Annotated in this window: 49 protein-coding genes, 1 tRNA gene and 3 pseudogenes (1 of these 53 running past the window's edge); 37 read left to right on the forward strand and 16 right to left on the reverse strand. The window is 40.7% G+C overall.

The window, feature by feature from the left end; genetic code table 11:
* Positions 1-278 precede the first annotated feature (278 nt).
* Together FTT77_RS06810 and FTT77_RS06815 are read right to left on the reverse strand one after the other, a co-directional pair.
* Entirely contained in the window at positions 279-1,166 is an 888-nt protein-coding gene (locus tag FTT77_RS06810) for an SDR family NAD(P)-dependent oxidoreductase (RefSeq protein ID WP_078189400.1), read from the reverse strand.
* A gap of 400 nt (positions 1,167-1,566) precedes the next feature.
* On the reverse strand, positions 1,567-2,844 hold the full coding sequence (locus FTT77_RS06815) for an O-acetylhomoserine aminocarboxypropyltransferase/cysteine synthase family protein (protein ID WP_180026119.1): 1,278 nt from the start codon (positions 2,842-2,844) through the stop codon (positions 1,567-1,569).
* Between the two features lie 318 nt (positions 2,845-3,162).
* Between FTT77_RS06815 and ettA the strand changes: the two genes are divergently transcribed.
* Positions 3,163-4,824 carry an energy-dependent translational throttle protein EttA gene (gene ettA / locus FTT77_RS06820; protein ID WP_078189398.1) on the forward strand — a complete coding sequence of 554 codons (1,662 nt, stop codon included), beginning with the start codon at positions 3,163-3,165 and terminating at the stop codon, positions 4,822-4,824.
* Positions 4,825-4,888: 64 nt separating this feature from the next.
* Here the strand turns inward: ettA and FTT77_RS06825 are convergent, their stop codons facing one another.
* Positions 4,889-5,299 (reverse strand): SEL1-like repeat protein, encoded by a 411-nt coding sequence (locus FTT77_RS06825; protein ID WP_180026118.1) that lies wholly within the window; start codon positions 5,297-5,299, stop codon positions 4,889-4,891.
* Positions 5,300-5,654: 355 nt separating this feature from the next.
* Here FTT77_RS06825 and FTT77_RS06830 point away from each other — a divergent pair, with 355 nt between their 5' ends.
* Positions 5,655-6,626, forward strand: coding sequence for a zinc transporter (locus tag FTT77_RS06830; RefSeq protein WP_180026117.1), 972 nt, complete (start codon positions 5,655-5,657; stop codon positions 6,624-6,626).
* A gap of 25 nt (positions 6,627-6,651) precedes the next feature.
* On the opposite strand, the gene FTT77_RS06835 is transcribed toward FTT77_RS06830, so the two are convergent.
* The 4 genes from FTT77_RS06835 to FTT77_RS06850 all read right to left on the reverse strand — a co-directional run bounded on the left by FTT77_RS06835 (position 6,652) and on the right by FTT77_RS06850 (position 9,285).
* Complete coding sequence (locus FTT77_RS06835) at positions 6,652-6,993, reverse strand: hypothetical protein (RefSeq protein WP_078189395.1); 342 nt, start codon at positions 6,991-6,993, stop codon at positions 6,652-6,654.
* Between the two features lie 154 nt (positions 6,994-7,147).
* Positions 7,148-7,223, reverse strand: a tRNA-Glu gene (locus FTT77_RS06840).
* Between the two features lie 91 nt (positions 7,224-7,314).
* A complete protein-coding gene (gene gltX, locus FTT77_RS06845) occupies positions 7,315-8,823 on the reverse strand; it encodes a glutamate--tRNA ligase (RefSeq protein WP_180109107.1) in 1,509 nt (502 codons plus the stop codon).
* 168 nt (positions 8,824-8,991) lie between these two features.
* On the reverse strand, positions 8,992-9,285 hold the full coding sequence (locus tag FTT77_RS06850; RefSeq protein WP_180026116.1) for a hypothetical protein: 294 nt from the start codon (positions 9,283-9,285) through the stop codon (positions 8,992-8,994).
* Positions 9,286-9,666: 381 nt separating this feature from the next.
* Between FTT77_RS06850 and FTT77_RS06855 the strand changes: the two genes are divergently transcribed.
* The 9 genes from FTT77_RS06855 to FTT77_RS06895 all read left to right on the forward strand — a co-directional run bounded on the left by FTT77_RS06855 (position 9,667) and on the right by FTT77_RS06895 (position 20,144).
* On the forward strand, positions 9,667-10,674 hold the full coding sequence (locus FTT77_RS06855) for a sulfate ABC transporter substrate-binding protein (RefSeq protein ID WP_180026115.1): 1,008 nt from the start codon (positions 9,667-9,669) through the stop codon (positions 10,672-10,674).
* A 249-nt stretch (positions 10,675-10,923) separates the two neighbouring features.
* Positions 10,924-11,940, forward strand: a complete 1,017-nt coding sequence (locus FTT77_RS06860; RefSeq protein WP_180026114.1) for a sulfate ABC transporter substrate-binding protein — start codon at positions 10,924-10,926, stop codon at positions 11,938-11,940.
* A 185-nt stretch (positions 11,941-12,125) separates the two neighbouring features.
* Positions 12,126-13,037 carry a 16S rRNA (cytosine(1402)-N(4))-methyltransferase RsmH gene (gene rsmH, locus FTT77_RS06865; RefSeq protein WP_180011304.1) on the forward strand — a complete coding sequence of 304 codons (912 nt, stop codon included), beginning with the start codon at positions 12,126-12,128 and terminating at the stop codon, positions 13,035-13,037.
* A gap of 10 nt (positions 13,038-13,047) precedes the next feature.
* On the forward strand, positions 13,048-13,380 hold the full coding sequence (gene ftsL, locus FTT77_RS06870) for a cell division protein FtsL (RefSeq protein ID WP_078189390.1): 333 nt from the start codon (positions 13,048-13,050) through the stop codon (positions 13,378-13,380).
* Between the two features lie 12 nt (positions 13,381-13,392).
* Positions 13,393-15,219 (forward strand): penicillin-binding protein PBP3, encoded by a 1,827-nt coding sequence (ftsI, locus tag FTT77_RS06875; protein ID WP_180026113.1) that lies wholly within the window; start codon positions 13,393-13,395, stop codon positions 15,217-15,219.
* A gap of 10 nt (positions 15,220-15,229) precedes the next feature.
* Entirely contained in the window at positions 15,230-16,726 is a 1,497-nt protein-coding gene (locus tag FTT77_RS06880) for a UDP-N-acetylmuramoyl-L-alanyl-D-glutamate--2,6-diaminopimelate ligase (protein WP_180026112.1), read from the forward strand.
* 9 nt (positions 16,727-16,735) lie between these two features.
* Positions 16,736-18,145 (forward strand): UDP-N-acetylmuramoyl-tripeptide--D-alanyl-D-alanine ligase, encoded by a 1,410-nt coding sequence (gene murF / locus FTT77_RS06885; protein ID WP_078192536.1) that lies wholly within the window; start codon positions 16,736-16,738, stop codon positions 18,143-18,145.
* Positions 18,145-19,263: a phospho-N-acetylmuramoyl-pentapeptide-transferase gene (gene mraY / locus FTT77_RS06890; protein ID WP_078189386.1), complete on the forward strand. Its 1,119-nt coding sequence runs from the start codon at positions 18,145-18,147 to the stop codon at positions 19,261-19,263. The genes murF and mraY overlap by 1 nt, the downstream gene beginning before the upstream one ends.
* A gap of 77 nt (positions 19,264-19,340) precedes the next feature.
* Positions 19,341-20,144 carry a putative RNA methyltransferase gene (locus FTT77_RS06895; RefSeq protein WP_180021660.1) on the forward strand — a complete coding sequence of 268 codons (804 nt, stop codon included), beginning with the start codon at positions 19,341-19,343 and terminating at the stop codon, positions 20,142-20,144.
* Between the two features lie 56 nt (positions 20,145-20,200).
* On the opposite strand, the gene ponA is transcribed toward FTT77_RS06895, so the two are convergent.
* Complete coding sequence (ponA, locus tag FTT77_RS06900; RefSeq protein WP_180026111.1) at positions 20,201-22,741, reverse strand: penicillin-binding protein PBP1a; 2,541 nt, start codon at positions 22,739-22,741, stop codon at positions 20,201-20,203.
* A gap of 165 nt (positions 22,742-22,906) precedes the next feature.
* Between ponA and FTT77_RS06905 the strand changes: the two genes are divergently transcribed.
* The 16 genes from FTT77_RS06905 (at position 22,907) to FTT77_RS06980 (ending at position 42,449) form a co-directional block, all read left to right on the forward strand.
* Entirely contained in the window at positions 22,907-23,965 is a 1,059-nt protein-coding gene (locus tag FTT77_RS06905; protein ID WP_078192532.1) for a pilus assembly protein PilM, read from the forward strand.
* Entirely contained in the window at positions 23,965-24,651 is a 687-nt protein-coding gene (locus tag FTT77_RS06910) for a PilN domain-containing protein (RefSeq protein WP_180026110.1), read from the forward strand. Before FTT77_RS06905 ends, FTT77_RS06910 begins: the two co-directional genes overlap by 1 nt.
* A complete protein-coding gene (locus FTT77_RS06915) occupies positions 24,648-25,370 on the forward strand; it encodes a type 4a pilus biogenesis protein PilO (protein ID WP_078189381.1) in 723 nt (240 codons plus the stop codon). The genes FTT77_RS06910 and FTT77_RS06915 overlap by 4 nt, the downstream gene beginning before the upstream one ends.
* Positions 25,367-25,894, forward strand: a complete 528-nt coding sequence (locus FTT77_RS06920) for a pilus assembly protein PilP (protein ID WP_078192530.1) — start codon at positions 25,367-25,369, stop codon at positions 25,892-25,894. The genes FTT77_RS06915 and FTT77_RS06920 overlap by 4 nt, the downstream gene beginning before the upstream one ends.
* A 61-nt stretch (positions 25,895-25,955) precedes the next feature.
* Positions 25,956-28,091, forward strand: coding sequence for a type IV pilus secretin PilQ (gene pilQ, locus FTT77_RS06925; RefSeq protein ID WP_180026128.1), 2,136 nt, complete (start codon positions 25,956-25,958; stop codon positions 28,089-28,091).
* Positions 28,092-28,127: 36 nt separating this feature from the next.
* Positions 28,128-28,673, forward strand: a complete 546-nt coding sequence (gene aroK / locus FTT77_RS06930) for a shikimate kinase AroK (protein WP_078189378.1) — start codon at positions 28,128-28,130, stop codon at positions 28,671-28,673.
* A 14-nt stretch (positions 28,674-28,687) separates the two neighbouring features.
* Entirely contained in the window at positions 28,688-29,770 is a 1,083-nt protein-coding gene (gene aroB / locus FTT77_RS06935; protein ID WP_180026109.1) for a 3-dehydroquinate synthase, read from the forward strand.
* Between the two features lie 7 nt (positions 29,771-29,777).
* Positions 29,778-30,617 carry a hypothetical protein gene (locus FTT77_RS06940; RefSeq protein ID WP_180026108.1) on the forward strand — a complete coding sequence of 280 codons (840 nt, stop codon included), beginning with the start codon at positions 29,778-29,780 and terminating at the stop codon, positions 30,615-30,617.
* Positions 30,618-31,063: 446 nt separating this feature from the next.
* Positions 31,064-35,539, forward strand: coding sequence for a glutamate synthase large subunit (gene gltB / locus FTT77_RS06945; RefSeq protein WP_180109108.1), 4,476 nt, complete (start codon positions 31,064-31,066; stop codon positions 35,537-35,539).
* A gap of 69 nt (positions 35,540-35,608) precedes the next feature.
* On the forward strand, positions 35,609-37,030 hold the full coding sequence (locus FTT77_RS06950) for an FAD-dependent oxidoreductase (protein ID WP_078189374.1): 1,422 nt from the start codon (positions 35,609-35,611) through the stop codon (positions 37,028-37,030).
* Positions 37,031-37,270: 240 nt separating this feature from the next.
* Positions 37,271-38,155, forward strand: coding sequence for a metal-dependent hydrolase (locus FTT77_RS06955; RefSeq protein ID WP_180026106.1), 885 nt, complete (start codon positions 37,271-37,273; stop codon positions 38,153-38,155).
* Positions 38,156-38,316: 161 nt separating this feature from the next.
* Complete coding sequence (locus FTT77_RS06960; protein ID WP_078189372.1) at positions 38,317-38,907, forward strand: LemA family protein; 591 nt, start codon at positions 38,317-38,319, stop codon at positions 38,905-38,907.
* A gap of 29 nt (positions 38,908-38,936) precedes the next feature.
* The gene (locus FTT77_RS06965; protein ID WP_180026105.1) at positions 38,937-40,004 is read left to right on the forward strand and encodes a TPM domain-containing protein; all 1,068 of its coding nucleotides are present in this window, start codon (positions 38,937-38,939) and stop codon (positions 40,002-40,004) included.
* Positions 39,998-40,558, forward strand: a complete 561-nt coding sequence (locus FTT77_RS06970; protein WP_180026104.1) for a TPM domain-containing protein — start codon at positions 39,998-40,000, stop codon at positions 40,556-40,558. The genes FTT77_RS06965 and FTT77_RS06970 overlap by 7 nt, the downstream gene beginning before the upstream one ends.
* A gap of 324 nt (positions 40,559-40,882) precedes the next feature.
* Positions 40,883-41,428: a hypothetical protein gene (locus FTT77_RS06975; RefSeq protein WP_180026103.1), complete on the forward strand. Its 546-nt coding sequence runs from the start codon at positions 40,883-40,885 to the stop codon at positions 41,426-41,428.
* A 241-nt stretch (positions 41,429-41,669) separates the two neighbouring features.
* The gene (locus tag FTT77_RS06980) at positions 41,670-42,449 is read left to right on the forward strand and encodes a hypothetical protein (protein WP_179990414.1); all 780 of its coding nucleotides are present in this window, start codon (positions 41,670-41,672) and stop codon (positions 42,447-42,449) included.
* 32 nt (positions 42,450-42,481) lie between these two features.
* Here the strand turns inward: FTT77_RS06980 and FTT77_RS17405 are convergent.
* Positions 42,482-42,583 (reverse strand): annotated as a pseudogene (locus FTT77_RS17405) (HAD family hydrolase); the annotation flags it as partial.
* Positions 42,584-42,667: 84 nt separating this feature from the next.
* On the opposite strand from FTT77_RS17405, the pseudogene FTT77_RS06985 reads away from it, so the two are divergent.
* A pseudogene (locus FTT77_RS06985) lies at positions 42,668-43,078 on the forward strand (hypothetical protein); the annotation flags it as partial.
* 3 nt (positions 43,079-43,081) lie between these two features.
* Positions 43,082-43,438 (forward strand): hypothetical protein, encoded by a 357-nt coding sequence (locus FTT77_RS06990; protein WP_180026102.1) that lies wholly within the window; start codon positions 43,082-43,084, stop codon positions 43,436-43,438.
* A 328-nt stretch (positions 43,439-43,766) separates the two neighbouring features.
* Here FTT77_RS06990 and FTT77_RS06995 read toward each other — a convergent pair.
* Positions 43,767-43,872 (reverse strand): annotated as a pseudogene (locus tag FTT77_RS06995) (prepilin-type N-terminal cleavage/methylation domain-containing protein); the annotation flags it as partial.
* A gap of 362 nt (positions 43,873-44,234) precedes the next feature.
* On the opposite strand from FTT77_RS06995, the gene FTT77_RS07000 reads away from it, so the two are divergent.
* Together FTT77_RS07000 and FTT77_RS17590 are read left to right on the forward strand one after the other, a co-directional pair.
* Positions 44,235-44,405 carry a hypothetical protein gene (locus tag FTT77_RS07000; protein WP_180026100.1) on the forward strand — a complete coding sequence of 57 codons (171 nt, stop codon included), beginning with the start codon at positions 44,235-44,237 and terminating at the stop codon, positions 44,403-44,405.
* Positions 44,406-44,650: 245 nt separating this feature from the next.
* Entirely contained in the window at positions 44,651-44,962 is a 312-nt protein-coding gene (locus tag FTT77_RS17590) for a prepilin-type cleavage/methylation domain-containing protein (protein WP_373685434.1), read from the forward strand.
* A 359-nt stretch (positions 44,963-45,321) separates the two neighbouring features.
* Here FTT77_RS17590 and bfr read toward each other — a convergent pair whose 3' ends face one another.
* From bfr to gmk, 6 genes are all read right to left on the reverse strand, one after another.
* The gene (gene bfr / locus FTT77_RS07010) at positions 45,322-45,786 is read right to left on the reverse strand and encodes a bacterioferritin (RefSeq protein ID WP_180026099.1); all 465 of its coding nucleotides are present in this window, start codon (positions 45,784-45,786) and stop codon (positions 45,322-45,324) included.
* 257 nt (positions 45,787-46,043) lie between these two features.
* Positions 46,044-46,238: a bacterioferritin-associated ferredoxin gene (locus FTT77_RS07015; RefSeq protein WP_078192519.1), complete on the reverse strand. Its 195-nt coding sequence runs from the start codon at positions 46,236-46,238 to the stop codon at positions 46,044-46,046.
* Positions 46,239-46,456: 218 nt separating this feature from the next.
* On the reverse strand, positions 46,457-46,840 hold the full coding sequence (locus tag FTT77_RS07020; protein ID WP_078189365.1) for a RidA family protein: 384 nt from the start codon (positions 46,838-46,840) through the stop codon (positions 46,457-46,459).
* A gap of 53 nt (positions 46,841-46,893) precedes the next feature.
* On the reverse strand, positions 46,894-48,999 hold the full coding sequence (locus tag FTT77_RS07025; RefSeq protein WP_180109106.1) for a bifunctional (p)ppGpp synthetase/guanosine-3',5'-bis(diphosphate) 3'-pyrophosphohydrolase: 2,106 nt from the start codon (positions 48,997-48,999) through the stop codon (positions 46,894-46,896).
* A 218-nt stretch (positions 49,000-49,217) separates the two neighbouring features.
* Positions 49,218-49,499: a DNA-directed RNA polymerase subunit omega gene (gene rpoZ, locus FTT77_RS07030; protein ID WP_067762989.1), complete on the reverse strand. Its 282-nt coding sequence runs from the start codon at positions 49,497-49,499 to the stop codon at positions 49,218-49,220.
* A 76-nt stretch (positions 49,500-49,575) separates the two neighbouring features.
* Positions 49,576-50,199 carry a guanylate kinase gene (gene gmk, locus FTT77_RS07035; protein WP_180026097.1) on the reverse strand — a complete coding sequence of 208 codons (624 nt, stop codon included), beginning with the start codon at positions 50,197-50,199 and terminating at the stop codon, positions 49,576-49,578.
* 133 nt (positions 50,200-50,332) lie between these two features.
* Between gmk and ispH the strand changes: the two genes are divergently transcribed.
* From ispH to FTT77_RS07065, 6 genes are all read left to right on the forward strand, one after another.
* A complete protein-coding gene (gene ispH, locus FTT77_RS07040; RefSeq protein ID WP_168378169.1) occupies positions 50,333-51,283 on the forward strand; it encodes a 4-hydroxy-3-methylbut-2-enyl diphosphate reductase in 951 nt (316 codons plus the stop codon).
* A 164-nt stretch (positions 51,284-51,447) separates the two neighbouring features.
* Positions 51,448-51,957, forward strand: a complete 510-nt coding sequence (locus tag FTT77_RS07045) for a Tfp pilus assembly protein FimT/FimU (protein ID WP_180026096.1) — start codon at positions 51,448-51,450, stop codon at positions 51,955-51,957.
* Positions 51,954-52,472, forward strand: a complete 519-nt coding sequence (gene pilV, locus FTT77_RS07050; RefSeq protein ID WP_180026095.1) for a type IV pilus modification protein PilV — start codon at positions 51,954-51,956, stop codon at positions 52,470-52,472. The genes FTT77_RS07045 and pilV overlap by 4 nt, the downstream gene beginning before the upstream one ends.
* Position 52,473: 1 nt before the next feature.
* On the forward strand, positions 52,474-53,385 hold the full coding sequence (locus FTT77_RS07055; protein ID WP_257223987.1) for a PilW family protein: 912 nt from the start codon (positions 52,474-52,476) through the stop codon (positions 53,383-53,385).
* Positions 53,369-54,151: a pilus assembly PilX N-terminal domain-containing protein gene (locus FTT77_RS07060; RefSeq protein ID WP_180026094.1), complete on the forward strand. Its 783-nt coding sequence runs from the start codon at positions 53,369-53,371 to the stop codon at positions 54,149-54,151. Before FTT77_RS07055 ends, FTT77_RS07060 begins: the two co-directional genes overlap by 17 nt.
* A gap of 17 nt (positions 54,152-54,168) precedes the next feature.
* Positions 54,169-57,671, forward strand: the 5' portion of a protein-coding gene (locus FTT77_RS07065) for a PilC/PilY family type IV pilus protein (RefSeq protein ID WP_180026093.1). 439 nt of this gene lie beyond the right edge of the window; the window shows 3,503 of its 3,942 coding nt (coding positions 1-3,503); it begins with the start codon at positions 54,169-54,171; the stop codon falls past the right edge of the window.

A 57,671-nucleotide genomic window follows, 5' to 3' on the forward strand; every position in this document is an offset into this window, starting at 1 on the left:
CTGATGCTAGTTGGTCTAACACCTTGCAATGTTTGTCTTTTATACGTAATTTAAGGGTTTTCATGTACTTATATTAACAATCAAAACTCAAGGAAAATAGTCCTTAGTTAAATCAAACGACACTTCATGTCGTGTTGCTTATATCTCTGACCTGAAGGACAGAGTTTTACGCTCCATTTGATAAAAGTTGATTTTATCTCAGCCCAATGTAGCAAAGTTGCTGCATAAAACCCAATAAAAAAGCCCTCAAAAGGGCTTTTTTAGGGGTGAGTCAAGTCTTACCAGTGTTCACCTGGGAATAGGCGAGCATATGCCTTTTGTACCCAATTGAGTTTTTCTTGCTTACCAATAGACGCTGAAGAGCTTGGGAACAAGTTATAACCAATCGACATGAGTTTGTTATTAATGTCAGGTGCAATGGAGTAGGTGATTGAAGCCAGACGGCCCAAATTGGTCGCCACTTTCTTCGGACGTTTCACGATGGCATAGGCAATCAAGTCAGTTGCTTGTTCTGGAGAAAGGGTTGGAACGTATTTATATATTTTGGTTGGGGCGATCATTGGCGTGCGCACCAATGGCATGTAGACCGACGTGATGGCAATATTATGCGAGTGAACTTCAGCGCTCAGGCAACGGCTAAAAGCATCTAATGCGGCTTTAGACGCAACATATGCAGAGAAGCGCGTTGCATTGGCCAATACACCAATCGAACTGATGTTGATGATATGACCTTCACGACGAATCATCATTTTAGGCAACAGGTTCATCACCAAACGTACCGCGCCAAAATAGTTCAACTGCATAGTACGTTCAAAATCATGGAAACGATCGGTTGATTCATGTACGGCACGACGAATAGAACGGCCAGCGTTATTAATTAAGATATCGATATGATCGACGGAAGCGAGGATTTGTTGTGCCACAGCATCAATGGAGTCCATATCATTGAGGTCACATGGGAAAACATCGGCTTTACCGCCAGTGGCTTCAATTTCAGCTTTTACGGCATCAAGAGTTTCTTTGGTACGTGCAACCAGTAGAACATGTGCGCCTGCGTTGGCAAGGCGATGCGCTGTGGTTAAACCGATACCACTTGATGCACCGGTGATTAAAATGGTCTTACCGTTGACACGGTCAACGAAACGTTTCTCAAGTCTTGAATTCACGATGAGGTTCCCTGTTAAATCAGTTTTATTGTATTCATTTATCGGCCCGACAATGCTATGTGCAGGGCTGTTTTAAGTCAGCGGTATGATAGCGTTTTATTAAAAAAAAGCCATATATAAGTAATTGATAATAAAATAATATTTAGAGTTTTTACTCTAAATTAAAATCCCTATTTACTCATTTTTTAACACATAAATATGTGAAAGAGAAGTGCTTTTATCCACATCGTTGCAACCTAAAAAAGTCGATTTTCAAGATAAATAAAATTGTAAATAAATATAGAAGCAGGGCCATAGATGCGCAAAATTGAAAGGCGGATAATGTGGGGGTGGTTATTTAAATGAAATGGAAATAAAAACAGGCCTTAAAAATAAGACCTGTGGATTGTGCACTTGTGGTTTAAACAGCAGCTAAGGCTTGCTCTAAGTCGGCAATCAAGTCATCTGCATGCTCGATCCCAATCGATAAACGAACCATATCAATGCTGACACCGGCTGCTTTGAGTTCATCTTCATTGAGCTGACGATGTGTCGTGGTCGCAGGATGGCAAGCTAAACTTTTGGCATCACCAATATTCACAAGGCGAGTAAATAACTGCAACGAATCGATGAAACGCGTGCCGCCTGCAAGGCCATCTTGAACCCCAAAGGAAAGAATCGCAGATGGTTTGCCTTTGACATATTTTTGCGCCAAAGCATGCTGAGGATGGTCTTTTAGGCCAGCGTAGTTGACCCATTTTACTTTTGGATGCGCTTGTAAATATTCCGCCACTTTTTGCGCATTTTCAGTATGACGCTCCATGCGTAGGCTTAAGGTTTCCAAACCTTGTAAGATCAAAAACACATTGTGCGGGCTGATCGCAGCGCCTGTATTACGCAGCGGGACCACGCGCGCACGGGCAATGTAGGCTGCGTCACCTAAGGCTTCGACATAATTGACCCCGTGGTAGCTTGGATCAGGGATGTTGAGTGATTTAAAGCGTTCAGGGTATTTGCCCCAAGGAAATTTGCCGCTATCGACGATGATGCCACCGATCGAATTACCATGACCGCCAATATATTTTGTGAGTGAGTGCACCACGATGTCGGCACCAAATTCAAATGATTTTTGCAGAACAGGTGTGGCAACAGTATTGTCTACGACTACAGGTATGCCAAATTCATGCGCAATTTTCGAAATTGCTTCGAGGTCAATAATATTGCCCAATGGGTTACCAATAGATTCGACAAAGACCAACTTGGTTTTGTCATCGATGAGGCTACGCAGCGCTTCAGGGTTTTGATAATCAAAGAAGCGAACTTCAATGCCTTGTTTCGGCAGGGTGTGGGCAAACAGGTTATATGTGCCGCCGTACAGGGTCGAAACTGAAGCGATATTGTCGCCTGCTTCAGCAATGGTTTGAATCGCATATGTAATGGCCGCCATACCAGAGGCTAAGGCCAAAGCGCCAATACCGCCTTCGAGCGCTGCAACACGCTGTTCAAGTACCGCCGTGGTTGGATTCATAATGCGGGTATAAATATTACCCTGAACTTTTAAGTCAAATAAATCAGCACCATGCTGCGTGTTATCAAAGGAATATGAGGTGGTTTGATAAATCGGCACCGCAACCGCTTTGGTGGTTGGCTCCGGTGTATACCCCGCGTGAATTGCTAAAGTTTCGTCTTTATAGGTCATGATTACTTCATCTAAGAGAGCTAGTTTTTAAACAGTCTATCACTTATATATATGAATAAAAGTGCTTTATTTATAAAATGAATATCATAATTATTCATATTATTGAAAAATTTTCAGCTAAAGATGAGCGAAATCATGCCTAAAACCGCATGTTTAAATTTTGTTCGCCATTAAACTTGTAACAATGCATTGAAGCCGTGTGCGAAACCTTATTTTTTCACGACTTTATGCGTATAATAGCCGATTATTTTTTCGCTCAATTGAGCAGGGGCAACTTTGTGTTGTTCCGTATATGTTTTGACTATTGAGGAGTCCTAAGTGGCCCAATATATTTACACGATGAACCGTGTGTCGAAGATGGTTCCGCCTAAGCGCGAAATCCTGAAAGACATCTCTTTATCATTTTTCCCAGGCGCAAAAATTGGTGTGCTTGGTCTAAACGGTGCAGGTAAATCTACCTTGCTTCGTATTATGGCGGGCGTAGATAAAGATTTCTCAGGTGAAGCACGTGCTCAACCGGGTATCAAAATTGGTTACCTTGAACAAGAGCCGCCATTGGATGAAAGCAAAGACGTTCGTGGTAACGTTGAAGACGGTTTACGTGAACCGTTGGATGCTTTGGCGCGTCTTGATGAAGTATTTGCAGAATATGCAGCAGAAGATGCTGACTTTGATGCACTTGCAAAAGAACAAGAGAAGTTAGAAGCAATTATCCATTCATGGGATGCACATAACATTGTCAACCAAATGGATCAGGCTGCTGCTGCGTTGAACCTTCCAGCTTGGGATGCAGATGTATCTAAGTTGTCTGGTGGTGAGCGCCGTCGTGTTGCACTTTGCCGTTTGTTATTGTCTAAACCAGACATGCTGCTTCTAGACGAACCGACGAACCATTTGGATGCTTCATCAGTCTCTTGGTTAGAACGTTTCTTGAAAGACTTCCCAGGCACCATCGTTGCGATTACCCATGACCGTTACTTCTTGGATAACGTGGCAGAGTGGATTCTTGAGCTTGACCGCGGCATGGGTATTCCATACCAAGGCAACTATTCTTCTTGGTTAGAGCAGAAAAATGCTCGTTTAGAGCAAGAACAGAAGCAAGAAGAATCTTTTGCTAAAGCATTGAAAAAAGAGCTTGAATGGGTTCGTTCAAATGCTAAAGGTCAGCAAAAGAAAAACAAAGCGCGTATGGAGCGTTTTGAAGAGCTTAACTCACGCGAATTCCAACAGCGTAATGAAACGTCTGAAATCTATATTCCACCTGGTCCACGTCTAGGTAATAAAGTTGTAGAAGTTGAAGGTATTAGTAAATCCTTTGGTGATCGTACGCTTTATAAAGACTTATCATTCGTTGTACCACCTTGTGCCATTGTGGGTATCGTGGGTGAGAACGGTGCGGGTAAAACCACATTGTTCCGTATGATGACAGGCGAGCAACAACCAGATACAGGTACTGTGGTACTGGGTGAATCGGTTAAAGTGGCTTATGTCGGCCAGATTCGTGACACCTTAGATGACAACAAAACTGTTTGGGAAGAAGTTTCTGGCGGTTTAGACATCTTGAAGATTGGTGAATACGAAATCGCATCTCGTGCGTATATCGGTCGCTTTAACTTCAAAGGTCAAGATCAGCAAAAACGTGTAGGTCAATTGTCAGGTGGTGAGCGTAACCGTTTACAACTTGCGAAAATCCTGCAAATGGGTGCCAACGTTATCCTGCTAGATGAACCATCAAACGACTTGGATATCGAAACTTTACGTGCGCTTGAAGATGCCATTCTGGTATTCCCAGGTACTGTAATGGTGATCTCGCATGACCGTTGGTTCCTCGACCGTATTGCTACGCACATCTTGTCATTTGAAGGTGAAACCCCTGAATTTTTCACGGGTAACTACCATGAATTTGAAGAATACCGTCGTAAACGTGATGGTGATGACCTTGTTGCAAAGCGTCAAAAATACCGCAAAATTGGCAACTAAGTTCCAGTTTTAAAATAAAAAAACCAGCCTGCGGGCTGGTTTTTTATTACTTAGGATGCAATGACTATACGATAATGTCTTCATAGGCATGATGTAAGACGTAGTCTGCTTGTTCATGGCCTTGTGCAGCCGCTTTACTGAGCCAAAGCTCTGCAAGTTCATAATTGCGGTCTAAGCCGAGTTCTCCACGTAAATAACCGAGACCTAAGCGATATTGGGCATCTTTATGACCTTTTAATGCGGCACTTAAAAAATTCCACATGGCATTGCGATAGTCGGTAGGGGATTGGTCTGCTGAATCCATAGTATGGTGACTGAGAAAGTCTTGATGGTGTTGAGCTGCAAGAATTTCAAAATAAGTCCCTTGGGCGTAATCACCTTCGGCTTCTGGAATCGAAAGGTGCATTCCTTGCAACTTTGGATTCATCTGTTGTGACAACAGTGCATAGATTTTTTTCAGAGCTTGTATCATCATTGTTAAACTCCTTGTTTCTAAATATAACTACTTGATTAATAAAAATATTAATTGCAGTCATTCGTGCGCTGCGATGAATGATTTAATTGTTTTAAACAGATCACACTTAAGATGAAAATTAGCATGCTTGTCATGATATGTGAATAGGTATTGAAAAATATTTATAAGTAATTTCAGTCATCTAGATCGCGAAAAATTATTTTTAATAAATTGAAAGTAGATGCTGAAAAAAGTAGTTTTAAAGTTTGAAGGTAAAACGTAGTACTGAAGGTTGAATCATGTAATTTTATTACGTTTACTGCACCTGTTAAGCTTCAAGACTGAAGAACATATAATTTATAAAGGTCAGAAAATAATGAGTGAGCATCATGGGCATGACCACAGCCATGCCGTTGTGACGGAAGGGAATGTCAAAAAATTAAGTTTTGCCTTAGCACTGACCACGATGTTTTTGATTATTGAAGTCATTGCTGGATTTGTGACACAAAGTTTGGCGCTATTGTCAGATGCGGCACATATGTTCACTGATGCCGCAGCCCTTGCTATAGCATTAGTCGCGATTAAAATTGGCAAGCTTCCTGCTGACAACAAACGCACCTTTGGCTATCAGCGTTTTGAGATTTTGGCTGCCTTGTTTAATGCCTTGATGTTATTTGTAGTTGCAATATATATTTTGTATGAGGCCTATCAGCGCTTTTCAACGCCGCCGGAAATTCAAAGTATGGGCATGATGATTGTCGCCGTTATTGGTTTGATCATTAACTTAATCTCGATGCGTATTTTATTTTCCAGTTCACAAGAAAGCTTGAATGTGAAGGGGGCGTATCTAGAAGTGTTGAGTGATGCCCTAGGTTCGGTTGGTGTAATTATTGGTGCAGCGATTATTTATTTTACGGGCTGGATGTGGGTCGATACACTAATTGCGGTGCTCATTGGCTTTTGGGTTTTACCAAGGACTTGGATTTTACTCAAACAAAGTATCAATATTTTATTAGAAGGCGTGCCTGAAGAAATTGACATAGAAAAGTTACGCAATGATTTATTGGCACTCAATGGGGTAGAGAGTATTCACCAGTTAAAGGTCTGGGCAATAACATCAAAGAATGTGCATTTGACAGTTCATCTCTTTGCACCTGAAGCCGATCGTAATGCCTTGTATTTTGAGGCGATTGAAATGTTGCAACATGAACATGGAATCACGGAGATGACATTACAAATCGAAGAAGATGAATGTGTGGTACACCAACATACCCAAAAGTCTGATCATGCACATGGGCATCATCAAGATGATCACGCGCATTCTCATGATGAATCACATCAGCACTAATGCTGATGTGATTTAAATGGCTTGCTTAGATTTCCCACTCATGATTACATTCGCGGCATTTCCATTTTTTCTGTGATTGCATAAAACCTTGCATTGAAATTTTGAAATCTGGCAGGTCGCGATAGAACATGAAGCCAGCAATCAAGCAGGCAATAAATACAACAACAGTCGCAGTTTGTAATGTAGTACCTGCACCGTCACCAAAAATCCACATTGCGATGCTGATAATCACCAACAGTAAAAGAATAAATACCGCAGGGATGAGGATAATCAGGCTTTTAGGCACGACAGGACGAGCAACAGGCTGGCCTGCTTGCGCAAGAGGCATAATTTTAGGGCTTTGACATTTAGGGCAACGGTATTGCATTGCAACTCCATAATTTTAATCTATGGTTTATTTTAATCAGAATGACGCAGAAAGCAAAAATACCTTAAATTTAAATCAGATAAAATTTAGGCAATAAAAAACCCAAGTCATAATGCTTGGGTTTTTTATAAGATGATTTGCATCACCTTGAATATGGCGTCCCTACGGGGATTCGAACCCCGGTTACCGCCGTGAAAGGGCGATGTCCTAGGCCTCTAGACGATAGGGACAATTTGAGGCAACTTAGAGTTGGTTGACACCATCTCTCGGTATGGGCGCTATATTAGGGGGATAACGCCCATCCGTCAACTAAAAAATCAATTAAGCTTCATCAACTGCATCATTTTTCGGCAGTTTTAGGCTTTCATTGAGTTTTTCCCATGCTTTTGTTTCTTTTTTACTCGGACCGCCCACAATTTCAAGCGCATGACGTAAGCGAGCAAAGGTTAAATCAGGACCAATGGTTACCATCGATTGCATAACCGGTGTCGAAGATGTCGAACCAGCAATAGCAATAAAGAAGGTTGGCATGAAGTCACGAAGTTTAATGTCCATTTGGTTCGCCAAATCCATAAGCGTTTGGCTGACAGTGTCATTGTTCCAAGTGAACATGCTTTCTAGACGCCAAATGGCAAATTGAAGGCTTTGACGAACTTGTTCTTCAGTCAATTTTTTGCTTTCAAACTGTTCTTTGCTGAGTGTTGGGAATTGGTTGAAATAAAAACCTGCCCAATTCACTACTTCAGACAATAAATTAATACGTGGTTGAATCGCAGCAGCAATTTCTTCCAAGGTATTACGATCTGATTTCCAAGCCAGTAGGGTATCGAGCAATTGACCCGGTGTTAAACCTTTAATCCATTGACCATTTAACCAGTTTAGCTTTTCAACATCAAAGATTGGACCGCCTAGTGATACACGTTGAATGTCAAAGTGTTCAATCATTTCAGCCAAAGTGAATTTTTCACTTTCATCCGGCATTGACCAGCCCATGCGGCCTAAGTAGTTCAACAAGGCTTCTGGTAAAACGCCGATGTCTTTGTAGTAGTTAATTGATGTTGGGTTTTTACGTTTAGACAGTTTTGATTTATCTGGGTTACGTAACAGCGGCATGTGGCAAAGCACCGGCATGTCCCAACCAAAATATTTGTACAATAATTGGTGTTTAGGCGCAGAGGGAATCCATTCTTCACCACGAATCACGTGAGTGATTTCCATTAAATGGTCATCAACTACGTTTGCTAAGTGATACGTCGGTAAACCATCGGTTTTCAGTAGAATTTGCATGTCGACTTGCGCCCAAGGAATTTCGACTTCGCCACGCAGTAAATCGTTAAATTTACAAATCCCTTCTTCAGGCACTTTCATACGAATGACATGCGGTTCACCAGCAGCCAAACGCTGCGCCACTTCTTCCGCAGTGTGTTTTAAGCCACGTCCGTCGTAACGCGGTGATTCACCACGCGCTTGTTGTTCCGCACGCATTTGATCGAGTTCTTCTGCTGTTGCGAAGCAGTAGAATGCATGACCTTTTTCAACCAGTTCCAACGCATATTGTTTATAAATGTCCATACGTTCAGATTGGCGATATGGCGCATGAGGGCCACCCACATCTGGACCTTCTGACCAGTTCAAACCTAACCAACGCAATGAATCTAAAATCATTTTTTCAGATTCTGGGGTAGAGCGCAGTTGGTCTGTATCTTCAATACGAAGAATAAATTCACCGCCATGTTGCTTCGCAAAACATAAGTTAAACAATGCAATATAAGCAGTCCCAACATGCGGGAAACCAGTAGGAGAAGGTGCGATACGAGTACGAACAGTCATAATCAGCTTTTAATCAGAATGTAAATTGGGATCTATTATAACGAAAAAGCCTGATCACTTAATGCTTAATTCAACATTGAATGATCAGGCGTTTTTAGTGTTTTTTAGACGACAGTGGGGGAACTGGTCTAAAACAATAGCTTGGGCAGCATCAATATGCTGATGTCGTTATGAGTTGCTACCAGAGAAAATGGCTTGAACAAAACGAGAAAAACTTTGGTTTTGTGATGCAAAGAAACTTTGAGTCGGTGCAGCTTTAATAGACGTAAGTACTTTTAAATTATCGTCTGTACGGCCTTTGCCTTCAGATTTTTGCTGATTAATCGCTTTTTCGATCAATGATGTACGTTCAGCAGGCATCGTAAGTTTGTTATTCGATGCGGTGCTGGTTGCAGCACAAAAACCAGTCTGTGCAGTCACGATTAAACTTAAGCCTAGGCATAGTGCGTATGAAAATTTCATGTCCAAATCTCCCCCTAGTTTTGGTGATGGAACTTTTTATTTGCAAAATAGTTTTAATATTTAGACTACGATTTAACCATCTTTCGTAATTAAAAAGTAGAACTACGTCACAATTTTTACAAAAAAACTAAAAAAGTCTGTACTAGGATTACCTAAATAGACTGTTTTCTCCAGATTTTCGGATGTTTTAGCAAACAACTATGAAGATAGCATGGAGATCGCTTCTGATTGTTGCTGTATTAGCAGAATTAAAGCTTTAAATACGTTATTTTTAGATATCTTTAAAACAGAAATAGATTTGAATTTATATTATAGATAGCTGATTGTTAAAGTTATTTTTGATTTATATAGTGCTCTCAAGATCAATTTGAGTTTGAGCAGATGAAAAAAATAATAGCATCGGGTATTTTCGCTTTATTGGGTGGGGTAGCAGTACAGGTATATGCCGCAAAAGATTTCTTAAATGTCTCATATGATCCAACACGTGAGTTTTATCAGGAATATAACCAAGAATTTGGACAATATTGGAAAAAACGTACAGGACAAGAGATTAATTTTAAACAATCTCACGGTGGCTCTGGCAAACAAGCTCGTGCAGTAGCAACGGGTTTACAAGCGGATGTAGTCACTTTGGCATTGGCAAATGATATTGATGAAATTGTGGCGACCGGACAAATCAATAAGAACTGGCAAAAGCAATTTCCACATAATTCTGCACCGTATACATCAACCATCGTATTTTTGGTGCGCAAAGGTAACCCGAAAAAAATTAAAGATTGGAATGACCTGACCAAACCGGGTGTTGAAATTATTACACCAAATCCAAAAACAGGTGGGGCACCGCGTTGGATCTATTTATCAGCTTGGGGATATGCTTTAAAACAACCGGGTGGCAATGATGCCAAAGCCAAAGAATTGGTGAAAAAACTCTATAGCAATGTCAAAGTTTTGGATTCAGGCGCACGTGGTTCACTCACGACCTTTGCTGAGCGCGGCATTGGAGATGTGTTGCTGTCTTGGGAAAATGAGGCATTGTTGGCGACTCAGGGCTTAGGCAAAGATAAATATGACATTGTTTATCCGTCTATTTCGATTTTAGCTGAACCTTCGGTGGCTGTAGTAGATAAAACCGTCGACAAAAATGGTAATCGAAATTTGGCGAAGGGTTATTTAAACTATCTATATTCACCTAAGGGCCAAGAGCTGGCAGGTAAATATTTCTTCCGCCCTCGCGATGCAAAAGCCACAGCAAAATACGCTGTTCAATTCCCGAAAGTTCAAACCTTTACCATTGATAAAGTGTTTGGAGGTTGGGCAAAAGCGCAAAAGACACATTTTGTGAATGGTGCGATTTTCGATCAAATCTATAGTGAAAAGAATAAAGAGTAAGTCTGCAAATAAAGTTGATTGGTGTAAAAACGGATAATTGGGGTTATCCGTTTTTTTGCATATGTAATGCATAAAAATCTATATATAGGGAATAAGTAGATTGTTTTTGTGTATTTTAATATGAAAAACAAACAATTAAATTCGTAGCGTTAGCTGTATTCAGCAAAGGGTCTAAACACGCTGCAATTGCGATTTATGACTTTATTTCATATATTTAGCAGTATTGAATATAACTTTATGCTGGCTGTTATGAAAACTCAATTTAAGGCGTGGCTCAGTGCTGCGTTGCTTGCCACTGGTGTTGCTTTCTCAGCGTCTGCTCAGGCCGCTGATCGTGAATTTTTAAACGTTTCTTATGATGCAACGCGTGAATTTTATGACGAATTTAATAAGTCATTTGGTGCATATTGGAAAGAGCGTACCGGTAAAATGGTCGCATTTAAACAATCACATGGTGGTTCCGGCAAACAAGCCCGTTCTGTAGTAGACGGTTTAAAAGGTGATGTCGTGACTTTGGCCTTGGCCAATGACATCGAAGAAATTGTAAAGTCTGGTCAGATTCAGCCGGGTTGGCAAAAAGAGTTTCCACATAACTCAGCGCCATATACTTCAACGATTGTCTTCATGGTGCGTAAGGGCAACCCGAAACATATTAAAGATTGGTCTGATTTAACCAAACCGGGCGTACAAATTATTACCCCGAACCCGAAAACTGGCGGTCTACCACGTTGGGTTTACTTGTCAGCTTGGGGTTATGCTTTGAAACAGCCAGGTGGTAATGAAGCGAAAGCCAAAGATTTCGTGGGTAAAATGTACCATAACGTAAAAGTGATGGACTCTGCGGCACGTGCATCGATGACTACATTTGCAGAACGTGGTATTGGTGATGTGTTATTGACTTGGGAAAACGAAGCTTTAGTTACTCAAAAAACTTTGGGTAAAAATAAATTTGATATCGTATATCCATCGATGTCGATTTTGACTGAGCCTTCAGTGGCGATCGTGGACAAAACTGTCGAAAAAAATGGTAATAAATGGTTAGCTCAAGGCTATATCAATTATCTTTATTCTCCATTAGGTCAAGAGATGGCTGCTCGTCATTTCTATCGTCCACGTAATGCAGCAGTTTTAGCAAAATATAAAACTCAGTTCCCACCTTTAAAAACTTTTACTATTGATGAAGTCTTTGGTGGCTGGGCAAAAGCACAACAAACACATTTTGTGAATGGTGCGATCTTCGATCAGATCTACAATAACAAGCGCTAATACATCGAAATCTATGATTTGAGATGTACAAAGACCTCCTTCGGGAGGTTTTTTAATGGATGGCAAAAAATAAAAACGGTTTTCTCTATGGAAAGTAATATTTCTGTACAAAAAGACGTTTGGAGCTTTGCTAAAACAAGGTAATAATGTGCAGTTACATTTTTAGCTGTGTTGAACGAACCCTTATGTCGCATATTTCTGTATTACTTCATGAAACTGTTGATGCTTTACTGGCAGATCGCAATACAGGAATTTTCGTAGATGGCACATTTGGGCGTGGTGGTCATACGCGTTTATTACTGTCTAAATTAGATGAAAACGCACGTGTTTATGCCTTTGATAAAGACCCGCAAGCGTTGGCTGTTGCAGCAGAATTAGAACAAGAAGATGCGCGTTTTAAAATCATTCACGCTAGTTTTGCCGATTTAAAAGAGGAACTGCGTAGTCGTGGTATCGATTTGGTCGACGGTATTATGGCGGATTTAGGGGTGTCATCTCCGCAGCTAGACCAAGCAGAGCGTGGCTTTAGCTTTATGAAAGATGGCCCACTCGATATGCGTATGGACAATTCACAAGGTCCAACAGCCGCAGAGTGGTTGGTTGATATTGAAGAAGAAGATTTGGCCAATATTATTTTTAAATATGGTGAAGAGCGTTATAGCCGCCGTATTGCTAAAGCGATTAAAGCGGCAGGGTATATTGAAACCACAGCTCAATTGGCTGAAATCGTGAAAGTTGCCCACCCGAAATGGGAAAAAAATAAACATGCAGCGACACGAACTTTCCAAGCAATTCGTATTGCTATTAACAAAGAACTCGACGATATTGATATCTTCTTACCTCAAGCGGTGGAGATGCTGAAACCTGAAGGCACTCTGGCAGTGATCAGTTTCCACTCTTTAGAGGATCGTTTAATTAAACAATTTATTCAAAAAGAATCTACACTTGCAGAAGACACAGGCTGGGGTTTACCACAAAAACGCGAAGATACCCGCCGCTTAAAAAAAGTGTCACGAATTAAAGCAAGTGAAGAAGAAGTTAAAGCCAATCCACGATCTCGTAGTGCTTGGCTTCGTGTGGCAGAGCGTTTAGCTTAAAAGGCAAAGAATGAAAACCGAAGCAATCGAAAAAAACTCTGATCAATCGCAGTCAAAGAAAATCATTACATACGGCATTTTATTGCTCTTGGTTTTTGTGAGTGCGATTATGGTGGTGTTTCAAGTCTTTGAATATCGCCAAGATTATCGTCAATTGAGTACCTATATGCGTGAAAGGGATGACCTCAACGCAGAATGGGGACGTTTGCTGATCGAACAACAAACTTTTGGTGCAACAGCCCAAATTGGGACACGTGCAGTTACCCAATTACGGATGTATTCGCCTCCTATTGCACAAACCGTTGTTATTTCATTGCCACAAACTCCAGAACAGAAAAAATAGGCTGCCGGTCACATGGTTGAAAAGAGAAACAAACAAACTCCGCGTAAAAAACAGCAGTCTGTTACTGGTCGTACAGCCATTTCGGTGGAGATGTGGCGCTATCACTTGATGTGGGCGGTGGTTTTACTGTGCTTTATTGCATTGGTCGGGCGGGCTTTTTATGTACAAATCATCAATAAAGACTTTTTACAAAATAAAGCCAATGCCAAAATTTTAAGAACTGAAACCTTAAAAGCCATGCGCGGTGTAATCTATGACCGTCACGGCGTTCCTTTAGCCATTAGTACTCCGATCATGAAAATCGTGATCGATCCACGTGATTATTTTGACAATAAAAAACTCTTTGAAGAAATTACGGTGGAATTGGCTAAAGATCCAAACAACCGTAAGTTAAAACGTCAATTACCAGATAAAAATCTGAATTTAGATGAACTCGCTGATGCTGTAGGGATGGATCGTGCTGAACTGAGACGCAAAATGAATGAGCGTCCACGTTCACGTTATTTAGTTTTAAAGAAAGAAGTGCCACCACAACAAGCTGAATTGATCATGAAACGTGACTTTCAGGGGGTATATACCGAGAAAAACTATAAGCGCTACTATCCACAGCCTCAGCCAAACTCACAAATTATTGGTTTAACCAATAGTGAGGGTATGGGCATCGAAGGTTTAGAGATGCAATTGAATGAACGTCTTGCAGGCGTAGATGGTGCGCAGCAAATTGTCCGAGATAAAAAAGGCAACCGCGTTAAAGACCCTGAGATCGTGAAAGAGGTTGAGTCGGGTGAAAATATCACGCTGAGTATTGATTCACGTTTGCAATACATTATGTATCGTGAGTTGACTGCAGCCGGCGTAGCCAATAACGCACGTTCTGCCACAGCGATTGCCGTGGATGTCAAAACAGGTGAAATTTTAGCGATGACCTCTTGGCCGTCGTACAACCCGAATGATAAAAAAGGTGTCTTAAATAAAGATGCCATGCGTAACCGTGGTGCGATTGACTCTTTTGAGCCAGGTTCAACCATGAAGCCAATGACCGTGGCAATGGCATTGGAAAGCGGTAAATACACGGCAAATACGGTGGTAAATACTACACCGGGTTCTATGCGTGTAGGGAATCATACTATCCGAGATACGCATAACTATGGCCCTCTGACTTTGGGCGGCATTATTCAAAAATCGTCTAACGTCGGTGTGGCAAAAATCGCTTTATCTCTCCCTTATGAAACATTACCAACGTTCTATCAACGTCTTGGCTTTGGTCAACGTTCAGCGGTGAAATTCCCCGGTGAAAGTGCTGGTCTGATTTTGCCGAAGAGTAAATGGAATGTGTCTGAAGTAGCGACCATGGCTTATGGTTATGGTTTGAACGCTACAGTACTCCAACTGGCTGATGCTTATGCCATGATTGCCAATAAGGGCGTCAAAATGCCACTGAGCTTGTACAAGCTTGAGGAAAAGCCGAAAGGTGAGCAGATGGTTGACCCTAAAATTGCTGATCAAGTACTTTTAATGATGGAAGCAGTGACCTTGCCGGGTGGTACGGCACGTCAAGCCAATATTCCGGGTTATCGCGTGGCGGGTAAAACTGGTACAGCACATAAATTACGTGCAGACCGTAAAGGCTATTCGACTTCAGAATATCGAGCACTCTTTGCCGGTGTTGCACCAGTGAGTGATCCACGTTTGGCCATGATTGTTGTAGTGGAAAACCCGACAGGTCAGTATTACGGTGGTCTGGTGGCTGCACCAGTTTTCGCTCGTGTAATGCAAGAGTCTTTACGTTTAATGAACGTACCATTAGATAAACCTTTAGACACTCCTAAGATCCAGTAATAGGTGATGAATGAAAATTACGTTTCAAGATCTATACACCGTTGAACAGCCCGCTGAATGGATGTCGCAATCCTTTCAGGGCTTCAATCTGGATAGTCGCAAAGTTACAGCAGGGCAAATATTTATTGCCCTGACTTCGTTTTCGCAACCTGAAAAAACAGCACAATTTGCACGTACAGCGTTAGAGAATGGCGCGTTGGCTGTCATTTCAGAAACTGATTTGGGCTTGGATCAAAGTGTTGTGATTGCGGATGTGCGTCAATTGATGGGGCAGTGGCAAAAGCAATATTTACAGACGACTCAACCGGTTCAAGCTGCACGAATTTTGGCAGTGACGGGTACCAATGGTAAAACCACGATCTCTCGTTTAATCGCTGAATTACTCATGTTGCAAGGCAAAAAATGTGCAGTGATGGGAACCACTGGTAACGGAATTTTACCGAATTTAGAAGCCTCTTCTCACACCACTTTAGATGCGTTACATATGCAAAATGCATTGCATGCCTATGCGCTTGAGGGTGCAGAGTTTGCTGCCATTGAGGCAAGTTCGCATGGCTTAGAACAAGGTCGATTAAATGGCTGTGCAATTGAAATTGCCGCTTATAGCAATTTAAGTCGTGACCATTTGGATTATCATAAAACCCTTGAAGCCTATGCTGAAGCGAAATCACGTTTGTTTCAGTTTCCATCGCTCAAAGTTGCAGTCATCAATCTCGATGATGAACATGCAGAAGTGATGCTGAATGCCGCACGCCAAAACCCGGCTCAGCCTAAAATTTTGACTTATTCAACGCGTCAGGCTGCGGATTATCAAGTGACGGATATTCAATACAGCTTAACGGGCGCACAATTTAAATTGCGTACTGCTCAAGCTGAATTTGTGGTGCAAAGTCCATTATTGGGACACTTCAATATTGAAAATATTGTGGCGAGCTTAATTTCAGCGGAGCAAGCGGGTTTTGACTTATCTGCCTTGATCGCAACTGCGCCCAAGTTAAAAGGTGCACCGGGTCGTATGCAAGTGATCCGTGATGATGAGCGCCTGTTTGTGGTGGATTATGCACATACACCAGATGCTTTAGTTCAAGTGTTACAGACTTTAAAACGTCATGTATCGCAACAGCTATGGGCGGTGTTTGGCTGTGGTGGTGATCGTGACCGTGGTAAGCGTCCATTGATGACACAAGCGGCATTAAACCATGCAGATATTGCGTTGATTACCTCGGATAATCCACGTACTGAAAACCCAGAACAAATTTTTGCAGATATGAAGGCTGGTATTGATTTTACTGGAAAAACTGTCCATGAAATCCATGACCGCCGTGAAGCGATTAAATTCGCAGTCAACCATGCGCAAGCGGGTGATATTGTGGTGATTGCTGGTAAAGGCCATGAAAACTATCAAGAAATTGATGGTGTTCGACATTGGTTTGATGATGTGGTGGAAGTGAAATCAGCGATTGACTCCCAGCATCACAACACTGACTCGGCTTATCCAGCGCAATAGGAAACAGATATGCATACTTCAACGACCAGTACGGTTCCGTTAGAACCATGGACTGCCGAACAGTTGGTTCAAGCGACACAAGGTCACTGGCATAACAATCAAGCGCCGACAGGTTCTGTAAAACGAATTTTGACCGACTCACGTCATGCAGAGCAAGGTGACGCTTTTCTTGCCCTGAAAGGTGAACGCTTTGATGCGCATGACTTCCTTGCTCAAGTGGCTGAAAAGGGTTGTGAAATTGCCATTGTGAGTCATCCGGTCGATGTGGATATTTGTCAGTTGGTGGTTGCAGATACACGTTTGGCGCTTGGACATTTGGGTGCATTTCGTCGTGCCCAAAACCCAGCTTTAAAAGTGATTGCCTTGACAGGAAGCAGTGGTAAAACTACGACCAAAGAGATGCTCGGGAGTATCCTTTCTCGTCTTGCACCAACATTAATTACGCGCGGTAATTTAAATAATGACCTTGGCGTACCGATGATGTTACTTGAGTTGCGTCCAGAACATCAGTATGCCGTGATGGAGCTTGGTGCCAGTCATAAGGGTGAAATTGATTACACCTCAAATTTGGTACAGCCTCAGGTTGCCGGTATTTTAAATATTGGTACTGCTCATATGGGTGAATTTGGTGGGCGTGATGGCATTTGTCGTGCCAAGTCTGAAATTTATGCACATATAGCGAAAACAGGAACTTCGATTGTGCCTGCGGCAGATGATTTTACAGATGCCATTCGTCAAGCTGTGCAAACTGAGCAAGTAATGAGTTTTGGTCAGGGTGGGGATGTCTTTGCGACTGAGACGGAGCTTCAGGCTCAATCTTCACGTTTTATCTTAAATACGCCACAAGGTGCACGTCCTGTTCAACTGCCATTTGCTGGTGAACATAATGTGCAAAATGCCACTGCAGCCGCAGCTTTCGCGTTGTCGATTGGTGTGAGTTTAGATGATATCGTTGTGGGGCTTGAACATGCGACAGGTGCCAAAGGCCGTCTAAACTTTATTCAACATAAAGATTATTTGTTTATTGATGATACTTACAATGCAAATCCAACCTCAATGCGTGCTGCTGCTGATGTACTTGCGCAGCAAGATGGCATAAAAGTCATGGTCATTGGGGATATTGGTGAGTTAGGTTCATCTGCTGCACAGCAGCACTACATGTTGGGACGTGATCTTGTATCACACTCTGGTCTTCAATTTGTCGTTGCTGTCGGTGAGTTTTCACCTGCTGTGCAAGAAGGCGCGCGCAGTACACAATATGGTAAAAAATTACAGGCCTTTCTTACTCAAGAACAGGCTTTACCGTTATTAATTAGTCTAGTCAAAACACATCAGCCTCAGTCCATGAGTTTCCTGTTTAAAGGTTCTCGTTATACCCACATGGAAACTTTGATGGCTGAATTGATGGAGAAACTTTAATGCTGTTATGGTTATTTGAGCAGCTTGCGGGTTATCACAGCTCGTTTCAGGTTGTTCGTTATTTAACGCTTCGTTCGCTACTCAGTGTCTTAACGGCATTGGCCATTGGTCTGTTGCTTGGACCTGTGATGATCCGCAAATTGCAAGCTCTCAAATATGGTCAGGCAGTCAGTTCATTTGCACCTGAAAATCATGCAAAAAAAATGGGCACACCGACTATGGGCGGTGTGTTGATTTTACTGTCTATTGGGATTTCAACCTTACTTTGGGCCGATCTTTCAAACCCTTATGTATGGATTGTACTTGGCGTGATGGTGATCTTTGGTGCTGTTGGCTGGGCCGATGACTGGATTAAAATCCGTTATAAAGACAATGCCGGTCTACCTGCGAAGAAGAAATTCTTTTGGACTTCTGTGGCATCGTTAGGCGCCGGTATTGCACTTTATGTGATTGCGACACAGCAAGCAAACCCAGTACATACCTCAAATATGTTGGATCTGCTGATTCCATTCTTTAAAGAAATTAGCATTCCATTGTCTATTATTCCACTCGGTATTGGCTTTATTGTCTTTACTTATTTGGTGATTAACGGCGCATCTAATGCTGTGAACTTAACCGATGGTTTGGATGGTTTGGCGATTATGCCAATCGTTCTGGTTGCCGCAGGTTTAGGCGTATTTGCTTATCTGGCTGGTGATGTTCGTTTTGCCGATTATTTACATATTCCTTATGTGAAATACGCATCTGAACTTGTCGTGATCTGTGCAGCAATGATCGGTGCTGGCTTAGCATTCTTATGGTTTAATGCGCATCCTGCTCAAGTCTTTATGGGTGATGTTGGTGCTTTATCTCTAGGTGCGATGCTCGGTACGATCGCAGTCATGGTTCGTCAAGAAATCGTTTTTGCCATTATGGGCGGTGTCTTTGTGGTTGAAGCTATTTCTGTTTTCTTGCAAATTGGCTCACTGCGTATGCGGAACAAGCGTGTATTCTTAATGGCACCGCTGCACCATCACTATGAGAAAAAGGGATGGCGTGAAACTCAGGTGGTGATTCGTTTTTGGATTATCACAATTATGCTGGTAGTTTTGGGTCTAATGACTTTAAAATTACGTTAAGCAAATAAATAAACGAAACCGGCATTTGCTCCCACAGATGCCGGTTTTTTTATTTCAAAAATATAGTGGAGTAAATGATGAACCTGTTGATGTGTCCTGTATGCCGTGAAGCATTGAAACTCACAGAGCGGACATGGCGCTGTGAAAATAATCATAGCTATGATGTTGCAAAACAAGGCTATGTCAATTTACATGTGGTTCAACATAAACACAGTAAAAACCCGGGTGATACGCCTGAATCTGTACAGGCGCGTCGAGCATTTTTAAGTGCAGGTCACTATGCACCTTTGCAACAGGCAGTAGTGGCTTTGATTCAAAAGTTACGTGTTGAAAACTTGTTGGATATTGGCTGTGGTGAAGGCTATTACACCAATGCGATGCAAGCTGAAGTATTACAGTGTGTGGGTGTCGATATCGCTAAAAATGCAGTACAAGTGGCCGCTAAACTGAATAAAGAGGTGACTTGGGTGGTTGGGACAGGGGCAACCTTACCTGTATTAGATCATTCGATTGACTTGTGTACGAGTTTATTTAGTCCTATTCCTCAAGAAGAAATCCTTCGTGTGTTAAAGCCTGAGGGGCACTTGATGGTGGTTACACCTGCGCCAGAGCATCTTTATGCAATGCGTGAAGCCCTGTTTGAAGAAGTAAAACTACATGAACCGCATAAATTTGTGGAACAACTGGCGAATGATTTTGAATTGGAAAGTGAGCAAGTGGTACAAGCGAAAATGTCACTTTCTCAGCAGGATCTCAAAAACTTAATTGCAATGACGCCTTATGCCTATAAAGTGAAAGCTGAGCGTCGAGAAGCTCTAGAAAAAAATGAACAATTTGAGTTGCAAGCGCAGTATCAAATTTATCTCTTTAAAAAGAAATAATGCATTGGAAGTGATAAAAAAAGCCCTCGTTTGAGGGCTTTTTTTATGCAGCTTATTTACTGAACTTGATCGATGAGATGATCAAGTGCGTCAGTTTTATGCTCTGTACCTTGTGGTTTAGGCTGCATTGGTGGTGGCGCAGTTCGAGTCGGTGCAAGATTGGTTTCAGCAGCCCCTGGAAGATCTTCAAAATCATTTTGCGTAGCCTGTGGTTTTGGTACAACAGGAGCAGGACGATACAGCGGCTGAGCCATCGGCGGCGTTGCTGCACGATCTTGTTCAGGTTGACCTTGAGTCGCTTTAGCTGAATTGCGATTGATTGGATTTTTGGCATGAGTGTCTAAACGCACCCAAGCTTCAGGTGTGCCTTTGAGTGATTTCGCCATAAAATCTGACCAAATCGGCAGAGCTGCAACACCACCATATTCACGACGACCTAAGGTAGAGGGTTGGTCAAAACCGACCCAAGCCACAGTGACTAATTTTCCATTAAATCCAGCAAACCACGCGTCTTTTGCATCATTGGTTGTACCGGTTTTACCACCTAAATCACCGCGACCAATTTTTAATGCCGCACGACCTGTACCGTGTTGGATCACGTCACGCAAGATGTTCGCCATATCAAAGGCCGAACTTGACTTCAAAATTCGCTGAGCTTGTTTATAGTTTGCTGCTTCAGTATCTGAAATTTTCGATTCAACAGGTTTATTATCCTGATTAGTGACTTCAATCACTTCATCATCCGGCGTGGTCGGATCTGCTGATTCAACTTCGTCTTTTTGATTGATACATTGAATACATGCATATTCAGGATTGGCTTGATAAATCACTTTGCCATAAGCATCTTCAATACGGCTAATAAAGTGCGGTTGAATACGATATCCACCGTTGGCAAATGTCGCATAACCTGTCGCCATTTGAATCGGCAACACCTGTGGGGTACCTAAAGCAATGGTGTAGTTACGTGGAATTTGGTTTTCTTGTAAGCCAAAATCCATAAATAATTGGCGAGTACGTTCAATTCCGACGACTTGTAATAAGCGAACTGAAACTGTGTTACGTGATAAATAGAGGGCACGGCGTAGAGGTATCATCCCTAAATAGCGACCGTCAGAGTTTTTAGGCGTCCACTTGCCAATCGTAATTGGATTGTCATTGACCATGGAATACGGAGTCATGCCACGTTCAAGTGCTAAAGCATAAACAAAGGGTTTAATGGTTGAACCCGGCTGACGCCAGCCTTGTAAGGCACGGTTAAATTTAGATTGATAAAAATTATAACCACCGACAATGGCTTCAATACCACCATTGTTGGGATTAAGGGCAATCAATTGACCTTGTGCTTTTGGAATTTGTACCAAAGCCCATGAGCTTTTATCAGCATTTGGACGTAGGCGAATTATATCTTTTACTTTTACAATTTGTGAGGCTTTGCTTGGCGCATTGCCTACACTATTGGCATTGCGATAGGGGCGTGCCCAAGACAGACCTGACCATGGAACTGTCACACTACTGCCGTCTTGCATCAACACTTCGATACTGGTGTTGTTAACTTTAGTGACTTCGGCAGGGTATGTGTTGGCATATGGAATAAAGTTTTTTAATGGCTCATCATGTGCTTCTGCACCACGCCAACCATGTCGTCTATCGTAAGCTTCAAGACCATCTTGCACAGCTTGCTCAGCATAGGCTTGGCGTTGGCTGTTGATGGTGGTATAGACTTTATAGCCAGAATCTGTCGCTTGTTCGCCAAACTTTTCTACGAGCTCAGAGCGAACCATTTCCCCGACATAGGGGAATTTGTTGCTAACTCCGCGGTCAGGCATATCGAGATTAATTGGCTCAGCAATTGCTTTTTGATATTCCGATTGATTGATATAACCCAATTGCAACATACGTCCTAAAATCCAATTACGACGCTCTAAAGCACGTTTTGGATTGGCTACAGGATTATATTTTGATGGTGCTTTGGGTAGGCCTGAAATCATTGCCATTTGAGCCAAGCTCAAATCTTGCAAGCTCTTGTTATAATAAATTTTTGCAGCTGCTGCGATCCCGTATGCATTTTTGCCCAAAAAGATTTTGTTAACATACAGCGTTAAAATTTCTTCTTTACTTAGATTTTGTTCAATTTTTCGAGCAAGAAAAACTTCGGTTAGTTTACGTTTTAAAGTACGCTCTGGAGTGAGATAATAGTTTTTTGCAACCTGCATTGTAATGGTTGAACCACCCGTTTGCACATCTGAGCCCGTAATACTTTCACTGACGGCACGCCCCAATCCTTTGAAACTAATTCCGCTGTGTTCAAAGAACGAAGAATCTTCCGCAGCTAAAAAGCCATGAATGAAATGAGACGGGATTTGGTCGTACTCTACAGGAACCGAAAGTTTGCCACCATATTCTGCAATCAGCTCATTATCAGCACTATAAACTTGCAATGGTTTTAATAATGGAGCCTTTTTTAAGATGGACATTTCAGGCAAAGACGGGGCAATATAGAGATACATGCCATAGAAACCCATTGGAATTGCGACCAAAACAATAATAATGGCCAAAAAAAATGGATGAACAAGGCCTGAACAAGATAGCTTTTTCATAACAAGTAAGTTTTAATAAGAGCTAATGGCAAACTAATTGGTGGTCAGTATATCCTTTCGATATACGGATTGTTAGATGAGTTATTGTATCTGTATAAAATTATAGACCAATGCTAATTAGTGGGTTAATTTTTTTGGGGATAAAAAAATAATAGGAATTATATTGTGCTCAGGTTATATCGTAAGCCAAATAAGGGGTTAATAGGAGTAGATATTAGTTCGACTTCTGTTAAGGTTTTGGAACTTTCTGTAAAGAGTGGGCGGTATTGGGTAGAAAGCTATGCTTTGGTGCCATTACCAGAAGGAAGTGTTGTTGAAAAGAACATATTGAATCCGGAAGCTGTCGGTGACTGTTTAGAGCGCGCAATTAATTTGGCCAATACGCAGACCACTAATGCAGCTTTGGCGGTTCCAACGTCGATGGTGATTACAAAAATCATCGAAATGGACGCAGATATGAACGATGATGAACGTGAAATTCAGATTCGTGATGATGCTGAGCAATATATTCCGTTCCCACTTGATGAAGCGAGCCTTGATTTTGAGGTCTTGCCAGATCGTCTGTCCAACCCAAATCGTGTCAATGTTTTGCTTGTCGCTACGCGTATTGAAAATGTTGAAGCGCGTGCGGAAGTCATTCAGCTTGCTGGTCTTACACCAAAAATTGGTGATGTAGAAAGCTTTGCAATTGAAAATGCATTTAAAGTTTTCTCAGATACTTTGCCAATGGGTGTGAATACCGTGGGTATTTTAGATATTGGTCATAGTATGACGACCTTATCTGTCATGCAGAATAACAAAGTGATTTATACCCGTGAGCAAGTGTTTGGTGGCAAACAATTGACACAGGAAATTCAAAATCGCTATGCATTGTCTTTCGAAGAAGCAGGTCGAGCGAAAAAAACACGTGCCTTGCCAGATGATTATGATATCGAAGTCTTAGAACCCTTCTTAGAAGCTGTCGTTCAACAAGCAGCACGTTCTTTACAGTTCTTTTTCTCATCTTCACAGTTCAACGAAATTGACCATATTTTATTGGCAGGGGGGAATGCCAATATTCCGGGGCTTGCAAAATTACTTCAACAAAAATTGGGTTACCGCGTCACGATTGCCAATCCATTCTTACAAATGGGTTTTTCACCTCAAATTGATATTAAAAAAATTGAAAATGATGCCTCATCACTCATGGTGGCATGCGGTCTAGCATTGAGGAGTTTTGATTAATGGCAAAAATTAACTTGCTCCCTTGGCGTGATGAGCTAAGAGAGAAACGAAAAAAAGAATTTATTGCACTTTGTATTGGGGCTTTCTTAATTGGGGTAATTGGGGTGGGTTTAACATGGTTGTACTTTGATCACAAATTAAAAGATCAAGAACAAGCGAACCAATTGATTATCAGTCATAACCAAAACTTAGATGTTCAATTAAAGTCTTTGGATGGTTTACAGGAACAGCGTAATGCCATTATTGAACGAATGAAGTTGATTCAAGGCTTACAAGGTCAACGTCCAATCGCTGTACATCTTGTAGATGAATTGGTTCGTGTGACACCTGCCAATATGTACATCACAAAATTTGAACGTAATGGCGACAAATTTATGATCGAAGGGCGTGCGGAAAGTCCAAACACTGTTGCAGATCTACTGCGTAATTTGGAAGCATCACCTTGGTATCGTAATGCCTTCATGAGCTCATTCCTTGTGGCGGAAGAGAAAAAAGACAAAGCGCCGACGTCAGTGGTTCCTCGCGTAGAAGAATCTTATGGTGCATTTACTGTGACTGCTGATTTGGAGCAAATTGCGCAGCCGACCATTAATGATCCAGCAGCAAATGCAGGACAGTCAGCTTCATCGGCGCAAACATCTGACGCACAAACTGCAGCAGAACCAACTCCGGAGGCTGCAAAATGAGTCGTGATGAATTTGAACAATTGAATCAAGATGCTGTGGTTATTCCGAAAAAGAAAATGACTTTTGATAAGTTTGTACAGCAGTTCAATACGCTAGATCCGAATAACTATGGTAGTTGGCCAATTTCAGTCAAAATTACATGTTGGATTTTTATCATTATCCTTGTGGCAATTTTGGGCTATTTCTTGGCGATTAAAGGCAAGATTGAAGCTATTTCAAGTGCCAATGCACAAGAACAAAATTTGTTAAATGAGTTTCGTGAAAAAGATTCAAAACTACGTAATTTGCAACAATATCAATTGCAGTTGCAGGATATGGAAGCACGTTTTAATCAACAGTTAGAACAATTGCCGAAAGAAACTGAAATTCCAGGTTTGGTTGAAGATATCAACTTAACAGGCGTGAATTCTGGATTGAAATTTAAAATTATTCGTCTTGAGCCTGAAGTGAAGCAAGAGTTCTTTACGGAACAGCCGATTCATATTGAGGCAACAGGTGATTACCACGCCTTTGGTTCATTTGTAAGTGGTATTGCGGGGCTCTCACGGATTGTGACTTTGCATAATTTAACGATTACAGCAACTGAAAATAAAGAAAAGAACTCAGATATTCCAAAAATTGACTATGTGATTTCTGCAAAAACATATCGTTATGAAGGGAATACTGAAAGTGCTGCGAAAGCTGCAGATTCAGCAAGCACACAGGAGGCTCCAAAATGAAAATGAATAAATTGGCACTTTCTGTGATGGTTGGATTTGTATTGGCTGGTTGTGAATCACGTATTGATGTGGTCAATCAAGAGATGGCAAATATACGCAATCAAGCTCCACTAGCGATTGAACCTGCGCCAGATTTTGTACCTGTCGAAACTTTTAATTATGCGGCGCACTCTTTAAAAAGTCCGTTCTTGCCAAGTTCATTGGCAGCAGAACTTAAAATCATGGCAGGTAAGCGTGTTTATCCAAACTTGAGCCGTCAGCCTCAACCTTTGGAGAGTTATGCACTCGAAACCCTGAATATGAAGGGTAGTATGCGTAACCAATCTGGGCAAATATTAGCCTTGATTCAGACACCTGATGGTGAAGTTGAGCGTATTCAACGTGGAAGTTATATGGGGCTCAATCATGGTCGAGTGGTAAATATTACCCCGACTCAGATTGATTTGATTGAGATTATTCCGGATGGGCGAGAAGGATATGTAGAGCGTCCTAGAAGTCTCATATTAATTGGACCAGCACCTTAAGCTTAAAGGAATAAAAATGAAGAATAGTGTACAAGATTTTATTTTTGGGGATGGCAATACAATGAATCATGTGTTTCGTCAGTTTTCGATGGGGGCTGTTGCAATGGCGATGATGCAAGTTGCCAATGCTCAGGTGAGTGTAACCAATGTGGTACCAATGCAAATTCCAGGTCAAGGGACTGAAATTCGCGTGATGTTTAATGGCTTGCCGCCGCAACCACAAGCTTATCAACTCGATCAACCATCACGACTAGTTTTAGACTTTGATAAAGCACAGCAAAATTTAAAACAAAGTTCAATTCCTGTTGCAACGGCTGAAGCGAGCACTGTGGATGTGAGTTCGGATGCACAACGTGCGCGCTTAACTGTGAATTTAGCCAATGCTGGTGCTTTTACCACGCGTGTTGAAGGTAATACCTTTATTTTAAAAATCAACTCTGCACAAGCTGCAAATTATGTACAGCCTGTAGCACAACGTCAGCAACAGGGCATCTCAAATATTGGTTTCCACCGTGGTTCTAATGGTGAAGGTCAAGTTGTTGTTGATTTACTGGGTGGAAATACTCCCGTTGATGTTCAACAGCAAGGCAGTAAAGTGGTGATCCGTACTTTAGGCAATAAAGTACCTGCACATTTGACGCGCCGTTTAAATGTCAATGATTTTGCAACGCCAGTTGCTACGGTTGATGCACATAATGATGGCGGTAATGGGGTGATTACCATTCAGTCGACGGGTAGCTATGAATATATGGCGTATCAAACGGATAATAAATTAACGGTGAGTTTGAAACGTCCGGAAGATAAGAATCCATTACGTCCTAAAGCCGCAAATCATTACACCGGTAAGAAAATTTCATTAGACTTCCAAGATATTGAAGTACGTCGTGTGCTACAACTTTTGGCTGATTTCACCGAAATTAATATGGTTGCTGCTGATACCGTACAAGGGAATATTACACTTCGTTTGAAAGACGTGCCTTGGGATCAAGCGCTAGACATTGTTTTGAAAACCAAGAATTTGGATAAACGTCGTAATGGTAATGTGATTTGGATTGCGCCTGTATCTGAGTTGATTAAAGCGGAAGAAGAAGAAGCTAAAGCTATTGCACAAAGTGTTAAATTGGCACCGTTACAAACTGAGTATATTCAACTTAGCTATGCTAAAGCCGTAGATATAGAAAAGTTAATTACCGAAGGTCGTAATTCAAAAAACTCGAATTCTAATTCTAATTCTAATTCTAATTCTAACAATACAGACCCTTTAGGTGACAGTATTGGTTCTTTATTAAGCCCACGAGGAACAGTTTCTGTAGATCCTCGTACTAATATGCTGATTATTAATGACACATCACAAAAAATTGATCAAATACGTAAAATGATTGATTTATTGGATGTTTCCGTCAAGCAAGTCATGGTCGAGGCGCGTATTGTAAAAGCGTCTACCGACTTTACGAAAGAAATGGGAGTGAAATGGGGAATCCTGTCTCAAGGGATTAACCAAAATGACCACTTATTGGTAGGTGGTAGTGATACCACACTTTGGGACTTAAAAACGCCAGATGATGATGGGAAATATACCATTCAACGTCCAAGTAACTTAAACGTGGACTTAGGTGTAACTGCTGAGGGGGCGAGCCGAATTGCCTTTGGCTTGATTAGTCTTTCTGATTTTATGTTGGATTTAGAACTTTCTGCTTTACAAGCGGATGGTTATGGTGAAGTCATTTCTACACCAAAAGTACTGACAGCGGATAAACAACAGGCCAAAGTTGCATCAGGTCAAGAGATTCCGTATCAAACCACAACGGGTACCGGTTCAAATGCGACCTCTTCTACTGAGTTTAAAGAAGCTTTATTAAGTCTTGATGTCACGCCTAGCATTACTCCTGATGGTAAAGTTCAAATGAAGCTGAATATTAAGAGTGATTCACCAGCTGGTTATGCGCAAAATGGTGAAATTATCCTAAATAAAAATGAAATTAATACTGATGTCTTGGTCAACAATGGAGAGACTGTTGTTCTTGGTGGAATATTCGAACAAGAAAATTCTGTCAATCAAACGAAGGTTCCTTTCCTTGGAGATTTACCATATGTAGGAAGACTTTTCCGTAAAGATATGAAATCTGATAAAAAGAGAGAGTTGCTGATTTTTGTTACTCCGCGAATTGTTAATGACAGTGTTACGAGAAATCATTAATATATTTTCAATTTAACAAAAGAAATAGGTGACTCCTTGCCAAGCAAAGAGTTTGAAACCCTACCAAATATCTATTTGGTAGGGCCAATGGGGGCAGGAAAAACAACCGTAGGGCGACATTTAGCAGAATTGTTAGGACGTGAATTTCTAGACAGTGATCATGAAATTGAACGTAAAACAGGTGCGACCATTCCTTGGATTTTTGAAAAGGAAGGGGAAAAAGGCTTTAGAAGTCGTGAAACGAATGTCATTGATGAGTTAACTGCAAAGAAACAACTGGTCTTAGCGACTGGCGGTGGTGCTGTGACTCAGCCCCCAAATCGTGAATTTTTAAAACAACGTGGTATTGTTGTTTATCTATATACTCCGGTGGAAATTCAGTTACAACGAACCTACCGCGACAAAAATCGCCCACTTCTTCAAGTGGAAAATCCAGAGCAAAAGCTACGAGATTTATTGGCTGCCCGTGATCCGCTTTATCGTGAAGTCGCGCACTATATTATTGAAACCAATCAAGGTGCTGCGAGAGATCTTGCGCAAAAAATTTTTAATTTAATTGTTTCACAAAATATATCTCGTTAGAAAAGGTTAAATTCATGCAAACCTTACATGTTGAACTCGGTGATCGTCGCTACCCTATTTTTATTGGGAGTGACCTTAATCCACAAACTTTACTTGAGCCTTATATTCAGGGTAAACAAGTGATGATTGTCTCTAATACCACAGTGGCCCCGCTCTATTTAAAACATTATGTAGAAGCAATTGAGGCATTAGGGAAAACTGTTGCGACATGTATTTTGCCTGATGGTGAAAAGTATAAAAATTTAGACCATTTGAATTTAATTTTTGATGCCTTGCTCGAAGCAGGCTTTAACCGCGATTGTACGGTTTTGGCATTAGGTGGTGGTGTCATTGGAGATATGACCGGTTTTGCCTCTGCATGCTATCAACGCGGTGTGTATTTTATTCAAGTGCCGACGACTTTGCTGTCTCAAGTGGATTCAAGTGTCGGTGGAAAAACCGGGATTAACCATCCACTGGGTAAAAACATGATTGGTGCCTTTCAGCAACCCCAAGTGGTCCTTGCGGATATGGCGCAATTAAAAACTTTGCCAGCGCGTGAACTTTCTGCAGGTTTGGCCGAAGTGATCAAATATGCATTGTTAGGTGATGTTGAATTCTTAGCTTGGCTTGAACAGCATGTGGATGCTTTAGTTGCAGGTGATGCAACCTTGTTGGCTGAAGCGGTTTATCGTTCATGTGCTCATAAAGCGCGTATTGTGGCCAATGACGAAAAAGAACAAGGCGAACGTGCGTTATTAAACCTGGGTCATACCTTTGGTCATGCGATTGAATCGTACTTGGGATATGGTGAATGGTTACATGGTGAAGCCGTTGCAACAGGGATGGTAATGGCTGCAGATTTGTCCCAGCGTATGGGTTGGATCACTGCTGAAGATTTAGAACGTACAAAAAAAATCATTTTACGTGCACAATTACCGATAGTTTGCCCTAAAATTCCGCTAGAGGATTTTTTGGCGTATATGTCTCATGATAAAAAAGTATTGAATGGGCAATTACGACTTATTTTACTGAAATCATTAGGTCAGGCCATCATCACCAAAGAGTTTGATGTTGAGTTAATGAAACAGGCAATTTTGGCAAATCAGGCAGAGTAGGTACATCATGGCAGCGCGGCAGTCTCAATGGCAAAAAGTTCATCACTACGCATGGTTGGTGGGTGGAGCTGTGTGTCTGTTCGCTGCATTGGTTTTCTGGGCGATTACAGATACCAAAGAATTGGTTGAAGTTGAAAAACAAGCTGAAACTGAAGTGGATTTGCAAATTCAGCCCGAGAAAGTGGCGGCAATGTCCCATCTTGGTGCATTAAATGAAGAAGTGCGTCCGCTGGATATGACGACACGTGTGGTTGCTACAGCTCAACATGAGCCAGAATTTCGCGGCACTAAATTTATCAATGATTCTGCCAAACTTTATGGTGTTGAATTATTTCGGGTTTCTGAAGAAGATATTTTAAAAAGCTTCTTACGTAAGCAGCCTGAGCGTCACAAATTTATTTATCTACGTCTTTCTGGTGAAGACCATCCTGAGCAATACGTCATTTTAACAGGACCATATTCGTCGCAAAATGATGCCAAAGCTGCAATGTCGAGCCTCAACATCGCTTTGCCTGCTTCAATCAAACCTGAGGTTGTTGAATTTAAACAATATCAAGCATATGTGAATGACTTAGGCACGGAAGAAATGTCGTCGAGTCAAAAGTTATATGCTGTTAAATTAAAATCTGTACCTTTACCGAAAATTGATGAAGCTCAAATCGCCGCACGAAAAGCAGCGGCTGCAACGACGGTAACAACACCAACTAATGCAACGACAAGTACTACGGTGACACGTCGAGATGCTGAAGGAAATGTGATTGATGTGCAAAAATCACAAAGTAGTGTAGATGCACCACGTCCAAAACCTGCACCGGTAGAACAAGAAGTAACCGATCCTTTTAATTAGTTCTAAAATAGCGCAAGACGTCTTAGGAAAAGCTTAAACTGCACAGAAAAAGTGCATAAAATAAAAAAAGAACAATTTGAATTATTTGTTATAACTAAAAAATGCTTGTAATCAGCCATCTTAGGAGAAAATGCATCAAGTTGGCATATAAATTGCTTAATTGGTGCGTAAATTGAACTTTTCTCCCTGTTTTGGCGCGAAAATGATTCGATAAAAGTGCGAAGTCATTAATCCAGTCGTTATCCCTGATCTGAACTGCAAAAGCAGAAAATTTGACTTTTTATTCATGCATCAAAGATGAATTCGGTTTATCTTAAGGGTGTGAATAAGAAATAATTTTGCTCGACAGAACAATTCATGTGAGTAAGTTAAGACGAATCGCAACAAGAAATTAGTTTGTTAAGTGCTCGAAAGAGCTGTAAAGAAAAGAAGGGTACGCTATGCACATGCCATCGCCTAATACTGTAGCTCCCGCTCAAGGTTTATACCAACCGGATGAGTTTAAAGATAACTGTGGTTTCGGTTTAATCGCCCATATGCAGGGTGATGCAAGCCATGATCTCGTCAAAACCGCAATGCATAGTTTAAGTTGTATGACCCACCGTGGTGGTATTGCCGCAGATGGCAAAACCGGTGACGGTTGTGGTCTACTCCTTGCTATGCCCAAAGAATTTTTCCGTGAAGAAGCGAAAAAACTCAGTGACATTACATTGAGTGAAATCTTTGCTGTGGGTACGGTATTTCTAAATCTAGACCCTGCATTAGCCGCACATGCAAAACAAATTTTAACCAAAGAAATCGAAGACGAAGGCTGTAAAGTCATCGCTTGGCGTGTTGTGCCAACCAATAACGATGCATTGGGTTCAATCGCGATGCAGTCATTGCCTGCCTTTGAACAAATTATCGTGAATTGCCCAATGGGTGTTTCAGAGGTTGAATTCAACCGTAAGTTGGTGATGGCACGTCGTCGTGCAGAACAACAACTGACTGCTGACCCATACTTCTATGTAACCACTTTATGCTCAACTGTGATCAGCTATAAAGGTTTGATGATGCCAGCAGCGATTGCTGACTTCTATACCGATCTTGCTGATGAGCGTTTAAAGTCACACATCGTGGTATTCCATCAGCGCTTCTCAACCAATACATTGCCGCGTTGGCCTTTGGCACAGCCGTTCCGTTACTTGGCGCACAATGGTGAAATTAACACCATTACCGCAAACCGTAACTGGGCGATGGCGCGTACACCAAAATTTGAAAACCCATTATTGCCGGGTTTAACTGAGCTGAATCCAATTGTAAACCGTACAGGTTCGGATTCTTCAAGCTTAGACAATATGCTGGAAATCCTTGTTGGTGGCGGTATGGATTTGTTCCGTGCGCTGCGCATGTTGGTTCCACCAGCTTGGCAAAACGTTGAAACTTTAGATGCGGATTTACGTGCATTCTATGAATTCAACTCAAAACATATGGAAGCTTGGGATGGTCCAGCAGGTCTGGTAATTCAAGATGGTCGTCATGCGATTTGTATGCTTGACCGTAATGGTTTACGTCCAGCACGTTGGGTGATTACCAAAAATGGTTACATTACTTTGGCATCCGAAATTGGTGTTTGGGGTTATGAACCAGAAGACGTTGTGTCTAAAGGCCGTGTCGGTCCGGGTCAAATCTTGGTGATTGATACCTTTACCGGCAAAATGCTCGATACTCAAGATGTGAGTAATCACCTCAAACGTATGCGTCCGTACCGTCAGTGGTTACGTGAAAACTCAGTACGTGTACAAGGCAGTCCAGAGCTAGAAGAATATTTATGTGATCAAGGCTTAAAAGGTGATGACCTGAAAGCTTCACAAAAAATGTTCATGGTGACATTTGAAGAACGTGACCAATTGCTTCGTCCAATCGCTGAAAGTGGTCAGGAAGCCGTGGGCTCAATGGGTGATGATACGCCAATGGCAGTATTGTCTCGTCAGGTGCGCCATGTGTCTGACTACTTCCGTCAGCAGTTCGCTCAGGTTACGAATCCGCCAATCGATCCATTACGTGAATCGATCGTAATGTCGTTAGAGACATGCCTCGGCCGTGAACAAAATGTATTTGAACAAGGTCCAGAGCATGCAGATCGTCTGATCATTTCAAGCCCAGTATTGTCAAATTCGAAAATGCATCAAATCCGTACCCTTGGTCGTAAAGGTTACGAGATTGCAGATATCGACCTGAACTATGCAGAAGATGAAGGCTTAGAAGCTGCCATCGCACGTATTTGTGAAGAATCTGCGCAAGCGATTCGCGATGGAAAGACATTACTTGTATTGTCTGATAAGAAAATCCGTCAAGGTTTCTTACCTGCAAATGCATTGATGGCAACTGGCGCGGTTCACCACTATTTAATCAATGTGGGTCTACGTACCGATGCTAACATTATTGTCGAAACTGGTTTGGCGCGTGATGCACATCAGTTTGCGGTGATTCTTGGTTTCGGTGCGACTGCGATCTATCCATACTTGGCTTATGACGTGATCAATGACTTGATCGCGAAAGGTGAGTTATTGGGTGATCCAATTCATGCGCAAGCTAACTTCCGTAAAGGTATTGAGAAAGGCTTATTGAAAGTCCTTTCTAAGATGGGTATTTCTACTGTTGCCTCTTACCGTGGCGGTCAGTTGTTTGAAGCGGTCGGCCTCTCTGATGAAGTGGTTGCAAAATGCTTCACTGGCGTACCGAGCCGTATTAAAGGCGCAACATTCTCTGATCTAGAAAATGACTTGAAAAAATTGGCAGATTTGGCGTGGAAATCACGTAAGCCAATCGATCAAGGCGGTATGCTGAAATTTGTATTCGGTAAGGAATATCACGCATTTAACCCAGACGTGATCAATGCGCTGCATAAATCTGTGCGTTCTGGTAATTATGCGGACTTTAAAGAATACGCAGAGCTAGTGAATAACCGTCCAATCGCGACGATTCGTGACTTATTCAAGCTGAAAACAGATCAATCGATTGCACTCGATCAAGTTGAATCCGTAGAAGAAATTCTGCCGCGTTTTGACTCGGCAGGGATGTCTTTAGGTGCTTTATCACCTGAAGCGCACGAAGCCATTGCAATCGCAATGAATACCATTGGCGGTCGCTCGAACTCGGGTGAGGGCGGCGAAGACCCAGCGCGTTACGGCACTATCCGTAACTCGAAAATCAAACAAATTGCATCTGGCCGTTTTGGTGTGACCCCTGCATACCTAACTTCTGCAGAAGTCCTTCAAATTAAAGTGGCACAAGGTGCAAAACCAGGTGAAGGTGGTCAGTTGCCGGGCGGTAAAGTGAATGGCTTAATTGCACGTTTACGTTACTCAGTACCGGGTGTGACATTAATTTCTCCACCGCCGCATCACGACATCTACTCAATCGAAGATTTATCACAGTTAATTTTCGATTTAAAACAGGTTAACCCACAGGCGATGGTGTCCGTTAAGCTGGTTTCTGAGCCGGGTGTTGGTACGATTGCGGCAGGTGTAGCAAAAGCATACGCAGACTTCATTACCATTTCTGGTTATGACGGCGGTACAGCGGCTTCTCCACTTTCTTCAATTCACCATGCAGGTTCACCATGGGAACTTGGTCTATCTGAGGCGCATCAGGCGCTTCGTGTGAATGACCTGCGTGGCAAGGTCCGTGTACAAACCGATGGCGGCTTGAAAACGGGTCTAGACGTTGTGAAAGCAGCGATTCTTGGGGCAGAAAGTTTCGGTTTCGGTTCTACACCGATGATCGCATTGGGTTGTAAATACCTGCGTATTTGCCACTTAAACAACTGTGCGACTGGTGTTGCAACTCAGCAAGACCATTTACGCCAGGAACACTATATCGGTGAGCCTGAAATGCTGATCAATTTCTTCCACTTTATTGCGGAAGAAACACGTGAATGGTTAGCAGCGCTAGGCGTTTCAAGTCTGAAAGATTTGATTGGTCGTACAGATTTACTGGAAATGCTTCCGGGTGAAACTGAAAAACATGCACACCTTGATTTGAGCGCATTGCTCCAATCGCATCCTGCGGCTGAAGGCAAAGCACAGTACTGTGAAGTACAAGGCAATGCACCATTCGATAAAGGCTTATTGGCTGAGAAAATGGTAGCTGAAATGCTGCCAGCGATTGAAGCAGGCACAGGCGGTGAATACGGTTTCACTATTGGTAACTGTGACCGTTCAATTGGCGCGCGTATTTCGGGTGAGATTGCAAAACGTTATGGCAACCTCAGCATGGAAGCGCATCCTGTTAAAGTTAAATTAACAGGGACTGCAGGTCAGTCATTGGGTGTTTGGAACGCAGGTGGTTTACACATCAGCCTAGAGGGCGATGCGAATGACTACGTGGGTAAAGGTATGGCGGGCGGTCGTATCTCAATCTTCCCACCGAAAGGTTCACCGTTCCAAACGCAAAATACTGCGATTATTGGTAACACCTGTTTGTATGGTGCAACAGGCGGTAAATTGTTTGCTGCAGGTACAGCAGGCGAGCGTTTTGCTGTACGTAACTCAGGTGCGTTTGCCGTGATTGAAGGTGCAGGCGACCACTGCTGTGAATACATGACGGGTGGTATCGTGACTGTATTGGGTAAAGTGGGTCATAACTTTGGTGCGGGTATGACAGGCGGTTTCGCTTATGTGCTCGACCTGGACAATGACTTTGTTGACCATTACAACCACGAACTGATTGAATTGAACCGTATCTCTACAGAATCGATGGAAGAACACAAAGAGTTCTTGTGCCGTATCTTAGATGAACATATTAAAGAAACAGGTAGTGCTTGGGCGTATAAGATCCGCAACGAGTTTGACTTCTATAGCCGCAAATTCTGGCTTGTGAAACCAAAAGCTGCTAATTTGCAGACTTTGTTGAAAACAACTCAAGCTGATCCACAATAATTCCACTACTGCAGATTTGATAGGCAGGTGTAAGTGCAAACATGCTTACACCTACCCACGGAGAGAGACATGGCAGAGCGCCTAAATAATGACTTTCAGTTCCTGGATGTAGCACGCCAAGATCCAGAGAAAAAAGATCTAGTTGTCCGCAAAGCAGAATTTGTGGAAATCTATAAACCGTTTACAGCTGAAGTTGCAAAAAACCAAACACACCGCTGCTTAGGTTGCGGTAACCCGTATTGTGAATGGAAATGTCCAGTACATAACTACATTCCAAACTGGCTAAAACTGATTGCAGAAGGTCGCATTTTCCAAGCGGCAGAATTGTGTCATCAAACCAACACATTGCCTGAAGTTTGTGGTCGTGTGTGCCCGCAAGACCGTTTATGTGAAGGCGCGTGTACGCTAAATGACGGCTTTGGTGCAGTCACCATTGGTAATGCTGAAAAATACATTAACGATACGGCTTTTGCATTGGGCTGGCGTCCAGATATGTCACACGTTAAGTGGACAGACAAAAAAGTTGCGATTATTGGTGCAGGTCCTGCTGGCCTTGGCTGTGCCGATATTCTTGTACGGAATGGTGTGAAGCCAGTCGTATTCGACAAACGCCCTGAAATTGGTGGTTTGCTGACATTTGGTATTCCAGAATTCAAAATGGAAAAAGATGTGATGAAACGTCGCCGTGAGATTTTCTCGGGCATGGGTGTTGAATTCCGTCTAAATACTGAAATTGGTACAGATGTGACCATTGATCAGCTATTGGCTGATTACGACGCTGTATTCATGGGTATGGGAACCTATACTTACATGAAGGGCGGTTTCGCGGGTGAAGACCTTGTTGGTGTGCATGATGCACTGGATTTCTTGATTGCCAATGTCAACCGTACGCAAGGTTGGGAAAAAGATCCATCTGAATACATCAGCATGGAAGGCAAAAAAGTAATTGTTCTGGGTGGTGGTGATACTGCGATGGACTGTAACCGTACCTCGATCCGTCAAGGTGCCGAATCTGTTGTCTGTGCCTACCGTCGTGACGAAGAAAACATGCCGGGTTCACGTCGTGAAGTGAAAAATGCGCGAGAAGAAGGCGTGGATTTCCAATTTAATCGTCAGCCGATTGAAATTGTGGGTGAAAATGGCAAAGTGACGGGTGTTAAAGTTGTGACTACACAGCTTGGCGCACCTGATAGTCGCGGTCGTCGTAGCCCTGAACCAGTACCGGGTTCGGAAGAAATTTTACCAGCAGATGCGGTATTGCTTGCCTTCGGTTTCCGTACCAGCCCTGCAGACTGGTTTACAACATCAAACATCAGTATGGATGGTTCAGGTCGCGTCATTGCTGCTGAACAGCAAGAATTTAAGTTCCAAACATCGAATCCGAAAATTTTTGCCGGCGGTGATATGGTACGTGGATCTGACCTTGTGGTAACCGCAATCTGGGAAGGTCGCCAAGCTGCCGAAGGTATTCTTGACTATTTAGATGTTTAAGTCATGACATGCCAGTGATTGAACTGGATTCATTCAAAAAACCCGCTTCGGCGGGTTTTTTATTTTTTGGAATTTACCTCAAATGACAAGTGAATGGATTTTGCAGATAAATACACTGCAAAGTTGTCAGACAGCGCTTTAGAATGGTGAATTATGCAAATGTGCTAGCACATTTTGCCATGTGTGAAAGGGCATCGGAATTACATACTGCGATCATGATCTAAATCTTAGGAAGCGACCATGACGCAAGTGACGACACAAAAAACATATCTAAATCGTCCTAAAGCTATTGGCATAACGGTACGTCGAGTACAATTCAATCCTAAAGCGATTCGCCGGCATTATTTTGCCAACTCACCGGTGATGTCGCATTTGTTGACGGCATTGTCATCGACCTTTCCCATTGGTGAGCAATTCTTTGTGCATAGCGTGCGCAATGTACGCGATAAAGTCAGTGATGAAAAATTGCAAGCTGAGATCGCTGCATTTATTGGACAAGAAGCGATGCATTCCAAAGCCCATGCTGAATTTAACGATGCTTGGCGCAGTGAAAGCTATAATTTAGATCGTTTCCAAGCATGGCTGGCACGTAAAGACAGCTATGTAAAAAATTTACATCCAAAAATACAGTTGGCAATTACCTGTGCATTTGAACATTTTACCGCTTTGCTTGGTGGCTATATTTTAAGACATCCTGAAGTGCTCAGTACTTTAGATGATGATGCAGTGAAACTTTGGGTGTGGCATGCGATTGAAGAGATTGAGCATCGTGCGGTAGCATTCGATGTATACCAGCATGTCTATGGTGATGACAAAATACGTCGCATGATTATGCGCAGTGTGACCACGGGTTTTGCAAGTCTTACGTTTTATTCTGCAACGAAGCTATTTATGCAGGATAAGAAAAAAAGTTTGCCAAAGCTGGGTGGAAATATTTTCGGCGCGTATTTGCTGGCAAAAATGTTTATTCAACTAGCGCCTGAATATTTGTCATATTACAAAGCAGAATTCCATCCGAGCGAAATTGATTACAGTCAGATCGTGAAATATTGGAAAGAACGTCTTGCTGATGAATATCAAATGGAAAGTTTTCAGACTGAAATTACACCGCAATTGTATAGTTAATTCAATATGATAAAAAAGCCCGAGTTGTGGGCTTTTTTTAATGCTGAATAATTTAGGAGTAGATGAATTTAATCACAAAGAAAATACATAATTCATTCGAAAAATAGGGTTAGAATAAATTTATTTAAACAATTACAAATAAATACTTGAGGTTAAGGGTTATGAATTCAATGAAAAAAAGCATGCTCGCAATCGCATTAGTCAGTACATTGACCCTGAGTGGTTGTGGCTATAACACATTACAAGTTAAAGACGAGGCCGTTACAGCAGCATGGTCTGAAGTACAAAACCAATATCAACGTCGTGCAGACTTGGTGCCTAATTTAGTGAATGTCGTAAAAGGCTATGCAAAACATGAAGAGCAAGTGCTAACGGAAGTAACGCAGGCACGTGCCAATGTAGCGGGTCTAAAAGTGGATAAAGAAGTATTGGAAGATCCAGCATTGTTCCAAAAATACCAAGAAGCACAGGCACAAATGACTAGCGCACTTTCACGTTTAATTGCTGTTTCGGAAAATTATCCAGACTTAAAAGCCAATGAGCAATTCCGTGATTTACAAGTTCAGTTAGAAGGCACTGAAAACCGTATCGCTGTCGCACGTAATCGCTACATTACTACGGTACAAGACTTTAACGGCTATGCACGCCAGTTCCCTCAAGTGATGACGGCTAAAGTCATTGGCATGGATACTAAACCTAACTTTAGCGCAGAGCAAAGTGCACAAACTGCACCGAAAGTTGATTTTAATTAATTGGCATCACTGCATTGTGAGGTGGGCTGATGGTGGATTTTGAGCTAAAACATACAGGTTTGTTATGGTTGCAGCGCATGGTTTTAGCATGCTTATTGTGTGTGGTGGGTTTCACACATGCAGAAACTGCCACCGCTACAGATGTAGATGCTGAAACAGTTGTTGTCGGTAAAATATTAAATGATCAGCAGTCAGCTACGCAAAAAGAAACAACAGCACAGCCTGAAATCAAAATTCAGCAGCCGAATATCGCCAATGATATGGCAGATGGCGAGTCGATTCGTGGCTTGCCGACCCTAAATGAACCTGTAGTTGATCAGGCAAATTTACTTTCTGCTGCTGAAAAGCAAGCCATTAGTCAGAAAATTCTACAGTTACACGAACAAGGTAAGGCACAAGTTGGTGTCGTGATTGTACCAACCACGGGTCAAGAAGATATTTTTGATTATGCTATGCGTGTTGCAGAAAAATGGCAACTCGGTTCAGCAAAACGTGACAATGGGATATTGATGGCGATCGCTGTAAATGATCATCGCATACAAATATTAACGGGTTATGGGTTAGAGGGAATCATGCCTGATATCATCGTTAGTCGAATTATCCGTAATCAAATCACGCCGTATTTTAAGCAAGCTCAGTATGCTCAAGGTATTAATGCTGGCTTAACAGAAATAACTCAAATTTTAAATCAAGACCCTGAAGTTGCCGCTCAAGCAGCCCAAGAGCTGAAAGAGCGTCAGGAACAAGCCTTACACGAGCAACAAGCCAAAGAGAAAACGTTTACAACGGTTCTCATCATTTTGGTGATTGGTATTTTTGCATCCTTTATTGTGGGTAAACGCTTAAGTGCGTCAACTGCAGCTGTTGCAGGTACCGTTGCGGGTTTGGTCAATGGTGCAGGTCTACTCACCAGTCTGTTGATGGGTGGGGCAATATTCTTTCTACTCATCACTGCTATTGCTCAAACCATTTTTCAAATGTTTCTTGCTGGTGGTGGGGGTGGTGGAGGTCGTGGCGGAGGCGGTGGCTTTGGTGGCGGAGGCTATAGCGGAGGCGGTGGTGGCTTTGGCGGTGGGGGAGCATCAGGTTCATGGTAACGAAAACAGAAACAACAGAAATTGTAACTTGTCCTAAAACACAGGAAATACAACAACCAAGTTTTAAACGCTGGTTGAAGCACTTCTTTTATATGCCTGCAGCAAACCGATTTTTTAATAAGCAAGATCAGCAGGCCATTGCTCAAGCGGTGACAGAAGCTGAACATGGCCATGTGGGCGAAATACAAGTGGTGATCGAAGGGCATATTCCTTCGAACCAAGCCTATTATCAAAATACCCGCGCACGTGCTGAACAGCTCTTTGCGGAACTGGGTGTGTGGGATACAGAATTTAATAGTGGTGTTTTACTTTATTTAAACTTATGTGAACGTCAGGTTGAAATTGTCATTGATCGTGGAATGAGACAGGCGACCGATGCCCAAGTGTGGCAGGATATTTGTGCGCGAATTATCCAAAGCATGCAAAATAAACAATACCGAACAGCTTTAACGGCAGGCGTAAAAGAGATTGGTGAAGTGATGGATCACTTTTATGCTGGAAAGTCTGTAGATAGAACGAATGAAATCGCAAATGAGCCAATAATTCTGCGCTAAAAAACGGTGATAAAGTGACACAAATCGTCACTTTTAAACACAAAAAGAGACGTAATGATTACAAAAAATAAAAATATTTTTTTAAAGTGCTGTTTTTTCTGTCGTTTTCACTATAATAATTCTTGGCACGCTCTGTGCTATTTATAAAACAAGCTACATAGCTTTATTAAATAATTAAATTAAAAAACATTTGTGGAGAATGTTATGAACGCTCAAAAAGGCTTTACGTTAATCGATACTCCATAAGTGTCCATATAAAATGAACAATCCATAAGTTAGTCGATATGGACATCATTAAAGTAGATCATAAATAATAAGCCAACTATGAAGCATAGATATTACTTCAGCCTTCTTTTGATACTCTCCTCGTTTAGCCATGCACAAGAATTAGACTTGATTCAATATTCAGATATTTCGACAGTTCCTCAAATTGCTTCTAATCAAAAAATCCAAACAGAACTTCAAGCATTGTTAAAACATGATTACCCAAAATTCCAAGCTAATTTTGAACATTATTCAGCGCCATATTTATTGAAAACAGACGAAGCTTTGTATTATGAAGGTAGGTCTGCATCTAGTTTAGATGCTTCATCGGCGATTGTTTTTAAAGATGGACGATTGTTTGCTGCAATTTATTTTGCTGAAACTAAGGTGCTAAAATATTTCAGTAATGACGCGAGTTGTTCAAAACAGTTACATCCTGCGATTCAAGTCTTTGCTCAGCAGCGTGAAATTCAAAGTATTGAGTATCAGACAGCTAGAGCGGATAGCGTTTTAAAATATCATCTTGGTTCGCCTGCTCAATGTGAGGCTTATATAGAAAAACTAAAGAAAGGAAACACAAGCTTTTTGAAAACTAAACCAAGATGAAAAATCTATAATGGCTCAATGGAAAGGTACGTGAGTCGTATAAAATAAATGGGGGAATATTTTTCCTTCAATAAGCTCAGGAAACTGTTGGCTGAGATTTCGGCGTGAGCTTAGTCGGATGCTTGTCGAAGCCATTGTGTGACAATATACTCCTATGGACTAATTTATACTCAACTTGCACAAATTATGTTGTGTTACGTATGTAACAAGTTGAAATTGTTAAAAAATAGGATAACTAAAAATGCAATCGACTGAATTAAAACAATTACCAGACTGGTTATTAGAACAGTTACCCCAAATGACTGAACCAGCAATTTTATCACTGCGGGATACGAAACTTGTTGTCACTTACCCTGATCGTACGGAAACAATTCACGATAGCTTAAAAGACGTACAACATCAGATCCATCATGTCAAATCGACAGATTTACAAATTCTACCAGAGATTTATCAATATTTTGGTGAAGATAAAGAAAATGGTGGCCTATTTTTTAAAACCTCTAAACATCTTTTTAGTCGTTTGTCTTCCTATACCGATCAAAATAAATTTGAGCATTTACGATCTGCTTTACAGACTGCCTTTGAAAATGAGCAAGCATATCTCGCAAATCCAACGGACTTTTTAACTGCCTATCATTTTATTGATACACACCCAGCCTTTTGGACGGTTACTGGCGATGTACCATCATGGTACTGGAATACATGGGGACATTGCCAAAATGTGTATCACGGTGTATATGAAGATGATGGGAAATTAGTGATTTATTTAGAGACTGGCTCACATCTCAATAAAGTAGAAGATGGTGGTAAATTATACCAAGAGCATTATCATGATTATCGTTTAGATGTTTGGGCAGATACGTTTGAACAGGCGTTTATCAAATTGGCGGCAATGGTGTATAAGTTTTTTGACCATCAAGGTTTTGAGCGTCCAGATGTGCCACATATAAAACCAGCATGGGTTCTGGAGCTTGATGAACAAATTGCAGAATTTAAAGAATGGAAAGATGAGGAGCTGTGAGTATTCACTCTTAGAGGAACGTCCACGAGTTGTTAAAATATGTCGTTTAAAACTTCTGTCAATGTTTGATTATTGTTACGATTGATCAATCTGGCAGACATGCCAAATGTTGTTGGCCCTGTAAAATATGCAAGTGATCCTAGACAGTATCGTGGACAACAAATCCCTCTAAATTCTTAAAATATTTCTGTTCAAAGGCTTCTGGGCTTAACCAGCCGTTTGAGGAAGGTGTAATCAATAGCTCTAGTCGTTTCCTCGGTGGTGCAGGAACCTATTTGCAGCTGCAAAAAGACCGCGAGCAATTACTCACAGTATTTTCGAATCGTGATGAAACCATCAAGCGTATGAAAAAAGGGGAAATTGCTTGCAAGACTAGCCTGTTTGGTGCTTGTACTAATCCTGATTCTTGCGAAAAAATTTCATTTACTGCAATTACGAGTTGTTTAAGTTGTGCTCATGCGGTGTTTGATACTAGCAGTGCAGAGAAGATGCAAAAAACAGTGCAACGACTGCAACGATTACGAGATACACAAGCACAAGGCAGTTTGCTATACGGGCAAATGGACAGCGATATTATGGCTCTAAATAAGACTATTCAAAAAATTAAAATGATCAATATTGAGGATTAAAACATGAGCGCTCTTAATGATTATTACGCTGCTTTAGAACGTTTAAAAGCCAACAAACCGACTATTTTACCAAAAGGTTCTGCCATTAATAATGACACTGTAGCATTAGAGGCAGGACGTAAGCGCGGTTCGATTAAAAAGAGCCGCCATGCTGCATTAATTGAGGCAATTGAGCAGGCTGGGCAGCAAGCAGGACAAAATGTACTTTCGCCTGCACAGCAGGTTGAACAAGCTAAAATCAAGACCAAAGCTGTGAAAAGTGATTATGAGCAGCTTAAAGAAGATTATGAAAAACTTTTAGAAAAATGCAATTCGTTGTTATTAGAAAATTTTGAGATAAAACAAAAAACGCATCTCTAGAGATGCGTTTTTAAAGTTAATTAACTAGCATCTACTTTACAGCTAATAATATCGCCAAGAGTACATACAGCTTTTCCTTTAGCAGTATCTTGTGGATTTTTAATAGTACCTACTAATTTGCCAGGAACTACAGTAGTAACATCCTTACCTCCAACCTGTTTAGTTTCAGTACTAGCAGCTGTATAAGTTAAATCCTTACAAGCACTTTTATAACCCTCTAATTCATCTTTATCCATTGGATTAGCACCTTCAGGGTCATTGATTCTAACGAATTGTTGACTCGCAAGACCTTTAGTTTCTGCAAGACAAGCAGTTTCAGAAGAACGCTTTGCATAATTTTGATAAGCAGGAATCGCAATTGCAGCAAGAATACCGATAATAGCGACTACAATCATGAGCTCGATAAGGGTGAAGCCCTGTTGATTTGATTTCATAACATTCTCCACAAATGTTTTGTTTAATTTAGTTATAAGCTTTGTAAGCTGATTTATAGTTTGCACAAAGTGTGCCAAAGTATATTATCTAACTAATCTACTAAAAATCAATACATTGTTGGGTGGATTAAAAAAAGTAAAAAAGCATAAAGTAAATTTATGTAACTAAGTGACAAAAATTGTTAGTTTTGTGAGATTTTGTTCTTTAAGTGGATCGTCACTATAAATTGCTGAATCATTGGGTGCTAAAAGTAGCTATAGCGTTTGGTCTAAATCATGATTCTTTGTGCAGGAATGAGAGTATTAAAAATCAAAAGTAATGTCCTATGCTGAATTTTTTATTGATGGTGGGGAGTAATAGAATGAAACGGCTCAAAGACTTCAAAATAACCGAACGAATATCTCGCCAAAATCTAGAAGTTTTGCCTATGCAATTGGGAGATGACGAAGCGACTCGTCGTATTGTAATGCATTATGTAAGAAGTGTAATCCGTAAGCATAGAGAAGAACTACAAAAGTTAGCTGATAAATGAGTTTGGTTTTTTCTATTCCATTTTTAGCTTTTCTACATTTTAAATTGTGTCATAACCATCCTGCTTTTTATAAAAATTCATCTTATCGTACTGAGTAAAAGCCATTTTCTGATATGGATAAAATGGAAAAATTTGTCCATTTAAAAGTATGTACATATGGACAAAATGAATAATGATATAAAACAAGATAATTCAATGGTTTGATGCGTGTCCATATAAAGTGACTTATGGATTGAATTGAATTAATGATCGTTGTTGCAATTATCGGTATTCTTGCTGCGATTGCGATTCCTGCTTATCAAAACTATACTAAGCGCTCAATTGATCAATCATGTTTAGCAACTGTTAAAAACTTTACCAACCAATTTATCTTGCATGAAAATGATCCAGATGGTGTAACAGCTATGCCAGCTATTGCTAACTTTAACATTACAGATAAATGCGAAATTGCTACTCAACCAGTGAAAGGCGATGAAACTATTGAAGCAGGTATTACGGGTGGTCAAAAGACTAAAGCTGTTTGTACAGTTGCATCAGGTAAATGCGAGCTACAATAAGTTGTAGTTTTACTCAAAAAAACGCATCTTAAGAGATGCGTTTTTTATTTTAACTCAAAATTTTCTAACAACAGTGAATTACACTTTTTCAGCAGTTTTTCATAATCTTCTTTAAGCTGCTCATAAGCACTTTATTTTTAAAATGTGTCATAAACTTTATCTACCATTAAGTAAAAGTTATGTTCTAGGTAGACAGAAATAAAAATTTTGAACATTCAAAAGTATGTCCATATAAAGTGACTTATGGAATGGATCTATGTCCGTAGAAGTAAGTTATAAAAATAAAAATACCCTACAAGTTGTGTCCAACTTATAGGGGTCAGTTCATTTGCAGGTTTTTTAATATTGATAGAAAAACTTTACATCTGACCCTGAATATAATTCTCTATACCTACAGTCTCGGTTAAATCGAGCTGTGTTGTTGCCCAATCCAGCCACTCTTCTTCTTTTTCTAAAATTTCTTGCACTAAGTCACGAGTCACATAATCCATTTCTTTTTCAGCTAAAGCCACAGCCTGTTGTATGGATTCAATATTCTCTTTAACCTTACGTACATCACAGTTCAACACTTCAACTGTATGTTGGCCGATATACAGCTTGCCCAAATGTTGTAAGTTTGGCAGACCTTCTAAAAACAGAATACGCTCAATAATTTTATCGGCATGCTTCATTTGACGAATTGATTCTTTATATTCCGCAGAGCCCAGTTGCTCAATGCCCCAATCGTTAAACATACGTGAATGAAGAAAATATTGGTTAATTGCAGTTAAATGATGATAAAGCACCTGATTTAACTGATTAATTACATCACGATTGCCTTTCATGTCTGACTCCTTAACTGCAATAAAGCTCGAACTAAGCAATATAAATTCGATATTAGAATAGAAATATCTTAAACAACAAAGTGCAAATTAGCGAGTGTTTTATAGAACAGCAAATGAAAATCACAATCAAAACAAGGCGCTAATTTTCAGAGCTTTAATAAATAAAAACCCGCTTAGAGTCAGAAGCGGGGGAGGAGGAATGGTCTGAGACCATTGGTTTTATAATTATGATTGTTAAGAAAATTTAAAAGCTTGGCTTATGCAGCAATTGCGATACGGGCTGCAATTTGTGCAACTTCATCACTAATAATCATACGTGCTTCAGGTGCACAGCGACCACAACAGGTGCCTAAATCAAGCATATCGCGTACTTCACGATAGCTTTCTGCACCATTGGCAATTGCATCTTTAATGTCTTGATCAGTAATACCACGGCACAAACAAACGTACATGAAATCAAACCAAGTGAATAAATGGGATAAGTAATATTATTGATAATTATTATCGTTTGTCAATAAAAATCATTTGAAAATGCTTTTAAAGTGATTGAGTTTTTGAATGAAAACTGTCATTTAAGCGGAAATCTGAGTAATGCTCAGATTTCCATGTGAGGTTTTTTGTTCTTTTGGAATGTGATACTTAGTGAATGGCTTAAGCAATGTTTACTAACTTATTGATTAATAATAACCACGCCATCCATTTCTACTAAAGCACCTTTTGGTAGGCTAGCTACACCGAGTGCTGCGCGTGCTGGGTAAGGCTGAGCAAAATATTCGCCCATAATTTGATTGACCAATTGGAAGTTAGAAAGGTCAGTGAGGAAAATATTCAGCTTAGCAATATCTGCTAGCGTACCACCTGCAGCTTCACATACCGCTTTTAAGTTGTCGAATACACGGCGAATTTGAGCTTCAATGCCTTCTACCAGCTCCATGCTATATGGATCTAAGCCAATTTGACCTGATAAATACAAAGTGTCGCCCACTAAAATGGCTTGTGAGTAAGTACCAATTGCAGCGGGTGCATTTTCAGTATGGATTACCTGGCGGGACATTTATTTCTCCTATTATCATCATGACACGGCACATATAAATATGCGGTGTCAGGTTAGCTGGCAACTTTCGCAGTTTCGTTGATGGCAACAGGTTGTGCCAAACGACTAATGCGTGGGAAGCCAAAATGCATTCTTAAATTACGGATAATTTCGGCAATTTGTTTACGGTTGTGTACAACAATATTCACATAGGTTTTTTCTTCATGTGCGCGGACAGTCTCTACACCCACTTTTTCTTTACGGCATAGATAGATCAGTTCTGAAATTTGCTCATCATTTAACAGCATGTTTAGGCATAAATAGGCTGTAAAACTAATATCTTCACTGTCTTCTGTAGTCCAGTGTAACGGCATGATATTTTCAGGATGTAAATGCTGTTCATGCAATAAATTATGACAACGAGAACGGTGCACAATCAAACCACGACGTGATAAATGCCCTTGAATTGGATCGCCTAAAACAGGGTTACAGCAGTGCGCATATTTAACGTCGACACCATCTGTGCCCAAGATCAAGCGTGCAGAGTTTGAAGTCTGAATGGTGTCTTGAGCATATAAGTGATTGGCAACTAATTGAGGCAGTAAATCACCCACGGCGATTTGTTCAAATAATTGTTCTTTATCATTTAAATGACGCCAATTCAGCACATTTTCCCAATCGGCTAATGTCAAATCACTCACAGAACGGTTAAAGAGTTTTAATGCGCGATTTAAAGCTTGCTGGCCAACTAAACGTTGTTCATCTTGGTCTTGGTCACGAAGGATATTTTGTAATGCACGACGGGCTTTTTGGGTGTTAATAAAGCTCAGCCAGTCAGGGTTTGGCGTTGCAAGAACATCGGTGATGATTTCAACGACTTGACCACTCAATAATGGCGTTGAAAGGGGTTTGGTTTCACCATTAATTTTCGCACCAACAGCATGGTTGCCCAAAAATAAGCTCGCTGAATAAGCAAAATCAACAGCTGTGGCACCCTGAGGTAGTTCATGCAAATGACCGTGTGGGGTATAAACCCAAATTTTTTCTTGATGTAGATAATCGAGTAATTCACTAAACGTGGTCTTGGCACATGCACCATCGACTAATACATTTAAATTTTGCATGGAGGCTTGGATCGCTGAACGACAAGCTTGTGGTGCATTTTCACCGAGGACCACACCAAAGCGTGCTGCTTTACGCATCAGTTCTGTTTGGATGGTCAGAGATAAAATAGTCTTTTCGCCTTTTAAGCGCATCATCAGTGACTGGTTGCCACCAGGGAGTGGGCGACGGATATGATCAGCGTAATTAAGAACTTTAAAGCTTTCTTTGAGGATGTCTGCAAGTCGGTCACAGTCTGCGATGCGTTGTAAAATAATTTCAAAGGCATGACTATGGGTGAGCTCTTGCAGATCGATATCGTTTTTTACAAAGTGGCGAAGTAATTCAATATTATTATTTTTCTTTTTAATTCGACCTGAAATATGGTGCTGTTCAAGTAGGGTAGTGAGGTTGTTTTCCCATTTGGTCTGGTATTCGCAGCGTTTCGGTTTGGTTTGTAATAAAGCTTCTTGAACATTGTTATACATATCTAAATCTAGATTTTGATAACACAAATGTTCAAGGTTGTCGGCCATTTCATTCATACCGACAAGGCGTGCCATTGGTACAAAAATTTCAAAGGTTTCTTGGGCAATACGAGCACGTTTGTCGGGGCGTAAAGCACCTAGTGTGGTCATATTGTGATAACGATCTGCCAGTTTAATAATAATGACACGTGGGTCTTGTAGGGTGGCTTGCAGAATTTTACGGAAGGATGCAGCTTTATTATATTCTTTATCACTAGAATGGCTGAGTTTGGTGACGCCATCGACGAGTTCAGCAACGGTCAGACCAAATTTTTCAGTAATATCTTGTTTGGTAAATTCGGTATCTTCGATGACATCATGCAGTAAAGCGGCCATTAAAGTTTCCGCATCAAGACGCATATGCGCCAAAATACAGCTCACCGCAATCGGGTGGAGGATGTAGGGTTCGCCACTTTTACGGGTAATACCATCATGGGCAATATCCGCATAGTCGCAAGCTTCAAGCACGCGTTCGACATCACTTACTGAAAGGTAAGCGTCGATTATCACATTTAACTGTTGCTTGGCTTGGCTGACCATTGGGCCTGGCATAGAACACCCTTTTACTACTGATTTACAAATGAAACGGTTAATACTTTAATGAAATGCATATTGCATGACTTGTCAATTTTTTAGTTTAAAAAATTGAAAATCTTTTTCGCCTGCTTTGCACTTCTTAAGCTTATGTTATAACTGTTCTGAGTAAAATATTAAAGAGAATCCATAAAAAAAGCCTAGTTAAAAACTAGGCTTTTAAGGTCAGGTTTATCTTATTGGAAAGAAAAACCGTCTAAGTTTAGGTTATTTGCAGAAAGAGCAAGGTCTAAACTTGAAGTTTGGTAGTCTTGTTCACGTTGTTTCAGGATGTCTTTAGAAACGTGACCAGCTGCAATTTCACGAAGTGCAACAACTGTAGGTTTGTCGTTGTCCCATTCAACAGTTGGTTCGATACCTTGACGTGCCAATTGACGCGCGCGTTTGCTTGCCACTAGTACAAGCTCAAAGCGGTTGTCTACATGGTCTAAACAATCTTCAACGGTTACGCGTGCCATAAGAATTCTCGTTTGAATATAAATTTTTAACAGACTGTGCAGTATAAGGTGCTTTGTCTATAGACTCAAGTTTTAATCACTGCTCAGTCGGCGTGATTAATTTTTCAATTAACTGCTGATGACGTGTCGCTTGCTGTTTTAAAACCAAGCGATTAGCAATAATCACAGACTCTAAATCATGTAAGGCTTTATTAAAATCATCATTAATAATGACGTAATCAAAATTTACATATTGCTGCATGTCTTCAACTGCGCAGCTTAAGCGATGTTCGATCACTTCAACTGAGTCAGTGCCACGGTTTGATAAGCGTTGGCGTAAGTCAAACTGACTTGGTGGGAGAATAAAAATTTGTCTAGATTCAGGAAAAAGTTTACGAACCTGTTCAGCACCTTGCCAGTCAATTTCAAGTAAAACGTCATGACCTTTGGCCAACTGTTCTTTTACTGTGCGCTGTGCAGTACCATAGTAGTTGCCAAAAACTTCAGCATATTCAATGAAACCACCTTCATTTACGAGCGCTAAAAAATCTTCTTTTTTTGCAAAATGGTAATGTACGCCGTCTAATTCGCCAGGACGCTGACCACGAGTCGTATGAGAAACAGAGACATGTAAATTGTTTACACGTTCAAGCAGGGCTTTAACGAGGGATGTTTTGCCCGTTCCCGATGCAGCAGAAACGACAAACAAGAGACCCGACATGATATTTTTCCTGATATGATAAAATATCTTCTCTATTTTAGAGTAGACGCGCGCCAAACTAAATAGTCAGACGTCTATTGTTTACATTTATTTCAAGTGATACCCGTAAAATTGAGTGGGCATTGAGGATTCTATGGAAATTGTTTTAGCTAATCCACGCGGTTTCTGTGCAGGTGTTGATCGCGCCATCGCGATTGTGAACCGTGCATTGGAATGCTTTAACCCACCCATTTATGTACGTCACGAAGTGGTACACAATAAATTTGTGGTGGACGACTTGCGTCAACGCGGTGCGATATTTGTGGATGAGCTGGATGAAGTGCCAGATGACAATATCGTGATCTTCAGTGCGCATGGTGTATCTAAAGCGGTACAACAAGAAGCTGAGCGCCGTGGGCTAAAAGTTTTTGATGCGACTTGCCCTTTGGTGACCAAGGTACATATAGAAGTGACCAAGTATGCCCGTGAAGGTGTGGAAGCAATTTTGATTGGTCATGAAGGTCATCCTGAGGTTGAAGGGACGATGGGCCAATATGACACCAAAAATGGTGGTTCGATTTATTTGGTTGAAGATGAACAAGATGTTGCTGATCTAAAAGTGGTGCATCCTGAAAAAGTAGCGTTTGTAACTCAGACAACGCTTTCTATAGATGACACAGCAAAAGTCATTGATGCCCTACGTCAGAAGTTCCCTGAAATTCAGGGGCCGCGTAAAGATGATATTTGTTATGCCACTCAAAACCGCCAAGATGCCGTACGTGATCTTGCCGAGCAATGTGATGTTGTACTGGTTGTGGGTTCACCGAACTCTTCGAACTCGAACCGATTACGTGAATTGGCTGAACGGATGGGTAAGCATGCGTATTTGGTAGATAATGCAGATCAGTTGCAACAAGAGTGGTTTGATGAACACACTAAAATTGGTGTAACTGCAGGAGCATCGGCACCTGAAATTTTAATTAAACAAGTAATTCAGCGCTTACAAGATTGGGGAGCAAAAGCGCCGCAAGAGTTGGATGGTCGTGAAGAAAATATTACATTTAGTTTGCCAAAAGAGTTACGTATTCCTGTAACACAGGCATAAAGTGTTAATGACTTAACATTCTGAATTTTTTTAAGAATTGACAGATAATTGCTTTTTGGCAATTATCTGTTTTTTTATGCCTTTTATCCTGATTTGTGTTTGTTTTGTAATTTAATTGGATATTATTTTTAATAGGGTAAAGTTTGGCGCGCCTTGGGGGGAGTATGCAGAAAAATAATGGATTTACGTTAATAGAGCTGATGGTGATTATAGCAATTTTGGCAATTGTGGCATCGGTAGCAGCACCTTCCTTTGTGGGTTTTTTGAAAGCGTATAAATTGAACCAAGCAAAAGAACAGGTAATTCAAGCCTTAAAAGATGGGCGAAGCAAAGCTGCAGCTAATAGAGCATTTGTTGTTGTTTGTCCATCAAAAGTAAAAGATGGTGATGTGATTTCTAAGGATAAATGTTTAGAAAATGCAAATGTTTCGGCTGCAGATAAGCAAACATTTCAAGATTCGAATCGAGTTGTTATTGCTAATCTAGCAACAGGGGTTGAAGTTAGTGGTGATACATACTTTGTTTTTGGGCCAACTGGAACTTCATTAGATAGTGTGAGCAATAAAGTTCCTAAAGCGAAAAAAATAGTAGTTTGTTCTGAATCTAAAACTAAAGAAATTGAGGTGACTGTACTTGGTAATGTGAATCTAAAAAATTCTGGAGTTTGTTCATGAATAAAAATAAATATCAATCGGGTGTTGGGTTGGTTGAAGTTTTAGTCGCACTCATTCTACTTGCAATAGGAGTGCTGGGTTATACAGCATTGCAATTACGTGCAGTAGATGCAACATCAGAAGCTCTTACACGTTCTCAAGCATCGTTAATTCTTAGAGGGTTAACTGAGAACATGAGAGCTAATCCTAGTGCTCAAGCTAGTTATCCAGCAGCCATAAAGAGTTATGAAAATTCAGTTGAACCAAAACCAGCACCAACATGTTTGGATAAACCTTGTTCATCTGCTGATTTTGCCAAATATGATGCATATTTGGCAGCACATGCTGCCAGCAATATTGGAATTAAAATTGTTATGGCTGAATGTCCTGGTGTTAATGCAATTAAAAGACAATGCTTATTTGCGGCATGGGATGAGACTGCAATAAATTTAAAAAGCACAAATTATAGTAACTGTATGAATGATAAGGGTATATATATTTATGGTGCAAGATGTTTGATGATGGAGGCTTATTAATATGTATTTAAATAAAATGAAGCTAACTCATCAAAAAGGATTCACCTTAGTCGAATTATTAATTGCAATTGTCATTGGACTGATTGTCGCTGCTGCTGCTCTGCAATTATTTTTAGGTGGAATTATATCTGCACGTATGCAAGAAGCGGGTGCAGACTTGCAAGATAGTGGTATTTTTGGGGTGGAATATATTGCTCGTGATGTGCGTTTAGCGAATTATGGAAATGAGAATAATCCAATTTTAACAAATATAACTCCTATGGGGGGAATTGTGCTTAGTAGTGGTGAAACCAATGCTAATTTGCTCTTAAAGGATGTTAGTGCTGATTTATTAACAAAATCTGGTGGTACTTCAAGTGTTGGCTCAAAAAGCGATCAGCTAACTATTCAATTTATAGCTCCCAATGACATGCTTAATTGCGAAGGTGTGAAAGTGAAAGCTAATGAATATGTAATTCAACGATACTTTTTACGAGCTGATGGATCTGCTTCAAATTTGGCATTAGCGTGTGATGCTAATTCTGCTGGCAGTAATGAAGTATCTATAGCAGGTTTAAACGATAAAAATAATGGTGAAATAGTAATGCCTCGAGTAGATCAATTGAGGTTTTATTTGGGAAGTAAAATTGGGGAAGAATTTGTTTATTACACAATTGATGAATACAAAAAGGTTGCAAAGGATGCGGTGCAACCTGATATTCCCCGCATTGTATCTATCCATGCCATGATGTTGGTACGTTCGAAAGATTCTGTGAGCAGTAAAGATCTAGACCCAAAAACTGATAGTTTTAAATTTTTAGATGGCGAAGTTATAGCTACAGATAAAACGACAAAATATGTACGACGCATGTATGCGACAACAATTGCTTTGCGAAATGGTTTGGGGGAAAAAGTCTATGAAAGCGCCCAATAATTTAAAGATTCAATCAGGCTCAACGATGATTGTTGTGATGCTAGTCCTTTTGTTGACCACTATAGTTGGTGTAATGTCAATAAGAACTGCAATGACTACTTTGAATATTTCTGCTAATGCGCAAGTAGGTCAATTATCTAGCCAAACTGCGGATACTCCAATTAATCAAATTTTTATTGAAGATATTATTAAGCAGACAAATTTGTCGAGCATCATAGGTAAGGCTCTAAAAGATAATGAAGTGGAGCCAGGTAATGAATATGTGTTTTGTTATAGACCTAAATCAACCATTAAGTTTGGGTCAGTAATGTCTATGGCAGTTCAGCATTTAGAAGGTGGCGGGACATTAAAACTCGTTGATGGCAGTGTTGATAATTATTGTGATTTGTCTGAAGACTATGGTAGCGCGCGTAAAGGTGTTGTAACCCAAATCGCGATTAAAATTCCTACAGACTCAACATCACTTCCGCCTTTGGCACTATTAGCAAGATCTACCAATGTGAGTGGTGGTCAAAACATGCCAGAAGGTGTTACTGAACAGAAGCGTATTCGCGTTACAACAACGGCTGTAATGCCTGCTTTTGCAAAAGATGTTTCAGTAGCTCAAAAATGCATGAGTGGTTTCATTAATGATGATACAGATACTGAAACTAAGGGCAAAGAAACAGTTGCTCAATGTCTAGTAAATTTAGGAATTCCAGTCAATACTCAAATGCAAGAATTTAACCTTCAAACATTTTTAAAAATGGTAAATGAGCCGACATAATTAAGAGGAATTAGGAAATGAAAATAGTAAAAAAGATTGCCTCACATAATTATGAAGGCAAAAGAAGTCAATTAAATTTAAGTTTAGTTGCAACGGGTGCTTTTTTTAGTACGCTTTTGATTACTTCATCTGTAGCACAAGCAACGGATTTGCAGATCTATATGGCACCAACGGCAGGTAAAAAAACCATTGTTATGATGCTTGATACATCAGGTTCTATGAATTATATAAAAGCTGATTATGAGGTTTGCTCTAATTCGACTTCTACTAGTGATAAAGTAATTACTGCCTTAAATTTGGCGAATGAAGATGGGAAAACATATATTGCACCTTCAGATACAAGCCCTTCTTATGACAGAAGATTTTGTTATGTTAGCAAATCTAAAACCAGTTCTATAAGTCAAGTTATCAAAGATGGTTGTGAAAGAGTCACTGATAAAACCTACCGTTGTTATGACCGCCTTACTCGCTTAAAAGATGGAATGTTCGCTTTTCTAAATAGTAATAATTCTACATTAAATGAAGTCAAGGTTGGGCTGGGTAACTACTCAGCTAGTGGTGATGGGCGGAGCGGGCAAATATTAGTACCTGCCGAAAAGTTAGACGGTGTTGGATCTACTCATCGGACAAGATTAAAAAATGCAATTAAGGATTTAACTGCAAAAAATGGTACACCGACAGCGCATGCATATGCTGAAGCAGCTGCATATTTAATGGGGACGAAAACAGGTTCAGTTGTTGCTTTAAGTGAAGCACCTGTATTTTTTACTTATGTTTCATACTGGGATAATTACTATAAGGTATGTGATACCTTTGATACTGCAGGTAAATTATGTACATCGTGGAGTAACGGTACTAGAGGTACTATCCCAAATTTTTATATTAATGGTCTTAATCAAAAAGACTGCAACGTGGATCGTATTTCTGGTAAATGTTATGTAAAAACTGGTAAACATACAGCCAATCTTGATAGTGGTTTTAATTTCTCAGACCGTACAACAAAAATTGCTGACTCAACTGCTTATAATTCACCACTACCTGCTGTTGACGACCGCCAAAGTTGTGATGGGCAGGGCGTATATGTTCTATCTGATGGTGCAGCTAACTCTACTAATGAATCTCGATCAATTAACCTAATGACAAATGCTTTAGGCGCAAAGGGAACTGATTTCGATTGTGAGGGTGGATTGAGTGAAGCTTTTGAGGGGTATAATCCAGGTGGATGGCGTTGTATAGGTGAGTTTGCAAAGAGGCTTTTTGATAAAAATAAGAACCCCGCTGGTATTTCGATACAAACTGCATTTGTCGGTTTTGGTAGTGATATGAGTGATTTAACAGAGCCTTATGTTTCTAATGCATGTAAATTAAGTTCAAGAACCCAGGCGGATAGAACATCCGACGATGCTTGCTCTCCAGGAAAAGCAACGTATGGTGTAGAAAATCCAGGCTATGGCAATGGTGGCTTCTTTATTGCAAATGACCCAGCAGAAGTGACTAGAAGTGTAGTTCAATTTATTGACAATATTGGTAAAAATCCGATTGATCCTCTGTCTACTGGAGCGATCTCTGTGCCAGTAGATGCTTTAAGTCCACATACTTTTCAGCCCTACGGTTATTTAAGAGCTTTAGAACCAAAGCCTGGGACTCTGAATATGATTTGGATGGGGAATTTGAAAAAATATCCTGTCAGTGGCGGAGCATTAAAATCTAAAGATGAGAGTAAATGGGTTTATGAGTCTGATGGTAGCTTTACTAAAGGTACTCAAGATATTTGGAATGACACGTCAAAAACTGATGACGCAGGTGTGGATATCGGTGGTGTTATATCTAAGTTGAAATTACCAACTGAGGCTGCACCAAATGGATATAGACCACTGTATAGTGATATTGGTAGCGTATCCTCTACAGGAGTAATTACTACTACAAGTAAAGGTAGTGGTTTATTTTATGTTTCTCAATCTACAACGACTCCAAATGATCTATTAAGTAATTTTGAAAATAACAGCAAATTAAAAAATTTAAGTACCGACATTAAATTAAAATTATTAAATTATTTTGGCTTTAATTTACCACTGACTCCTAGTGAAATGCCTAAAGAACTGAAAGCACCAGAATTAGCTACCAGTGCAATGGGAGCAAGTATTCATTCTTTTCCAGTTCAAATGACTTATTCTGGTGATTTAGATTCAAATGGTGATCTTGGTACGGTGAGAAAGCAGTCTGTACTTTATGGGAGTATGGAAGGAGCTTTAAGGATTGTGGATGGAACTTCGGGGATCGAACAAATGGTATTTGTTCCATCTGAAATTTTAAGTGACTCTACGGCATCCAAAGCCTTGGTTAAAGGGGAATCAGATCAAAATGGTGCAACTGCAGGTATTGGTGGTGCTTGGATTGTAGATTCAAAATATAATATTGTTAGTGAAACTGATGAGTCTGTCACAGTTAATGCAAGTAAGATGAACGTATACGGTGGTATGCGTATGGGGGGGAGGAGTTATTATGGTTTAGATGTTCTTAAGCCTACTGATCCTAAATTCTTATTTAAAGTTACTGGTGGTAGTGGTGAATATGCCAGAATGGGGCAAACTTGGTCTAAGCCTGTTTTAGCAAATATTCGCTACAAGGGTAAAATTACTCGTGTCATGATTGTTGGGGGTGGATATGATGCATGTTATGAAAATCCTCAATTTATTTTAGGGAAGGAAAACCCTGATGAGTTTCAAATAAAAAATCATGCAGGAACTGTTGTAGATAATTGTAAGAAATCAGAAGCACTTGGTAATGCAGTTTATATTATTCATGCTGAGACTGGTGAACGTATTTGGTGGGCAAGTAATACCGGAGCAAACACAAATAATACGGCTATGAAACATAGTGTTGTGAGTCGTATAAGTACTTTAGACCGGGATGGTGATGGTCTAATTGATAACTTATATTTTGGTGATTTGGGCGGGCAGGTTTTTCGAGTCGATTTGAATAATGCAGCTAATGCACAGCTTGGAAAGCGAGTTATACGTTTAGCAGATTTGAGTGTAGGTAAAGATGTCAATCAACATACACTTACAGCTGGAAATCAACCTCGTTTCTATCAGCCACCAACATTAACAATTCATGATGAAGGAAAAGATACTTTTTTATTGTTGGGTATTGCGTCTGGAGATCGAAGTACTCCGTTAGATGTTGCGCCAACGGAAGGTCGTGAAAAAATTAAACCATTTAACGCATTGACCAATAGACCAACAAATAAAGTATATGGCTTAATTGATCGAGATGTTGCGAATAGCTATTTGATTACTGGGAAATTGGATGGTACTGATATTGATCTTACAAAAGATATTACACTGGAAAAACTATATCCAAATCCTCAGACCATTTCTGGAAAGGTTGCGAGTCAATTTGCTATAGGTGGGAAGCTTGGATGGTATAGATCTTTATCGAGTGGGCCAGATGGAAAAGAAATTTTAACAGCTGTATTGAGTGATACAGATGGTAAAACAGTTTCAACAACAAGAACACC

The organism is Acinetobacter sp. YH01010 (assembly GCF_013420775.1).
Lineage (GTDB): Bacteria > Pseudomonadota > Gammaproteobacteria > Pseudomonadales > Moraxellaceae > Acinetobacter > Acinetobacter amyesii.

Bases quoted from the DNA above. Each gene is read 5' to 3' on its own strand.
- FTT77_RS06920 (WP_078192530.1), top strand. From the start codon at position 25,367: ATGAAAATGAATAAATTGGCACTTTCTGTGATGGTTGGATTTGTATTG.
- bfr (WP_180026099.1), bottom strand. From the start codon at position 45,786: ATGAAAGGCAATCGTGATGTAATTAATCAGTTAAATCAGGTGCTTTAT.
- FTT77_RS07055 (WP_257223987.1), top strand. From the start codon at position 52,474: ATGTATTTAAATAAAATGAAGCTAACTCATCAAAAAGGATTCACCTTA.
- FTT77_RS06940 (WP_180026108.1), top strand. From the start codon at position 29,778: ATGGCAGCGCGGCAGTCTCAATGGCAAAAAGTTCATCACTACGCATGG.
- FTT77_RS07000 (WP_180026100.1), top strand. From the start codon at position 44,235: ATGAAACGGCTCAAAGACTTCAAAATAACCGAACGAATATCTCGCCAA.
- murF (WP_078192536.1), top strand. From the start codon at position 16,736: ATGCATACTTCAACGACCAGTACGGTTCCGTTAGAACCATGGACTGCC.
- FTT77_RS07025 (WP_180109106.1), bottom strand. From the start codon at position 48,999: ATGCCAGGCCCAATGGTCAGCCAAGCCAAGCAACAGTTAAATGTGATA.
- FTT77_RS06965 (WP_180026105.1), top strand. From the start codon at position 38,937: ATGGTGGATTTTGAGCTAAAACATACAGGTTTGTTATGGTTGCAGCGC.
- FTT77_RS06950 (WP_078189374.1), top strand. From the start codon at position 35,609: ATGGCAGAGCGCCTAAATAATGACTTTCAGTTCCTGGATGTAGCACGC.
- FTT77_RS07020 (WP_078189365.1), bottom strand. From the start codon at position 46,840: ATGTCCCGCCAGGTAATCCATACTGAAAATGCACCCGCTGCAATTGGT.
- FTT77_RS06910 (WP_180026110.1), top strand. From the start codon at position 23,965: ATGGCAAAAATTAACTTGCTCCCTTGGCGTGATGAGCTAAGAGAGAAA.
- pilQ (WP_180026128.1), top strand. From the start codon at position 25,956: ATGAATCATGTGTTTCGTCAGTTTTCGATGGGGGCTGTTGCAATGGCG.
- FTT77_RS06955 (WP_180026106.1), top strand. From the start codon at position 37,271: ATGACGCAAGTGACGACACAAAAAACATATCTAAATCGTCCTAAAGCT.
- ponA (WP_180026111.1), bottom strand. From the start codon at position 22,741: ATGAAAAAGCTATCTTGTTCAGGCCTTGTTCATCCATTTTTTTTGGCC.
- FTT77_RS06855 (WP_180026115.1), top strand. From the start codon at position 9,667: ATGAAAAAAATAATAGCATCGGGTATTTTCGCTTTATTGGGTGGGGTA.
- FTT77_RS06975 (WP_180026103.1), top strand. From the start codon at position 40,883: ATGAAGCATAGATATTACTTCAGCCTTCTTTTGATACTCTCCTCGTTT.
- FTT77_RS06980 (WP_179990414.1), top strand. From the start codon at position 41,670: ATGCAATCGACTGAATTAAAACAATTACCAGACTGGTTATTAGAACAG.
- mraY (WP_078189386.1), top strand. From the start codon at position 18,145: ATGCTGTTATGGTTATTTGAGCAGCTTGCGGGTTATCACAGCTCGTTT.
- ftsL (WP_078189390.1), top strand. From the start codon at position 13,048: ATGAAAACCGAAGCAATCGAAAAAAACTCTGATCAATCGCAGTCAAAG.
- gmk (WP_180026097.1), bottom strand. From the start codon at position 50,199: ATGTCGGGTCTCTTGTTTGTCGTTTCTGCTGCATCGGGAACGGGCAAA.
- FTT77_RS06815 (WP_180026119.1), bottom strand. From the start codon at position 2,844: ATGACCTATAAAGACGAAACTTTAGCAATTCACGCGGGGTATACACCG.
- FTT77_RS06860 (WP_180026114.1), top strand. From the start codon at position 10,924: ATGAAAACTCAATTTAAGGCGTGGCTCAGTGCTGCGTTGCTTGCCACT.
- rsmH (WP_180011304.1), top strand. From the start codon at position 12,126: ATGTCGCATATTTCTGTATTACTTCATGAAACTGTTGATGCTTTACTG.
- rpoZ (WP_067762989.1), bottom strand. From the start codon at position 49,499: ATGGCACGCGTAACCGTTGAAGATTGTTTAGACCATGTAGACAACCGC.
- FTT77_RS06825 (WP_180026118.1), bottom strand. From the start codon at position 5,299: ATGATGATACAAGCTCTGAAAAAAATCTATGCACTGTTGTCACAACAG.
- FTT77_RS06850 (WP_180026116.1), bottom strand. From the start codon at position 9,285: ATGAAATTTTCATACGCACTATGCCTAGGCTTAAGTTTAATCGTGACT.
- FTT77_RS06895 (WP_180021660.1), top strand. From the start codon at position 19,341: ATGAACCTGTTGATGTGTCCTGTATGCCGTGAAGCATTGAAACTCACA.
- FTT77_RS06835 (WP_078189395.1), bottom strand. From the start codon at position 6,993: ATGCAATACCGTTGCCCTAAATGTCAAAGCCCTAAAATTATGCCTCTT.
- pilV (WP_180026095.1), top strand. From the start codon at position 51,954: ATGAATAAAAATAAATATCAATCGGGTGTTGGGTTGGTTGAAGTTTTA.
- ftsI (WP_180026113.1), top strand. From the start codon at position 13,393: ATGGTTGAAAAGAGAAACAAACAAACTCCGCGTAAAAAACAGCAGTCT.
- FTT77_RS06830 (WP_180026117.1), top strand. From the start codon at position 5,655: ATGAGTGAGCATCATGGGCATGACCACAGCCATGCCGTTGTGACGGAA.
- FTT77_RS07015 (WP_078192519.1), bottom strand. From the start codon at position 46,238: ATGTACGTTTGTTTGTGCCGTGGTATTACTGATCAAGACATTAAAGAT.
- FTT77_RS17590 (WP_373685434.1), top strand. From the start codon at position 44,651: ATGATCGTTGTTGCAATTATCGGTATTCTTGCTGCGATTGCGATTCCT.
- gltX (WP_180109107.1), bottom strand. From the start codon at position 8,823: ATGACTGTTCGTACTCGTATCGCACCTTCTCCTACTGGTTTCCCGCAT.
- FTT77_RS06960 (WP_078189372.1), top strand. From the start codon at position 38,317: ATGAATTCAATGAAAAAAAGCATGCTCGCAATCGCATTAGTCAGTACA.
- FTT77_RS06970 (WP_180026104.1), top strand. From the start codon at position 39,998: ATGGTAACGAAAACAGAAACAACAGAAATTGTAACTTGTCCTAAAACA.
- aroB (WP_180026109.1), top strand. From the start codon at position 28,688: ATGCAAACCTTACATGTTGAACTCGGTGATCGTCGCTACCCTATTTTT.
- FTT77_RS06880 (WP_180026112.1), top strand. From the start codon at position 15,230: ATGAAAATTACGTTTCAAGATCTATACACCGTTGAACAGCCCGCTGAA.
- FTT77_RS07060 (WP_180026094.1), top strand. From the start codon at position 53,369: ATGAAAGCGCCCAATAATTTAAAGATTCAATCAGGCTCAACGATGATT.
- FTT77_RS07045 (WP_180026096.1), top strand. From the start codon at position 51,448: ATGCAGAAAAATAATGGATTTACGTTAATAGAGCTGATGGTGATTATA.
- ispH (WP_168378169.1), top strand. From the start codon at position 50,333: ATGGAAATTGTTTTAGCTAATCCACGCGGTTTCTGTGCAGGTGTTGAT.
- gltB (WP_180109108.1), top strand. From the start codon at position 31,064: ATGCCATCGCCTAATACTGTAGCTCCCGCTCAAGGTTTATACCAACCG.
- FTT77_RS06990 (WP_180026102.1), top strand. From the start codon at position 43,082: ATGAGCGCTCTTAATGATTATTACGCTGCTTTAGAACGTTTAAAAGCC.
- FTT77_RS06915 (WP_078189381.1), top strand. From the start codon at position 24,648: ATGAGTCGTGATGAATTTGAACAATTGAATCAAGATGCTGTGGTTATT.